Here is a 54830-nt window from a genome sequence, read left to right as displayed (position 1 = left end):
GACAACGCCGCCAGGTGCGTGCTGGGGCGGCGCTCAGCAGCCGCCGGCGACAGCGGGGAGGACTACGACCTGGTCGCCGTCCTTGAGCTCGGCGTCGAGACCGCCGATGAAGCGGACGTCCTCGTCGTTGATGTAGACGTTGATGAAGCGGCGCAGGTCGCCGTTGTCGATGAGGCGCTCCTTGATGCCGGAGTGGTTCGCCTCGAGGTCGTCGATGAGCGCGCTCAGGGTCTTGCCCTCGGCGCTGACTGCCTTCTCACCGGCGGTGTAGGTGCGGAGGATGGTCGGGATCTTGACCTCGATGGCCATGGGTTCTCCTAGCTGGATGTTTCTCGGGCGCGTCACGACAACGTCGCGACGATGCTGATTTCTTCCTCGGTGACGTTGCCGTCGATGATGCGGAATGATCGAAACTCGACCGGGCCGTCGTCGTTTCCCCCATCGGTGAAACAGTCGCGGGTGCTGACCAGCACGTAGTGTGCGTTCGGCTCCATCGCGAGACCGATGTCGGTCCGCGAGGGGTAGGCCTCGGTCGCCGTGTGGGAGTGGTAGACGATCACCGGCTCCTCGTCGTTCGCGTCCATCTCCTTGTAGAGCTGGAGCAGATCGGTCGAGTCGAACTCGTAGAAGGTCGGCGATCCGGCGGCGTTGATCATCTCGATGAACCGCTCCGGCCGGTCGGACCCCTCAGGGCCCGCGACGATCCCGCACGCCTCGTCGGGATGGTCGCGCTTCGCGTGGGCGACGATCGCGTCGTAGGTCGCCTGGTCGATGGTCAGCACAGGATCAGCCTAGGCGGGCCAAGCAGCGACGACGTACATGACCGGGTGCCGGACACGGTCACAACCACCCGCCACGATGGTGTAGTCAGGACGCCGCCCAGAGCGCTTCGACGATGGTCTCCTGCAGGATCCCGACCCACTGGTAGATCCCGTAGACCTGGCCTGCGGGGTCGTCCTCGGGCAGCGAGTCCCAGAAGTCCTCGTCGCCGTCCTCGACCCCGAGCCGGGTCGCGAGCGCGAGCCGGATGTCGGTGAACGAGCGCATCCACGCCTCGGCGTCGGCGATCGAGAGCTCGACGTCGATGACCATCCCGTCCTCGTCCAGCTCGGGCGGCAGCCCGGCCTCCTCGAGCGCGTCGATGATCGTCGAGGCGGCCCGCGCCTTGCCGTCGCGCAGCCCGCCCTCGGTGAACCGCCGGAACTCCCCGGCCGCCTCGGCGTCTTCTCCGTAGGCCGAGGGGAAGAGCCGCTTCAGCACCGGGTCCTCGGGCTCGGTGGTCGGACCCGAGAAGTCGAGCATGGCCTCCAGCGGGTCATCGCTCTCGGCCGGCGCGGCGACCTCGTTGCGCAACAGCTCGACGAGCTGAGAGGCCAGCGAACGGAGCAGGTCTGCCTCGAACCCGGAGAAGGTCGCGATGATCTGCTTGCTGCGGCGGTGGTAGCTGAACCCGCCCATCAATCCTGCTTCTCCAGAGTCGCCCAGAGCCCGTACTCGTGCATCGCCTGCACGTCGCGCTCCATCTCCTCACGCGATCCGGAGGAGACCGCCGACTTGCCGTCGTGGTGCACCTCCATCATCAGCTTCTCCGACTTCTTCTTCGAGTAGCCGAAGTATTTCTGGAAGACGAAGGTGACATACGACATCAGGTTGACCGGGTCGTTCCAGACGATGGTCACCCACGGAGTCGCGGGCGCTACGAGGTCGTCGACCTCGGGCTCGTCGAGCTCCACGGGGCTTGGCGCGCTCATGCCGCCACCTCCGTAGCGCAGGCGCAAGGATACGGATTCGGCGGCATGAGGACCTTGATGGTCACTCGCTTGCGCTCGCTCATGACATCCATCGTGCCACGATGTGCCCGTGGACTCGACAGTGGACTCGACGGCAGGCTCGACCGCGCTCCTGACCGATCATTACGAGCTGACCATGCTCCAGGCAGCCCTCAAGGCCGGCTCCGCAGAGCGTCGTGCGGTCTTCGAGCTGTTCCCCCGGCGGCTGGCCGGAGGTCGCCGCTACGGCGTGGTGGCCGGGGTCGGGCGGGCGCTCGATGCCATCGAGGCCTTCCGGTTCGGCCCGGAGCAGCTGGCCGTCCTGGAGGGGGTCGTCGACGGCCCGACCCTGGAGTGGCTGGCCGGCTACCGCTTCACCGGCGACATCTGGGGGTACGCCGAGGGTGAGACCTTCTTCCCGCACTCGCCGCTGCTCGTCGTCGAGGCGAGCTTCGCCGAGGCGGTCGTCCTGGAGACGGTGCTGCTCTCGATCTACAACCACGACTCGGCCATCGCCACCGCGGCCTCGCGGATGACGATGGCAGCCGGTGAGCGCCCGTGCATCGAGATGGGCTCGCGCCGCACCCACGAGGCGGCCGCCGTGGCCGCCGCCCGCGCGGCCTACGTGGCCGGTTTCACCGCCACCTCCAACCTCGCCGCCCGCGCCCGCTACGGCGTGCCCACCACCGGCACCTCCGCCCACGCCTTCACGCTCCTGCACGACACCGAGGAGCAGGCCTTCCGGGCCCAGGTCGCCTCCCTCGGCAAGGGCACCACGCTCCTGGTGGACACCTACGACATCGCGGAGGCGGTCGCGAAGGCGGTCGAGATCGCCGGACCCGAGCTCGGTGCGGTGCGGATCGACTCCGGCGACCTGGGGCTGCTCGCCCATGACGTACGCCGCCAGCTCGACGACCTCGGCGCCACCGAGACCAAGATCATCGTCACCAGCGACCTGGACGAGTACGCGATCGCCGGCCTGGCCGCCGCCCCGGTCGACGGCTACGGCGTCGGCACCCAGCTGGTCACCGGCTCCGGTCACCCGACCGCCGGGTTCGTCTACAAGCTGGTCGCGCGCGAGGGCGCCTCCGGCGACCTGGAGCCCGTCGCCAAGAAGAGCGCGTCCAAGGCCTCGATCGGCGGCCGGAAGTACGCCCTGCGCCGCCGTGACCGAAAAGACGTCGCCGACGCCGAGGTGATCGGTATCGGTGCCGCGCCGGCCGGCGACAACAACGACCGTCCCCTCCTCACCCAGCTCGTGAGCAAGGGCGAGGTCGTCGGTCGTGAGCCGCTCGACGCGGCGCGTGAACGCCACCAGGCCTCGGTCGCCGAGCTTCCCGTCGTCGCCCACTCGCTCCTCAAGGGCGATCCGGTCATCCCGACGCTGTTCCAATGAGGCTCGGGTCCAACGAGGCTCGGGCTAGTGTGGCGAGCATGACGCGTGCACTGATCGTGGTCGACGTACAGAACGACTTCTGCGAGGGCGGGTCCCTGCCGGTCGCCGGCGGGGCGCGGGTGGCCTACGACATCGGTCAGCTGCTGCGTGAGCGGGCGGCGAGCGAGGAGCCGGAGCCGACGTACGGCCTGGTCGTCGCCACCAAGGACCACCACATCGACCCGGGCGACCACTTCGGCAACCCGCCGGACTACGTCAACTCCTGGCCGCCCCACTGCGTCGTCGGCACCGACGGCGAGGCCTTCCACCCCAACCTGGACCCGGTGACCTTCGACGAGATCTTCCGCAAGGGCGAGTACGCCGCCGCTTACTCCGGCTTCGAGGGCGCGGCCAACGGCGGCGCCACCCTGGTCGACTGGCTCCGGGGTCGCGGCGTGGCGGAGGTCGACGTGTGCGGGTTGGCGACCGACTACTGCGTACGTGCCACCGCGCTCGACGCGCGAGCGGCCGGGTTCCACACGACGCTGCTCTCCGACCTGACCGCCGGCGTGGCTGCGGAGAGCACCGCAGCGGCCGTCGAAGAGATGCGCGCCGCTGGGGTAACGGTCTCATGACAGAAATGGGAACTTTGCGCCGATAAGGCGCGTCTGACGGTCTATTCTCTCTCGAATGGCTCCGATCTCGGCGACAGCCCCTCTTCGCCAACCCCTCTTTCGGTGGTTCTTCGCGTCCCGCTCGATCAATCTGGTCGGCAACTTCATGGCGCCCGTCGCGCTCGCTTTCGCCGTGATGGAGGTGAGCGACGCGCCGATCGCGATCGGTGCCGTCCTCGCGGCCAGGACCATCCCGATGATCGTCTTCATGCTCATCGGCGGCGTGCTGGCCGACCGGATGGGCCGAGCCCGGGTCCTGTTCGCCTCCAACCTGGTCTCCGGGCTGAGCCAGGCGGCCGTCGCCGTCCTCGTCATCACCGGCGTCGCCGAGCTGTGGCACCTGATCGCCCTCTCGGCTCTCAACGGCATCGTCTCCGCCGCCGGCCTGCCGGCCCAGCAGGGGATCATCCCGCTCGTGGTGCCCCGCAGCATGCTGCAGGAAGCCAACGTGCTGCTGTCGCTGACCCGGGCGGTCGTCGCGGTCGCCGGCCCCGGCACCGCCGGCCTGCTCGTCCTCAGCGTCGGCGCGGGCTGGGCGCTCGCGATCGACGCCGCCACCTGGATCATCGCGGCTCTGCTGTTGCTGCCGGTCAAGCTCAGTGGCACTGCCGCCAAGGCGTCCATCGTCGGCGACCTGCGTCTGGGCTGGGACTACTTCCGCACGACCAGCTGGCTGTGGCTCTGTGTCGGCGCCGCGACCATGCTCAACGCACTCTACGAAGGCGGGCTGCTCACCCTCGGTCCGCAGCGGGCGGAGGGTTCATCGCTGGGCGCCGGCGGCTGGGGCCTGATCCTCACCTTCCAGGGGATCGGCGTGCTCGCCGCGACGCTCGTGCTGATGAAGGTCCGGCTCGAACGGCCCCTGCTCTACGGCATGATCGGCATGGCCGTGTTCGGCCTGCCGATCGCGGCGCTCGGCTTCTCCACCGACCTGGCGGTGCTGCTTCCCGCAGCCGCTCTCTCCGGTGCCGGCATCCAGGTGTTCAGCCTCGGCTGGCAGCTCTCGATGCAGGAGAACGTCCCTCCCGAGCTGCTCTCCCGTGCCTCGTCCTACGACCAGCTGGGGACCTATATCGCGATCCCCATCGGGCAGCTGGCGATGGGGCCGTTGGCCGCTGCGTACGGGATCGAGAACGTGCTCGCGATCGCCGGCATCACCTTTGTCGTGATCTCGCTGGCGACACTGCTGAGCCCGGCTGTCCGCCGCTTGAGCCGTGTGCCGGCCCTGGCCGAGCGCGACGGCGCCCCGGCGCACTAGGTCCGACCCACCAGAACGCAGGCCGTGTAGGCCGTGTAGGCCGAGGCGTGGCTTCGCTCGGTCAGCCGGCCAAGGCGTTGGCACCACAGGAGATCCGGCCGGGTCTTCAGTCCCGGAACTTCGGGCCCTATGCACGGTCACGCAGGCGCCCCGCGGGACAAGGATTGCGTCCATGATCAGCAATCCCCCATCGGCAGTTCAGACAGCTCCCGGACCGCACGGCGGCCCGAGTCAGCGCAGGATCGCCCGGCTGCTCCCAGCCGGATCCCCACAGTGGACCTTGCTCAAGGTGATGCGCGAGGTGCGAGCTCCCTCGTGGACACCGCAGTCCTCGGCCGTACGCCTGGCAGACGAGGTCGGCGATGGCCGGGCGCTGCGGGAAGCACGGGCCCGCCTGCGGTTGGCCGGCATCGAGAGAGCGACGCTGACCGAGCTGCGTGCACTGGCCACGTTGAACCTGGCGATCAACCATTACGAGACGACCGACACCGCTGGGCAGGTCGGGGCATGACCGCCGTAGCAAGCTCCGGTCCTGGTCAGTCTCTGGTCAGCAATCGGATAGCCATCGTGGAGTCTCACCCGGTGGTCGGCGAGTCCCTGGAGCTGGCGCTGTCGAGGCACCGCTTCGATGCCCGGCTCCTGCCCCCACCCTCGGATCACGCGACCACCTCCGCGCTCACAGCACAGATCTTGCGCGCTCGGGCGAGCATCGTGATCCTCGGCGCGACGCTGGACGCCGGAGATCCCTGGATGGGGGCGATCGCGCCACTGACGCGCGCGGGGGTCGATGTGGCCATCCTGACGTCGACGACGGACCGGGCCTGCTGGGGACAGGCGCTGCGCCGCGGTGCTCGGGCGGTGTTGCCGAAGTCCCGGCCGCTCAACGATCTCATCTCGATCGTGAGGCGCCTCACCGACGGACTCCGCGTCCTCGACGTACGCGAGCGCGAAGAGCTCATCGCGCACGCCGTGCGTCGCGACATCGAACTGGCGGGACTCCGCGAGCGGTTCGAACGTCTCTCTCGCCGCGAGGAAGAGGTGCTGGAGCACCTCAGGAACGGGCGCACCGTGTCCCAGATCGCCGCCCTCGACTTCGTCTCGCCTGCGACGGTCCGCACGCAGGTGAAGTCCATTCTCGCCAAGCTCGAGGTCACCTCGCAGATCGCCGCGGTGGGCGCCGCCCATCGCCTGGGCTGGCAGCCGCCGAAGACCCTCGACCCTCAGACTCGCTTTCTACCGGCTCCCGCGCAGCTTCGGCACCCCATGGCTCATACCTCGCCTCCGGCGCGGGCGGCAGCCGGGTGATGAACCACGCCGTCGAAGATCGATGTATCCAGGCTCACGCCCACCTGTCGGCGAGGGTGCGGATCACGTTGAGGTTGCGGTTGGTGCTGACCGCGATGTGGCGCTCGACGACGGCGTTGGTGATCTTCGTCTGCTGGAAGCTCTCGGTGAGCAGGTGCACGGCGCGGCCGATGACGTAGACCCGCTCGCCCTCCCCCGCCCGTGCGACCAGCGCGTCCCGCGAGCCGGAGTCCGTGAGCTCCTTGCACAGGAACACGAACTGCTTGCCTTCGTGCCCCGTCCCGACAGCCACGGCGTCGTTGGCGATCACCTTCAGCTCGGCCGGCGTGATGCAGACCGTCGGCACCTCGAAGAAGCGGTCGGCAGCGAAGGCCTCCTCCAGGATCGCCTCCATCTCCGCCCGGTCGCCGACCGGGTGGTCGAAGCGTACGTTGCCGGTGTTGATGTAGGTCTCGACGTCCGTTCCGCCCGCCCTCACGACGGCGGCGATGATCGCCTGCTTCGGGAACTTCCGGTTCGCGCCGAGGTTGATGGCTCGCAGGAACGCGATCCAGGTGTGCCGTTCCGTTGTCATTCTCAGATAGTCTCCACCCGTCCGCCGCGCCGCAACCCCGACCCTGGAATCCGATCGATGCCTTCACAGCAGCTGCTCTCCTCGGCAGCCCCGACCGCCTCGGGCTCCGCTTCGGCGAAGACCCTGGACCTCTCCAGCGACCTGGTCGTCTACGCGGCGCGTCTCATGCGCCTCGTACGCCGCACGCTGGACCTTCCGGCCAGCGTCCGCGTCCTCACGATCCTCGACGCCATCGGGCCGCTCGGCATCACCGAGCTGGCCCGCGCAGACGGCTGCTCGCAGCCGACCATGTCGGCCCAGATCGCCCAGCTGGTGGAGACCGGTCTGGTCACCAAGACACCCAACCCGGCCGATGCGCGGGCCAGCCTGGTCACCCTCACCGAGGCCGGCCGGGCCGACCTGGCCGAGGTGCGCGACCGCATCTCCCGGCTCATCGCCGAGCGGCTCGAGTCCCGCAACCGCACCGAGGCAGAGCTCGAGGCGGCCGTGGCCGTCCTTCGTGACCTGGTCGAGGGCGACGCCCCGACCGGCTCCTAACCCGGCAAGCCGAGCGCGGCAGCCGCAGCCGCGACCACCGCGGGATCGGTCTCCCAGTGGCCGCCGTCGTCGGCGTCGCCCAAGGCGATCAGGGAGGCGGTGATGACCCGCCGCTTCGCGGACAGATGCACGCCCTCGACACCGAGCGCGGCGAGCATCGCGATCGAGTCGACACCGACGCCACCGCCGGCCAGCACGTCCGGCCCGTCGACCGCAACCATCGCGGCGATCGTCGACGCTCCCGCGGCCGCCGTCGGTGCGCCGCCGGAGGTGAGCACCCGGTCGACCACGCCGGCCAGCGCCCGGACCGCCGCGACCGGGTCGGCACTGAGGTCGACGGCGCGGTGGAACGTCACCGTCGCCTCGTACGCAGCAGCCTCCTCGGCCAGCTGCCGGATCAGCTCCACGTCCGGCTCCCCGTGCGGGGTGAGCGCGCCGATCACGATCCCGTCGGCACCGGCCTCGAGAATCATGTCGACCTCTCGCCTCAGGAGGTCCCGCTCCGCCCGGGAGTAGCTGAATCCGCCCGGGCGCGGCCGGACGAGCACGTGGACGCCCTGCCACCCGTCGGCGGCCTCGCTGCCGCCGACCTCGTCGAGGACGGCCTCCACGAGCCCCTGCGACGGGGTGACGCCGCCGACCTCGAGGGCCGAGCAGAGCTCGACCCGGGTCGCACCGCCCGTGCGCGCCGCGCGTGCCCCGGCCACCGAGGTCACCGCGATCTCCAGCGCGGTCGAGCGCGGCCGGCCCGGGAGACGGCTCACGCCGAGCCTCGCGCCGCCCAGTCGCGCAGGGTGTCGATGCGGGCCTTCAGCTGGTCCGCGTTGGCGACCGCGGCGGGCGGGCCGCCGCACTCCTTCCGGAGCCGGTTGTGGGTGACGCCGTGAGGAGTCTTGGTGCGGTGGTGCCAGGCCGCGACCAGGCCGTTGAGCTCACGGCGGAGCACGGCGAGCTGCTCGTGGGCGGCGACCGCCGCGACCGGCTCGTCGGCGGCCACCGGCGCCGAGGTGGACTTCTGCTTGCGTGCCCGGTCGCTCTGCCGCTGCTGGAGCAGGGTCTTCATCTGGTCGGTGTCCAGCAGCCCGGGGATGCCGAGGAAGTCCATCTCCTCCTCCGAGCCGACGTGCACCTCGCCGGAGTGGCCGAACTCGCCGCCGTCGAAGAGCACCCGGTCGAAGCGCGCCTCAGACCCCATGGCCTCCCAGGCTCCCAGCTCCTCCTCGGAGGCGCCCTCCTCGGCGTTGGCCGCGGCCATCAGCGCGTTTTCGGCGGCGAAGATGTCGTCCTCGCTGGTGACCTTCTTGCCGAGCACATGGTCGCGCTGCAGCTCGAGCTCGGAGGCGAACCCGAGCAGGTTCGGGACCGACGGCAGGAAGACCGAGGCGGTCTCACCCCGCGTACGCGCGCGTACGAAGCGCCCGACCGCCTGCGCGAAGAAGAGCGGTGTCGAGGTGGTGGTCGCGTAGACCCCGACCGCCAGCCGGGGCACGTCGACGCCCTCGGAGACCATCCGGACCGCGACCATCCAGCGGTCGTCGGACTCGGAGAACTTGGCGATCTTCTTCGAGCCGGCCTTCTCGTCGGAGAGCACGACGGTGGCGCTCTGCCCGGTGATGGTCTTCAGCGTCTTGGCGTAGGAGCGCGCCGAGTCCTGGTCGGTGGCGATGACGAGCCCGCCCGCGTCGGGCACGTGACGCCGCACCTCGGTCAGGCGCTTGTCGGCGGCCGCGAGCACCGACGGAATCCACGATCCGGCCGGATCGAGCGCGGTCCGCAGCGCCTGTGAGGTCAGGTCCTTGGTCAGCGGCTCGCCGAGGTGGGCGGCGATCTCGTCGCCGGCCCGGGTGCGCCACTGCATCTGTCCGGAATAGGCCATGAAGAGCACCGGCCGGACGACGTTGTCGCGCAGCGCCTCGGCGTACCCGTAGGTGTAGTCGGCCGCCGAACGAGGCACGCCATCCTCGCCGGGGGCGTAGGTGACGAACGGGATCGGGTTGGTGTCGGAGCGGAAGGGCGTCCCGGTGAGCGCCAGTCGGCGCGCGGCCGGCTCGAAGGCCTCCCGGACCCCCTCGCCCCACGACAGCGCGTCGCCGGCGTGGTGGACCTCGTCGAGGATCACCAGCGTCTTGAACCGCTCGGTGCGGATCCGCATCGCGAGCGGGTTGACCGCCACCCCGGCGTACGTCACCGCGATCCCGACGTAGTCGGCCGAGGTCTTGCCCTGACCGGCGGAGTAGCTCGGGTCGATCGGGATCCCGGCCCGGGCGGCCGCCTCCGCCCACTGCACCTTGAGGTGCTCGGTGGGAGCGACGATGGTGATCCGGTCGACCAGCCTGCGACCGAGGAGGTCGGCGGCGACGGTCAGCGCGAAGGTCGTCTTACCGGCACCCGGCGTCGCCACGGCCAGGAAGTCACGAGGCTGGTCGGCCAGGTATCGAGACAGCGCCTCCTGCTGCCAAGCACGCAGCTTGGGCGCAGTGCCCCACGCGGCCTTGTTGGGCCACGCGGGTGTGAGGGCGCCGGGTAGGTCGGCCCCAGTCACTTCGCCGAGTCCGTAGCGCGAGCGCCAGAATACGCACTCGGCGAAGTGTTGTCTCGATGGCTCGCTCGCTGAAGCTCACTCACTCGTCGTCGCCCTCGCCACCGCTAGGCGGCATCCCCTCGAAGATCTCCTTGCAGTCGGGGCAGACCGGGAACTTGGACCCGTCGCGGCTCGGCACCCACACCTTGCCGCACAGCGCGACCACGGGCGTGCCCATGACCATCGCCTCGGTCAGCTTGTCCTTCTCCACGTAATGGGAGTAGCGGTCGTGGTCACCCTCCTCGGTGGGGACGTCCTGCTCGCGGATGTCCTCCCGTTCCTTGACGGCTTCTTTCGTGCCGAATCCCAGGATGCCCATGCGCCAACCTTACAAGGGTCCGTCAGTTGAGTCCCGGGTCGGGCGGGCGCGTGGCGTGAAAGGCCAGCTCACCGGGCTGGCGTCGAAGCACCGCGCCCCACATCGAGCTCACGTCGACGAGGAAGGAGTCATAGGGCTCGCTGTCGACGACATACCACGACCCCTCCTCCACCTCGCCCTGAAGCTGGGCAGACCCCCAGCCGGCGTAGCCGGCGAAGATGCGCAGTCGCGACAGCGTGCCCTCGACCAGCTCTAGGGGCGTGTCGAGGTCGAGCAGCCCGAGTCGCCCGACCACCGGACGGAACCCCAGGGGCTGGTCGTCGGCATCGACCAGGAGCGCGACCGCGATCGCGGCGTCCTTGCTCACCGGGCCGCCTTGGAACAGGACGTCAGGGTCGGCGACGGAGGCCGCCCACGGATGGAGCACCTCGGCGACCGGAACCGGCGAGGGCCGGTTCAGCACGACGCCGAGCGCGCCGTCGTCGTTGACCTCGATCAGCAGCACCACGGTGTCGACGAAGTTGGGATCGCGAAGCTCGGGCGTGGCCACCAGCAGCCGACCGGCGCGTACGTCCGTCTGCTCGGTCATGACGCCATGATCGCATCACCTGTGAAACATCAGTCGCACCCGAAGCCAACGCGTATGAAGACTCCGGGGCCGGCACTTAGGGAGTGCGGAGGGAGACCGCGGGAGGGGCGCGCCGGCGCCCGGAGCCTGGCTTGATGAGCCGGTACGCAGCGTCAGGCCGCTGAGCGCACCGACCGGAACATGTCGACGAGGCCGGCGAAGGGCCCGCGGTCGACGATCGGGGCGGCAGGTTCGTACTCGGCCCGAGCCCGCAGCTCGATCAGCGAGCCGATCTGGACGCACTGGGCGTCGGCGAAGGCACCCTTGCCCGCCATCACGGCGAGGGTGAGGTGCTCCTTGGCCTGCGCCTTGGCCAGGGCGTCGGCCATCGTCTCGTCGACGGGCAGTGCGTGGTAGCGGTCGAGGACAGCACGGATCCCCGGCAGGTCGTCGGCGGCGCCGTGCCAGGCCCGGACGACGGCGTCCTCGAGGTCCATCGGCTGGTCGGCGAGCTCGGTCTCGATGCGGCCGGACAGGCGGGTGTGCCAGCGCAGCTGCAGGGCGGCGAGCAGGTCGAGCTCGTCGGCGAAGGTCTCGGTGACTCCAGGAAGATCCATGGGCAGCAGGCCGTCTCGACGCTCGTCGACGGCGGCGACCACGCCGCGGAGGATCTCCCCGCGCTTGTGATGGCTGGTCCAGCTCATTTGTCGGCTCCTTGCGGAAGTTCGTGACTCACATACCGTGAGTACGTACCTATAGTATTGAACATACCAAGGGTATGGCCAATACCTGGGACGGTGATTCCGAACACGGCCGTTAGAGTGGGCGGGTGGCAAAGTCGTCCGTGAGCAAGCTGGTCCCCAAGGTCCCCCCTCTCCCGTCGGTCCCGGGGATGTCACGGCGGCAGCAGTTCTCCGCCTCGACCAAGAAGACGCTGGTCGAGGTCGCCGAGAAGCTCTTCACCGAGCACGGCTATGCGAGCACGTCGCTGGACGCCATCGTGGCCGGCGCCGAGGTCACCAAGGGCGCGCTCTACCACCACTTCAGCGGCAAGCAGGCGCTCTACGAGGTCGTCTTCGAGAAGGTCGAGGCCGCCACCGCGCAGAGCATCGACGCCGCCATGCGCGAGTCGAAGGACCCCTGGGAGCAGGCGCGGGCCGGGCTGCGTACGTTCCTGGAGGCCGTCCAGCAGCCCACCTACCGCCGCATCGTCGTGCAGGAGGGGCCCGCCGTCCTCGGCTACCAGCGCTACCGCGAGCAGGAGGAGCGCTCCACGTTCGCCGTCGTCGAGGACATCGTCGCCGCCGTCCTGCGCGCCGGCGACCGGACCGTGGACGACGAGATGGTCGCGACCTTCGCCCGACTCTTCTTCGGGGCGATGTCGGCCGCGGGCGAATCCGTCACCGAGGCCAGCGACCCCGAGGACGCCGCCGAGCGCATCGAGTTGGCCGTGACCTACCTGCTGACCGGGGTCCAGACCCTGGCGCAGCAGGGCGTCAAGGTCGAGGACATGCGCTGACCCACCGGGTCAGTGACGAGCGCTACTTGACGCTCACCCCACCGGGCTCGACCTGGCCGTTGCCCTTCGGGATCAGGTCCAGCCACACCTTGCCCGGCGGGATCTCGATCGCGGCACCGCTCGCATCGGTGAACGTGACGGCGCCCTTCTCGCCCTTCTTCACCCAGGTCGCCTCGACGATCTGACCGGCGCGCAGGATCCACGCCTTACCCCTACCGGTGAAGTGGGAGACCGGGACGATCGCGCCGCCCGGGTCCTTGTACGGGGCGATCGTGGTCCTGGTCTGCGCGACCACGACGGTGTCGGCGAGGAACTGACCGCTCTTGGACATGTAGTTGTTCTGCAGGCGGTACTTGCCACCCTTGAAGACCCAGTTGTCCGTACGCGCCTGGGAGAACTTCACGTCTACGGCCTTGGCGGGCTTGCCGCCGGCAAGCTTCGTGGTCGCGTCGCCCCAGGGCATGAAGTCGGCCGGCCGCTTGGCCTTGCCCTTCTTCTCGGCAGCCTTGCCGACCTTGGCGACCTTGCCGACCACGCTGTGCAGAAAGTCGTGGGGCTTGCTGGTGTCACGTACGACGTAGGGGGTGGACATGTCGATCCACGAGACGTCGTGCTTCTTCAGCTGCGCGAAGGTGTAGGGCGCGGCGCCACTGGTCATGATCTTGGCATCGATCGGCGCGGCGATCCCGGCGTCGGTCGCCCGCATCGACCGGACCGGGCCGGCCTCCTTCGGGAGCTGGGAGTAGTACGCGACGGCCAGCCGCGTCACGCCACCCTCGACCAGCTCCTGGACGACCATGTCCGCCTTGGCGAGCCCGTACTGCGGGTCGCTGGCCGCGGTGTTGTCGATCTTCACGATGTAGGCGGGGTGCTTGCGAGCAGCGGTCTGCCCCTCGGGGAGCTGGGCTCCGGTCAGCGGCTCGTGGTCGGGCTCAGCGGGCGCGGACGGCGACGGCTTCGTCTCCTTCGGCTCCTCCGAGGAGCCACAGCCGGTCAGGACCAGTCCCGCGGCAGCGAGCGTTGCCGTCGCTCGCAGCAGGAACCCCGGGCGGGACGTGCGCATCATCGATCTCCATCTACATCGGCTCAGCTACCTAGACGAGTGTCAGACGGTAATCGTTGCATGCGACGAAGCCGCGCCCGGGGCTCCCTAGTAATTGCGATCTGAGCGTTCTCCCAGTGCGTGCACGGCAAGGCGGAGGAGGGAGGCGGCCCAGGCCTGAACGAAGTGGCCTTGGCCGTCGACCGACGACAACGCCGCCGGGTGCGTGCTGGGAGGGCGCTCAGGCTACGGTCGCGCCGCCGTCTACGTATAGGGTCTGACCGGTGATGTAGGAGGACTCGTCGCTGGCCAGGAAGGCCGCGGCGGCGGCGATGTCGGCGGGCTCACCGACGCGCTTGACTGGGTTGGCGTCGGCCGAGAGCTTGCGGAACTCGTCGACGTCGAGACCGAGGCGGGCCGCGGTCTGGTCGGTCATCTCGGTGGCGATGAACCCCGGCGCGATGGCGTTCACGTTGACGCCGAACGGGCCGAGCTCGAGCGCGAGGGTGCGGGTGAACCCCTGCACGCCGGCCTTCGCCGCGGAGTAGTTGGCCTGGCCGCGGTTGCCGGTGGCCGAGGTGGAGGAGACGTTGATGATCTTGCCGTACTTCTGCTTCACGAAGACCGCCTGCGCGGCCTTCGACATCAGGAAGTGGCCCTTGAGGTGCACGTTCATGACCAGGTCCCAGTCGTCCTCGGTCATCTTGAAGAGCAGGTTGTCGCGGGTGATACCGGCGTTGTTCATCAGGATGTGCAGGCCGCCGAGCTCCTCGACGATGCGCGCGACCGCGGCCTCGGTGTCCTCCGCCTTGGCGACGTTGGCGCCGATGCCGACGGACTTGGCGCCCTCCGCCAGCGGGAGCTTGGCGGCGGCCTCAGCGGCGGCGGCCTCGTCCAGGTCGATGATCGCTACCGAGGCACCCTCCTCGGCGAAACGCGTGGCGACTCCGAAACCGATCCCTCGCGCTGCCCCGGTGATGACTGCGACGCGTCCGTCGAAACGACCCATGACCAAACTCCTTCGTGTGACTCAGGCTCTATGACTCAGCCGACAATGACGTACGGCCCCCGCCGACTGTAGCGAGGGCCGCACGTCATGTCGCGAGGTGTCTACTGATTGGTAGCAACCCAAGCGTCGCGCGCGGCCACGCCCAGATCGGGGTGGTCGGTGAAGAACGCGTCGACGCCTGCGTCCAGGTAGGGGCCGACCTCGCAGCCGAGGTCACCGATCGCGATCGGGTCGGTGCCGATGCGGCACTCGGTGGGCAGGTTCTTGTTCTCGGCGCGCATGGTCCAGATGACGGTCGGCAGCCCGAGGCGCTCCGCACGGTCGGCGAGGTCGGTCGGCTCCCCCAGCGTGCCGTCGGCGTTGCGCGGGATGAAGTAGTACTTGTACGGCGCCACCTGGTCGGCGTACTTCCTGATGCTCCGCAGGCCCTTGTCGGTGACGAGGTAGTCGTTGGTCACGCCGGTCCCGGCGACCACCTGGTCGTAGGGGGCACCGCCGAAGTCGACCAGCTGCACCAGCGGGGTGTCGACCATGCGGTTGAGGTCCTTGAGGTTGCTGACCTCGAAGGACTGGATCACTGCGGCGGCGCGCTTGCCACCGAGACCGTGGCGCTTGAGGCTCTTGGCGAGCGGCTCCTCCATGGAGAGACCGATGGAGTCGAAGTACGTCGGGTGCTTGGTCTCCGGAGCGACGCCGATGGTGCGGCCGGTCTCGGCCTCCTTGGCCTCGACCAGGTCGAGCACCTCCTCGATGGTCGGCACCTCGAACAGGCCGTCGTAGGCGGTGTTGGCCGGGCGGTCGCCGGGGATGCGCTCCACGGCTCGCAGCGTCTTCAGCTCGGCGAGGGTGAAGTCCTCGGTGAACCAGCCGGTCAGCGCCTTTCCGTCGATGGTCTTCGTGGTCTTCCGGTCCGCGAACTCCGGGCGGGCGGAGACATCGGTGGTGCCCGAGATCTCGTTCTCGTGACGGGCCACGAGCACGCGGTCCTTGGTCGAGACCACATCGGGCTCGATGTAGTCGGCACCCTGCTGGATGGCCAGGTCGTACGCCTCGAGGGTGTGCTCGGGCCGGTAGCCCGAGGCACCGCGGTGACCGAAGACGATCGGCTCGGCGTGCTTGTGCTTGGCCGCCTGGACGGCGGTCGTGGGGGTGGCCGCCGCGGAGGCGGGGTTCGAGACCAGGAGGGTCCCGGCGGCGAGCGTCGCGGCCGCGGCGAGCGTGAGGGTACGCATTCGAGTGGGGTTCGGCGTGGTCATGAACCGATCACACCGGTCCCGGGAGACCCCGGGCCCGGTGTGCGGTGAACGACGAATGACGATCTGTCGACGGGCCTCAGGCTGCGTCGGCGGCGACGGCCGCGTCGTCCACATCGGCGGTACGGCGCTCGGCGATCACGTTCTCGAGCACGTCGGGGCGGTTGGTGATGACGCCGTCGACACCGCGGTCGAGGACTGCGCTCATCATCTCGGCGTCGTCGACCGTCCAGGAGTGGATGTCCATCCCCAGCGCGTGCACGCGGGCGACGTAGCTCGCGTCGAAGGAGCCGTAGTGCGGGTTGATCTGGTCGGCCCAGGTGTAGCTGTCCAGGTCGGCGTAGGCCGGGGTGCCGAGCAGGCCGACCGGCACCTCGGGCTGGATGCTCTTGTAGGTCTTCATCGAGCCGAAGTCGAAGCTCTGCACGGCGAGCCGGCCGGCGGCGACCGAGGACCGAACGTAGCCCGGGAAGGAGTCGAACTCGGCCGCGACCTTTTTCTCGATCCCCGGGTAGAGCCCGGGCGACTTGAGCTCCATCAGGATCCCGGAGCGCGAAGACCGCACCTGCTCGACCATCTCCTTCAGCGTCGGCACCGGCTCACCGGCGAACTCCTCATCGAACCAGGAGCCGGCGTCCAGCGTCTTGATCTCGGCGAGCGTGAAGTCCTTGACCCGCCACGGCGAGCGGCCGGGGAAGCGCTGCTCGACGTCGGTCGTACGCGACAACGTGGTGTCGTGCATCAGCACGAGCTCGCCGTCCTTCGTGGCCTGCACGTCCGACTCGATCCAGTCGGAGCGCTGCTCGATGCCGACGGCGAAGGCGGCGAGGGTGTTCTCCGGGGCGTACGCGCTCGCCCCACGGTGGGCGGTGACGGTGATGTCGTCGGCCCGGTTGGCCTCGACGGCGTTCACCGCCACCGGAACGAGCATCGTGCCCGCGGCCAGCGCGACGCCGGCCAGAGCTGAGGTGAGGGACTTGGTCGCGACGGACGACACGGACATTGCGCACTCCCGGGATCAGTGGACAACAACTGATCTCGAGTGAATCGGCCCTCACCGACCTTGCCCCGACCTCTTGATGGCCGAAGCCGTACGCCTCGGTGAACTCAGTCCAGCACGGCACGCAGCCGGTCGGCGTACTCCTTCTGTTCGCCGTCCTTGTACTTGTGCCGGGGCCAGAAGAAGCCCTTGAGGCCGTCGCCGCGGCGGCGCGGGACGACGTGGAGGTGGAGGTGCGGGACCGACTGGCTGACCACGTTGTTGATCGCGACGAAGCTGCCTTGGGCGTCGATGCCGTCGACGACCGCGGCGGCCAAGCGCTGAGCGTTCGCGACGAAGCGTTCGTGCAGGTCGGGAGGGAGATCGAGCAGCGTCGCCAAGTGCTGTCTGGGCACCATCAGGATGTGCCCCTTCTGCACCGGCCGATGGTCGAGAAAGGCCAGGAAGGCGTCATCCTCGAAGACCACCTCGGCCTCCAGATCGCCGGCGACGACGTCACAGAAGACGCAGCTCATGGGGTTCGCTCGCTCACGACTCGTCTCCCCACGACAGCGTCGCGACCACCAGGTCGACGGTCGGCAGGGCCAGGTCGGTGAGGTCGGGGTGTGGGAAGGAGTAGATCAGCCGTGACTCGTAGAGCCGGTCGGGCGAGGCGATCCACCGCTCCCCCACCGTGGTCGTCTCGGCCTGCAGCGGGTGTCGCATCATCCCGAACGGCGCCGGCCGGTTCAGCGCGACCGCCAGCGCGGACGGGCGTCGTCCGACCCGCTGCAGCCAGAAGGCCAGGAAGGCCGCGCCCTGCTCGGCGGCCGCGTCCTTGGCGGCGATCATCCACTGCGCCCACTCGGACTGCTCGGTCTTGGACCGCTGCACCTTCGGGAGGACGTTGTCGACCAGATCGGCGAGCTGGTAGTCGCGCACGTCGTCCTCGGACATGTCGACGACGTACCACTCCTGCCCCTTCGGCAGGCGCAGGTCGACGTGCGGCTTCGGGCCGAGCGCCTTGAGCACGTCCTTGATGCCGGCCCGGAACCGGTTCGGACCCGCAGGGTCGAAGGTGACGTACGCGATCTCCTCGATGTTGGCGGTGAGGAACTCGCGCACGCCGTCGCCGCCGCGCAGCTGTGCACGGCGCCGGGTGTCCTCGGCGAGGAACGTCTCCAGCGACTCCTGGGAGGAGAAGAGCATCGCCTCGTACGGCGGCCGGTTGCCGCGGTCCCCGGGAAAGACCCGGATCCGGGCCTCGTCGAGCTGGGGAACGACAACCTGCCCCGTACGCAGCGCGGCTCCGACCGCGTCGATGTCGGCGGCCTCAAGGGCCGCCTCCAGCGCGTGGTTACGGTAGCCGTCGATCATCTTCCGAGGCTAGCGCCCGGAAGCGGCCGGTTGAGGCTAGGCGGCGCCGAGACGCTGCGGCGTGTCGTCGTCGCAGGTCGCGAAGAAGTTGCCGACCTCGTCGACCATGTGGCTGAACGACTCCGCCGCGAAGAGCACCGGCTGGTAGTGGGTGATGTCGTAGTCGACCGTCGCCATCTGGGCGAAGTCGATCGGACGCACCTCCACCTCATGCATCTCCTCGATCTCGCCGTAGGAGGAGAGCAGCCCGGCCCCGTAGGCCTTCAGGTCGCCGTCCTCGTGGAGCACGCCGAACTCGATGGTGAACCAGAAGACGTCGGCGACGACCTGGAGCGCCTCTCGGGTCTCGACGCGTCGCGCGGCCGCGCCGGCGAGCCGCTTGACCTCGGCCACCTGCGGGTCGGCGAGGAGGTTCCCGTGGCCGATCACCTCGTGGATGATGTCGGGCTCCGGGGTGTAGAGCGGCACCGCGTGATGGCGCAGGTACTGCGTCGAGTGGAACTGCCTGTCCGCCAGGCTCCCGTAGAACTCCTCCAGCGGGACGATCCCCGCGGCCGGGACGTACTCGAAGCCGGTCAGCGCCTTCAGGCCGGCGCTCACCTCGTCGAGCTGTGGCACCCGATCGGTCGGCAGATTGAGGGCCTCGACGGCCGCGATGTAGTTGCGGCAGGCATATTTCGCGTGCAGCGGCGCGATCTCACGGCACACTGTCCGCCAGATCTCGTTCTCGGTGTCGGTGTAGTCGATCCGGGGCACCGTCTCCCCGGGCTTCCAACCAAGCGCCGCGGCAGCGATCTCGCTCCGCCGAGCCCGGTAGTCCTGGTCTGCGAACCCGGGGTGGTTGTCCCCCAGATGCACCTCGACCTGCCCATCATCGCCCACGGTGACGGGCGAGTAGAGCTGTCCTTCCTCGAACATCCTTACCTCCATGTGACGTACGCCTCACAACCCTATCGCGCACGCAAGAGAAGTCATTTCGCCGCATAGACGAAGGGCCGGAAGTTTTACCGCCGTAGCAACAGAATCGCCGGGCCGAAGACACGCCAACCACGCGCTTCGGGGGTGCGGGTGGCGAAGCCCCCGCCGCGACGCGAAGCGTCGCCTGAAATGACAAACCGACGTGGCCCTCCGAATGGAGGGCACACGTCGGCCAAAGGTTTGTGGAGCTGCGGGGAATCGAACCCCGGTCCTCGAGCGCCGTGCCAGGTCTTCTCCGGGTGCAGTCTGTGGGTGGCGTTCTCTCATCCCCGGGGCTCGACACAGACACGTCCCCGACAGGCTCATCCGACTAGTTGTCCCTCATGCCCCGTCGGCATGTGCATGAGGTGAGTCTCCTAGATGACGCCTGGTTCCGAGCCGGAGACGGATACTCGGTCAGACGCTTCGATCACCGCGTCAGGCGGCGAGAGCGAAGGAACTGCGCTTAGAGTCGGCAGTTATTGGTTTCCAGCGATCGTTTACGAGATGACGCTGGCTCCTCGACCCGCTTCCCCTGGGAGCAACGTCCCAAGTCGAAACCGATCAGCCCCTTTTGAGTTTTCAACGCCTGCAACCAGGCAATGACACAACACTACAGGCCCCCGCCGACATTCCCCACTCGGTTTAGCCCGTCATCCCCTTGAGCTTGCGCCCGACCTCGACCTCGGCCTCGCGCTTGGCCGTACGCTCGGCGATGGTGTTGCGCTTGTCCCAGGACTTCTTGCCCTTGGCGACGCCGATCTCGACCTTGGCGCGGCCGTTGAGGAAGTAGAGGGCGAGGGGGACGACGGTGAGGCCCTTCTCGGTGACCTTGCGCTCGATCTTGTCGATCTCGGCGCGGTTCAGGAGGAGCTTGCGCTTGCGGCGGGCGGCGTGGTTGGTCCAGGTGCCGTTGAGGTATTCGGGGATGTGGATCCCGTGGATCCAGGCCTCGCCCCGGTCGATGTCGACGAAGCCGTCGACCAGCGACGCGCGACCCTCACGCAGCGACTTCACCTCGGTGCCCTGCAGGACCATGCCGGCCTCGTAGGTGTCCTCGATGTGGTAGTCGTGTCGCGCCTTCTTGTTCTGCGCGATCATCTTGCGCCCCTGCTCCTTCGCCATTCTCCCATTCTCTCAGGCGCAGGGGCATGACCGCGAAACGTTTAGATCGCGAGCCGCGCGAGATCAGCCCAGCAGCGGTGCCGGATCGACCGGGGTCCCGTCGCGCAGGATCGTGAAGTGCAGGTGGCAGCCCGTGGACCAGCCGGTGGTCCCGGCGTACGCCACGGTCTCACCGCGACCGATGCTCCCCGAACGCTTCGCATAGCTGGAGATGTGGTTGTAGACGGCGGTGTAGGAGTGTCCGTTGACCTTGCCGAGATACAGATGGAGACGGTTGCCCCACACGCTCGAGTACGAGGTCGAGATGATCTGTCCCGATTCGATGGCGCGCAACGGGCGACCGCACGGCGCGTGGAAGTCCGTGCCGTTGTGCAGCGCCACGTAGCCGTAGATCGGGTGCTTGCGGATCCCGTAGGGCGAGGTGACGTAGGTGTCGGACACCGGAGCACCGAAGAGCCCACCGACCGACCCGACGTTCCGGTCAGAGCCGGAGCCCGACGAGGCGAGCGCCCGGATCTTCGTACGCAGCGCCGACTCCTCGGCCTCGAGCTTGCGCAGCTCGGCGGCATCCGCAGCTCTGGCCGCCTCGGCGGAGCGCTTCGCGGTGGCTGCCTGCTCGGCCAGCGTGGACATCTCGGCGTGGGCCGCCTCGGCCTGGTCCCGGAGCGAGTCGACCTCGGCGACCAGCTTGCGGGCCTTCTTCTCCTTGGCCGCGATCGCGTCCGTCGCCTCCTGCACCTCCGTCTCACGGACGACGAGCATCGTCTCGGTCGCCTCCATCCGCTGGAGGGTGGCGTCCTGGCCCGCGGCGGCCGCGTCGGCGTACGTCTGCTGGCGCATCAGGTCCTCGAGGGAACCTCCCGAGAGCAGGGCCGCCGCCTGGGCGAGCTGCGGGTCTCCCCCGGTGAACCGGGTCAGGATCGCGTCACGCATCTCCTCGCGCTGCCTCTTGACCTTGGCCTGGCCCTCGGCGAGCTGCCTCTTCGCCGCGGCGAGCAGCCGCCTCTGCTCGGCCAGCTCGCTCTCGAGCCTGGCGTGGGCGGCCTGTGCCTCGACGAGCCGCGCGTTGAGCTCGTCCAGACGTGACTGGGCCCGGTCGAGCTTCTTCTGCGCCGCGGCGTACGTCGACGACGCCTCCCGCACGCCGGCGCTGGAGTGCTCGAGATCCTTGGCGGCGGCCTTCTGGTCCCGCTCGACCTCGCGCTGCTCCTGCTCGAGACGGTCTCTCTCGTCGGCGGAGGAGGGGAGGGGCGGCGAGAAGAGCACGGCAGCCACCACGGCGCAACTGAGCACAGCGGCAAGCGAACCGGCACGGGGGAAGGCGTGCACCACTCAGACGCTAAACGACCCGGGTCAGACCTTGATGTATTTGCGGGTGAGCAGGAGTGTCGGAACGAGGGTGAGCAGGATGCCGAGGAGCGCGACGATCGCGAAGGAGCTGAAGAACTCCTCCCAGCCGACCCACTGGGTCACCGCTGTGGACGAGAGCCGCTGCTCGACGCCGAAGTGCATCACCGCGGCCAGCGCGACCCCGGACAGGCCGATGCCGACCAGCGCCACCACGAGCGACTCCAGGAGGAACGGCAGCGCGATGTAGAGCGTCGAGGCACCGACCAGCCGCATGATCCCGATCTCACGGCGGCGCGCGAAGGCTGCCAGCCGGATGGTGTTGGCGACCAGCAGGAGCGCCGCGACGATCAGCACGATCGCGCCGACCAGCGCCGCGCTCTGCAGCCCGTCGACCGCGGCGAGGATGGGCCCGGTCACCTCGTGGACGTCACCGACGTGGTCGATGCCGTCCAGGCCGGCGACGGCCTCGATGATCTCGGCGGAGTGGTGTGGGTCGGTCATCGTCACCCAGTAGGACTCCCACATGTCTCCGGCCTTGACCACCGGGTCGGGACCACTGACGCCTTCGACGTCGAGAGCCTGCAGCCGCTTGTAGGCCTGCTCCTGGCTCTCCGGCTCGATCTTGTCGACGTACCGGTTGTCCTCGAGGGCGTTGGTGATGACCTCCTTCTGGCTGTCGTCGACGGCACCGGCACACTGCGGGTTGCGGTCGTTGGCGCCGTTGCACATGTAGAAGGTGATCTGCAGCTCGTCGCCCCAGACCTCCTCGGTCAGCTGGGCCTGCTCACGCAGCAGCAGACCGACACCGGCCAGGGTGAGCGAGACGAGCAGGGTCAGGGCCACCGCGACGTGCATCGACAGGTTTCGGCGGAGCCCCTGGCGAAGCTCGGTGAATACGTAGCGCAGCTGCATGGCGGGTCGAGAGCCTTTTCTGGGTTGTAGAACCTGGTCGACGGTGAGGGGGCCGGCTCAGAACTGAGCGCCGTAGCCGCCCTGGACCTGGTCGCGCACGAGGTGGCCGTGCTCGAGCTCGATGACGCGCTTGCGCATCTGGTCGACCATCTGGACGTCGTGGGTGGCCATCACGATGGTGGTGCCGGACCGGTTGATGCGGTCGAGCAGGCGCATGATGCCGACGGTGTTGCCGGGGTCGAGGTTTCCGGTCGGCTCGTCGGCGATCAGGATCATCGGCCGGTTGATGAAGGCGCGGGCGACTGCCACCCGCTGCTGCTCACCACCGGAGAGCTCGTCGGGCATCCGGTCGCCCTTGCCGTCGAGGCCGACCAGCTCGAGCGTCTCTGGGACGCGCTCCCGGATCTCGCGGTTGGAGTGACCGGTCACCTGCATCGCGAAGGCGACGTTCTCGGCGACGGTCTTGTTGGTCAGCAGACGGAAGTCCTGAAAGATCGTGCCGACCTGGCGACGCAGCCGCGGCACCTTCCAGCCGGCGAGCCGGTTGATCTCCTTGCCGGCGACGTAGACCCGGCCCGAGCTCGGCCGCTGCTCGCGCAGCATCAGCTTGAGCGCCGTCGACTTCCCCGAGCCCGACTGGCCCACGAGGAAGACGAACTCCCCCTTCTGGATGTCGATCGAAAGGCTGTTGAGGGCGGGCCGCGCCTGCCCTGGATAGGCCTTGCTGACCTTCTCGAAGCGGATCACCCCGCCGAGGGTAGTGCAACCGTGGTGGGACTCGACACTTCGGCTCTGAGATACCGACCCCTGTACTCTGACGACGTGCGCTCTGCAGTCCGGATCCTCCTCGGTGCCGTAGTCCTCACCGTGATCGCGGTCGGGGTCGGCGTGCTCACCCTGAAAGACGATGAGCCCGAGACACCCGAGGTGAAGGGCGACCTCAGCACCGCTGACACCACCACGATGCATGTGCGCCGGGGCGCCTTCTGCGACCGCGTCCCGACCGAGGACGTCACCGACGCGTTGGGCGGCGCCGCGGCCGAGAAGAAGGCCTACGGCGACGGCGACCAGACCGTCATCACGGGCGAGAAGACCGACGTCGCCCAGGAGTACGGCTGCATCTGGACCGGGCCGGAGGGCTCGGCCACCTCTGCCCGCGCCTGGGTCTTCGCCCCGCCGGTCACGCTGGACTGGGCCACCCAGATGACCAAGAGCGTGCCCAAGGGCTGCAAGGCCTCGTCGAGCCCTGCGTACGGGAAACCGTCGGTCGCGCTCACCTGCGTCGACGCGAAGAAGCAGCCGAAGGTGGTCCTGCGCGGCCTGTTCGGCGACGCCTGGCTCTCCTGCGAGCTCACCGGCAAGGCCGGCGAGGAGACCGCGACGCTGCAGAAGCGCGCCTCCCGCTGGTGCCTGGTGACGGCGACCGCCGCCTCCGCCTGACGAGCAGGTCCGCTACCGGCTGACCGAGGCCCGGTCGCGGGACGCGAGCCAGGCAAGGACTGCCTCCGCGAACTCCGCGGGCTTGTTGCGATGCACGAAGTGGCCGACGTCGAAGTGGACGAGGTCGGCCTCCGGGATCCGGTGGGCGACCTTCTCGAGGTCTTCCGGCGGGATGTGGCTGTTGCCTCCGCCGGCCACGATCAGGGTCGGCATGGGCAGCAGCTCGAGCTGTTCCCACATCCACGCGTCGTACGTCGTCGCCTCGACGAGGAGGGACGCGATGCACTCCCAGTCGTGCGGCATCGGCCTGGTCGCGCGCCCGGGGCCCCGGCGGTCGCGCGGCGCAGGTGGCACGACGTCCTCGATGACCAGCCGCGAGACCAGGTCGGGCCGGTGCATCGCGACCAGGAGCGCGACGTTGCCGCCGGTCGAGTGCCCGACGAGCACGGCACCCGAGATCTCGAGCGCGTCCATCGCCACGATGACGTCGTCGGCGATGAGCCGGTGAGAGTACTCCGAGGCCCAGTCCGAGTCCCCGTGCCCACGCAGGTCGAAAGCGTGGACGCGGTGCTCGGCCGCGAACGACGGCACGACCCCATGCCATCGCTTCGCCGTGCCTCCGAGCTCGTGCAACAGCACCATCGGCGTTCCACCCTCGGGGCCGTAGACGTCATAGACGTACGCCGCCCCGCGGCCGGGAAGTGGAAGCCTGGTGCGCGTCTGCGCAACCATCAAGTCAGTTCTGCTCGGCCTTCTCAGCACCCCGACGCCAGCGGATACCGGCCTCGAGGAAACCGTCGATGTCGCCGTCGAAGACGGCCTGCGGGTTGCCGACCTCATAGGTCGTACGCAGGTCCTTGACGATCTGGTAGGGGTTGAGGACGTAGTTGCGCATCTGGTCGCCCCAGGAGGCGGCGACGTCGCCCTTGAGCTCCTTGATCTGCGCCTCTTCCTCGGCCTTCTTCAGCGCGAGCAGCTTGGCCTTGAGCACGATCATCGCGGCGGCCTTGTTCTGCAGCTGCGACTTCTCGTTCTGGCAGGAGACCACGGTGCCGGTGGGGATGTGGGTCAGCCGGACAGCCGAGTCGGTGGTGTTGACCGACTGGCCGCCGGGGCCCGAGGAGCGGTAGACGTCGACCTTGATGTCGTTCTCGTCGAGGTCGATCTCGTCGGTCTGCTCGAGGACGGGCACGACCTCGACCGCGGCGAAGGAGGTCTGCCGCCGGCCCTGGTTGTCGAAGGGGCTGATCCGGACCAGACGGTGGGTGCCGGCCTCGACCGACAGGGTGCCGTAGGCGTAGGGAGCGTGGATCGCGAAGGTGGCGGACTTGAGCCCGGCCTCCTCGGCGTAGGAGGTGTCGAAGACCTCGACCCGGTACTTGTGCTGCTCGGCCCAGCGGACGTACATCCGCATCAGCATCTCGGCGAAGTCGGCGGCGTCGACGCCGCCCGCCCCGGCACGGATCGTGATCACGGCCTCGCGGGAGTCGTACTCCCCCGAGAGCAGGGTGCGGATCTCCAGGCTCTCGACAGCCTTCTTGACCCGGTTCAGCTCGGCCACGGAGTCGGCGAGCGAGTCGGCGTCGCCCTCCTCCTGGGCCATCTCGACCATCAGGCCGAGGTCCTCGATGCGGGTGTGGAGCTCGGTGAACTTGTTGAGCTCGCCCTGCAGCAGGGAGAGGCGGCCGGTGACCCGGGTGGCGTTGTCCTGGTCGTCCCAGAGGTCGGGCGCCGCGACCTGCTCGCCGAGGTCGGCGATCTCGGTGCGCATCGCGTCCAGGTCCAGCACCTGGCCGATGGTCTGCATCGTTGCCTGGAGCTGCTTGATCTCGGTGTCGAATTCGGGGCCTGCCACGTCCTCAAGGTTACTTGACGCGTGGTGCCGCACCCGATTCGCGGGCCTCGGATATGCGCTCGCCCTCCGGCATGGGGAACCGGAGGGCGAGCGCCAGGGGGATGTCGCGAAAGGGATACATCGGCGCGAGCCCGTCGGAACGGGCCCGAGAGACCTCAGGCCTGACGGATCGAGCCGGCGAACCAGCCGTCCCAGGCAGCCTCCTCACGAACAGCGGTTCCCGGCTTCGGGGCGTGCAGCATGATCGCCTGGCCGTTCTCCCAGCGCAGGAAGATGCCCACGTGGTAGACCGGGCTACCCCAGAACATCAGGTCACCGCGCTGGATCTGGTCGTTCGGCACCGGCGGCAGCGCAGCGGCCTGGTCCCGCGAGACCCGGGGCAGCTCGATACCGGCGGCACTGAAGGCGTACTGCGTCAGGCCGGAGCAGTCGAACGCGCTCGGGCCGGTGGCACCCCAGACGTACGGGTCGCCGATCTGCTCCGAGGCGACGCTGATCGCCCGCTCGATCTTGCCCTGCTGGCTCGCTGCGAAGGCCTTGGCCTCTGCCGCGGCCTTCGCCTCGGCCTTCTTCTTCGCTTCCGCGGCCTTCTTGGCCGCGATCGCTGCCTTGCGCTTCGCCTCGGCAGCCTTGCGGGCTGCCTCGGCCTTGCGCTCCTGCACCTCGACAGCCCTCTCGAGCTGCTTGATGTCGGTGAGCATCGCCGTGGGCGTGGCCGAGGCCTCCAGGATCGGAGCCTCCACCACCGTGGCCGACTCGAGGTTCGGCTCCTGGGCGGCCGGGGCGGCGTTGGCGGCGGGCACCGCCACCAGGGCACCCGCGGCGATGCCGCTGGCGAGGGTGATGCGGCCGAGGAGCTTTCCGTGGCCGCTTAGCGATCCTGCGATCGTCTGGACTACGGATACGTTCGGCACCCGGAACTGGCGCGCCGTGCCTCGATGGGCAGGGCGGGATACGGACTTGGACATGCGTGAGTTCCTTCCCACGCCTGCGAGGTGAGCTGTCGGGTTCGGGCCAGAAGGTTGCCCGGCCATCTTGCGATGGCTTCACCCCGAGCGACCGTCCGAGTTAGTCGCGTGGATCTTGGGTCCCCCGCTCCTGTCCCATACGTACTGCTGAGTGTGAGGGGTAAGGGGGTTCAGTAGTAGGGGCCGGCTTCCGGAGGGACAGGATTCGGCGTGTACCGGGGCCGGTCGTGCGTTCTGCACGGCTCAACCAAGGTGACATGGCAACTCGAGCGGAGCCAATCCGGAATGTGCGCATTTGGGGCAGAAACCACGTGTTTACGCGTGGTTTTACCGTCGTTTGTGAGTCATCTCACCGGCAGACGGCCGTTTGGGACCGGGTCCGAGCGGCCCTCACTCCGCCGCTTCGAGCCGGAATCCGACCCCGCGGACGGCGACGACCTTCTCCTGCACACCGGCCGCCTCGAGCTTCTGGCGCAGGCGTCCGACGGTGACGTCGAGCGTCTTCGTCGAGCCGTACCAGTTCTCGTCCCAGACCTCGGCCATCAGCCGGTCCCGGGAGACGACCTTGTCGCGAGAGGCGGCCAGCACGGCCAGGAGCGCGAACTCCTTGCCGGTCAGGGTCACCTCGCGCTCGCCGGCGTAGACACGGTGGGCGGCGACGTCGATGCGCAGCGCGTCGTCGTCGTCGCCGGGCTCGAGCGGGCCCGAGCGGCGCAGGAGCGCTCGGACGCGAGCCTGGAGGACGGCCAGCGCGAACGGCTTGGCCAGGTAGTCGTCGGCGCCGGCGTCGAGGCCGACCACCAGATCGATCTCGGCGTCCCGGGCGGTGAGGATCATGATCCCGCCCTCGTAGCCGTTGTCCCGCGCGGCCTTGCAGACCTCGAGCCCGTCCATGTCGGGAAGGCCCAGGTCGAGCAGCACGAGCTCGGCCTCGTAGGGGGGCGCCAGCAGCTCCAGCGCCTTCTTGCCGGAGTCGACCCAGGTGACGTCGTACCCCTCACGCTGGAGCGTGCGCACCAGCGGAGCGGCGATGTCCTCTTGGTCTTCTACGACGAGCACGGAGTTAGACATGAAGAGAACAATAGTTACAGGCCCGTAGGGCTTGTGAAGAGATCCCCCCTTTCAGATAAGCGCGTGATCACATTGTTAGGTCCGAGCTGCTCGATACCGAGCGGATCCTCGGCTCCCTCGGTGACCTCGTCCCAGGTGACGGGAGCTGCCACGGTCGGGGTGTCCTTGCCTCTCAGCGAGTAGGGACAGATGGTCGTCTTCGAGCCGGAGTTCTGCGACCAGTCCAGGAAAACCTTCCCTGACCTGCGGCTTTTGGTCATCGTCGCGGTCACCTTGCTCGGGTTCGCCTTCTGCAGGTCCTCGGCGATCTCCTTGGCCAGCGCCGTGGCCGCGTCCGGCTCGACGGGCTCCGGCAGGGCGGCGTACAGATGAAGACCCTTGCTGCCGCTGAGCACCGGCGTCGCGGCGAGGTCGCGGGCACCGAGCGCGTCGCGCACCAGCAGCGCGACCTCGCAACACTCCTGGAGACCGGCCGGCTCGCCGGGGTCGAGGTCGATCACGATCCGGTTCGCACCGGCCGGGGTGCCGTCGGCGCCGACCGTCCACTGATGGACGTGCAGCTCGAGTGCGGAGAGGTTGGCGGCCCAGGTGAGCGCGGCGAGGCTGTCGAGGATCGGAAAGGTGAGTGTTCCCTCTTTGTGGTCGGCGGTTCGGGATCCCGTTGTCGGAACGATGACCGTGCGGACCCAGCTGGGCGTGCCGGCCGGTGCGTTCTTCTCGAAGAACGACATGTCGCCGATGCCGTGCGGCCAGCGGATCCTCGTCACGGCGCGGTTCTGGAGCTGCGGCAGGAGCGCCGGCGCCACCTGGGCGTAGTAGTTGAGCACCTCGCCCTTCGTCATCCCGGTGCGGGGATAGAGCACCTTGCTGAGGCTGGTCAGGGTCAGCACCCGACCGTCGACCTCGACACGTACCTCTTCTCGTTCGACCATCACAGATCCTCCGGTGAGACGTCGTCCCTGATCCCGATGAAGCTCGGCTGCCGCAGCCGGCCCTTGTAGCTCGCCGCCGCGACGGCGGTGCCGTGGGTCTCCACCTCCACGACGAGGAGCGGCTCGACCCAGTGGGTGCCGCGGGCGTCCACCGTCGGCACTCCCCCGTCGGGGTCGACGTCGGGGCCAGCGAAGGGGCTGCGCCCGGTCTCGCGGAGCAGCTCCCCGAGCCGCTGGCCCCGCTTGCCGGTGATGCCGCTGCCGACCCTTCCTCTGTAGATCAGACCGGCGGGCGTCGGCTGCCCGACGAGGAGGGCGCCGAGACGCTCGGTGCCGCCCTCGGTGCCCACCTCGGGCCGCCAGCCGCCGACCACGAGCGAGGCGCGGTAGCGGTGGGCCAGCTTCACCCAGTCCTTGCTCCGCTCGCCGGGCCGGTAGCGGCTGCCGCGCCGCTTGGACACGATCCCCTCCAGCCCCTGCGCCCGCGTCACCTCGTGGAGCATCTGCCCGTCGTCGTAGGTCGCCGGCAGCTGCCACGAGCCCAGGTCGCCCTGGGCATGGACGGCCTCGAGGACCTTGCGCCGCTCGGCCCAGGACTCCTCGATGAGCAGCCGCCCGTCGAGACGGAGAAGATCGAAGACCATGTACGTCGCCGGGATCCGCTCCGCGAACCGTGCAGCGCGGCGGACGTCGCGGTTGTGCATCCGGTCCATCAGCACCCGGAAGTCGGGCAGCCCGGAGTCGTTGAGCGCGATCACCTCGCCATCGACGAGCACGTCGCGCTTCGGGCCCGTGGCGATCTCGGGCCAGGCAGGGGTGGCGTCGTTGTCGTTGCGTGTGGTCAGCCGGGTCTGCGTACGCCCTTCGGGGCTGTCGCCGAGGAGACGGATGCCGTCCCACTTGACCTCATGGACCCACTCCTCCCCCGGCGGCACGTGGCTGCCGGGCGTGGCCAGCATGGGACGCAGCGTTGAGCGCATGGCCCCATCTTGCTATCTCGCGGCTGCGCGTGGTGGCTCTGACGTGGGTGAATGGGGTACCGGTATCGGGGAATCCGACAGATACTTGGTGAATCCATCCCAACTGACGAGGGGTCCGCATGCGTGCGATCTGGAAGGGCGCTGTCTCGTTCGGGCTGGTCAGCGTGCCTGTGAAGCTCTATTCGGCGACGGAGTCCCACGACGTCTCCTTCCGCCAGGTGCACCAGGCCGACGGCGGCCGGATCCGCTATCAGCGGATCTGTTCGATCGACGGGGAGGAGGTGCCCTACTCCGAGATCGCGAAGGGCTATGAGACCGAGGACGGCGAGATGGTCATCCTCACCGACGACGACTTCGCCAACCTGCCGACGACCTCCTCGCGCGAGATCGCGGTGGAGAAGTTCGTGCCCTCCGAGCAGATCGACCCGATGCTCTTCGAGAAGAGCTACTACCTCGAGCCGGAGAACACCGGGGTCAAGCCCTACGCGCTGCTGCGCCAGGCCCTGCTCGATGCCGACCGGGTCGCGCTGGTGACCGTCGCGCTGCGGCAGCGTACGACCGTCGCCGCGCTGCGGGTACGGCCGACGGACAACGGCGACGTGATCGTGCTGCAGACGATGATGTGGCCCGACGAGATCCGGGTGCCGGACTTCAACGTCGAGGCGGGCGAGATCAAGGACTCCGAGATCAAGATGGCCAACATGCTCGTCGAGACGCTCGCGGGCGACTTCCACCCCGAGGAGTTCTCCGACGACTACGCCGAGGCCATCGAGGAGATGGTGAAGGCCAAGATCGAGGGCGGCGAGGTCGAGCGGACCCCCACCTCCACCAAGACCTCCGGCGAGGTCGTCGACCTGCTCGCCGCTCTGCAGCGCTCCGTCGCCGCGGCGAAGAAGTCGCGCGGCGAAGAGGTCCCCGAGGAGGCGTCCGACGAGGACGAGGACAAGGGCGAGGAGAAGGCCTCGGAGGCCTCCTGAGGAGAGAACCGCGCGGAGCGAGGAGACGACCGGCGCGGCACGCAGAAACTTTCTGGTGTCGTCGTGTCGAAGAGGGCAGGCTCTGCTCGACGCGTAGGCGACGACGCGCAACGGAAGCGTCGCGCAACCGCAAGGAGAGACTGATGCGCTACATGATGCTGGTGAAGATGGCCCCCGACGCCGGGCCGCCCCCGATGGCTCTGATGGAGGCGGTGGAGGGCGAGATCAAGCAGCAGTACGCCGACGGCATCCTGCTCGACGCCGACGGGCTCGGCCCCGGCCTGGAGATCCGGCTGACCGCCGGGGAGGTGACCCACATCGACGGGCCGTTCGCCGAGGCCAAGGAGGTCGCGGGCGGGTTCTCGCTGTTCGAGGTCCGCTCCCACGACGAGGCCGTCGAGCTCGGGCGGCGGATGGTCCAGCTCCATGAGGAGCTGTGGCCCGGGCAGGACGTGGCCGTGGAGATGCGGCCGTTGGTCGGTCCGCCGGCGCCGGCGGAATGAGCTCTGGGCCACTCCGTCCAGACCCCGAGGAAGCGATCGTCGCGGTCTGGCGCAACGAGTCCGTACGCCTCCTCGCCGGTCTGGCGCGGATGACCCACGACCTCGACCTGGCCGAGGATCTGGCCCAGGATGCCCTCGTCGCGGCGCTGGAGCAGTGGCCGCACGAGGGCATCCCTCGCAACCCCGGGGCATGGTTGATGTCGATCGCGAAGCGGCGCGCGATCGACGGGTTCCGCCGCGACGAGGTGCTGCGCCGCAAGGTCGCCCTGTTGGGCCACGAGCTGGAGGAGGGTGAGATGCCGGACCTGGCCGCCGCGGTGGATCACATCGAGGACGATGTGCTGCGGCTGATGTTCCTCTCCTGCCATCCGGCTCTGGCGCCCGACTCCCGCACGGTGCTGACGCTGCGGCTCGTGGGCGGGCTGACCACTGCCGAGATCGCGCGGGCCTACTTCGCCAAGGAGTCGGCCGTCGGCCAGCGGATCTCGCGGGCGAAACGCACCCTGGCCGAGGCCGGGGCGTCGTTCGAGCTTCCGGTGGGCGAAGAGCGGGCTGCCCGTCTGCGCGAGGTGATGCAGACGATCTACCTGGTCTTCAACGAGGGCTACGCCGCGACGTCCGGGCCGTCGTGGACCCGGCCCGAGCTGTGCCTGGAGGGGATGCGGCTGGCCCGGATGCTGGCCGCGCTCGCTCCAGGAGACCCCGAGGCGCAGGCGCTGCAGGGGCTGTTGGAGATCCAGGGCTCACGGCTCGCGGCCCGGACGGACGCAGAGGGGAATCCGGTGCTGCTCGAGGACCAGGACCGGACCCGGTGGGACCAGCTCCTGCTGCGGCGCGGTCTGACCGCCGTCGACCGGGCGAAGGCGCTGGCCTCGTCCGGCACCCCGGGCGGGAGCTATCTGGTCCAGGCGATGATCGCCGCGTGCCACGGCCGCGCCCGCACGGCCGAACAGACCGACTGGGCCGAGATCGCACGCCTCTACGACGTGCTCGCCGCCGCTGCCCCGGGCGCCGTCATCGAGGTCAACCGGGCCGTGGCGCACGGGCGTGCCTTCGGGCCCGACGCGGGGCTGGAGATCCTGGCGGCCCTCCCCGACGGCGCGCTCCCGGGATCGCATCTACCGGCCGGCGTACGTGGTGACCTGCTGCATCGCGCCGGGCGCCACCTCGCGGCCGCGGAAGCGTTCGAGAAGGCCGCCGCGGCGACCGCCAACGCCGAGGAACGAGAACTTCTGGAGAAACGCGCGGCCGCGTGTCGAAACGACGAGAGCTCGTCCGACGCGTAAGCATCAACCGGGCCTCACCGGCTCTACAACCGCTGGATTAGGGAAGATCGCCATGACCAAGACCACCACCTCCGCCGACGGCTCCACGATCGCCTACGACGTCACCGGCACCGGCCCGGCGCTCGTCCTCGTCGACGGGGCGATGTGCTACCGCGGCTTCGGACCGTCGCAGGAGCTGGCCGACGCGCTCTCGGACCGGTTCACCGTCTACCGCTACGACCGCCGCGGCCGGGGCGAGAGCACCATCGCCAAGCCCGCTGAAGTCGGCACCATGGAGGCGGTCGAGCAGGAGGTCGCCGACCTGGGCGCCGTGATCGAGGCGGCCGGCGGTCACGCCCACCTGCTGGGCCTCAGCTCCGGTGCCTTCCTCGCGCTCGAGGGCGCACGGGCGGGGCTGCCGATCGACAAGATCGTCGCCTACGAGGCGCCGCTCATCCTCGACGACACCCACCGCCCCAACGACGCCGATCTGGCGCAGCAGGTCGAGGCTCTCGTCGAGAAGGGCAAGCGGGCCGCCGCGATCGAGCTGTTCATGCGCATGGTCGGCATGCCCCTGATCGCCGTCAAGATCATGCGCCTGTCCCCGATGTTCAAGAAGCTCACCCCGGTGGCGCACACGCTGACCTACGACCTGGGCATGTGTGTGCCGTTCCAGCAGGGGCGGCCGCTGCCGAAGGGCTACTACAAGAACGTGACGGTGCCGGTGCTCTCGGGCGCCGGCAGCAAGAGCCCGACCTACATGACCAACGCCCAGCAGGCCATCTCCCGGGCGGTCCCGGACGGCCGCTACGTGGTCCTCGACGGGCAGGACCACATGGTCAAGGCCGAGGCGCTCGCGCCGGTCGCGACCGAGTTCCTCACCGCCTGAACGGCTGTGTCCGGAGGCGGCCTATCCTGGCGCCATGGCGCAGCTCTGGGACATCTCCCCACCCGTCCACGCATCGTCGCCGGTCTTCCCCGGTGACCATGCCACCGAGGTCGGCTGGACGTTCCGGATCGGCCCGGGGTGTCCGGTCAACGTCGCCGAGCTGACCCTCTCGGCCCACGTCGGCGCGCACGCGGACGCTCCGCTGCACTTCACCGACGGGGGCACACCGGCCGGTGAGATGTCGCTGGAGCCGTTCCTCGGGCCGTGCCGGGTGGTCGACGTCTCCGACGTGCGGCCGCTGGTCACCGTCGATGACGTCGACGTCACCGACCTGCCGCCGCGCGTGCTGTTCCGGACGTACGCCACCCAGCCGCCGACCTGGGACGACGACTTCTGCGCGCTCGATCCCGCGCTGATCGATCTGCTCGCCTCGCACGGGGTGCGGCTGGTCGGCACCGACGCGGCCAGCCTGGACCCGTCCGACTCCAAGGACCTGCCGGCGCACTTCGCGACCCATCGTCACGACGTACGCATCCTGGAGAACCTCCTGCTCGACGAGGTCCCGCCGGGCGACTACGAGCTGATCGCGCTCCCGCTCAAGCTCACCACCGCCGACGCCGCGCCCGTCCGGGCCGTGCTCAGGCCTCTCGAGGAGGTCGCCGGATGAACCGCGACGACGCAGTCGCTCTCGACCAGGCCGACCCGCTGGCCCCGCTGCGGGAGCTCTTCGACCTGCCCGAGGGGACGATCTACCTCGACGGCAACTCTCTCGGCGCGCTCCCCCGCGCCACCGCGGGCCGGGTGGCCGAGGTGGTCACCCAGGAGTGGGGACGCGGGCTGATCGAGTCCTGGAACACCGCCTCCTGGATCACCCTTCCCCAGCGCGTCGGCGACAAGATCGCCCGGATCGTCGGCGCAGGTGAGGACGAGGTCGTGGTCGCCGACTCGACCTCGCTCAACGTCTACAAGGCGCTCGCCTCAGCGCTCTCGATCGCCTCGGCCGACGCGCCTGAGCGGCGGGTCGTGATCAGTGAGCGCAGCAACTTCCCGACCGATCTCTACATCGCCTCCTCGCTGTGTCGCGAGCGCAACTACGAGCTGGTGCTGGTCGACTCGCCCGACGAGATCGAGAGCCTGCTCGACCGCGCCGCGGTGCTGATGCTCACCGAGGTCAACTACCGCACCGGATACCTGCACGACATGACCGCGGTGACCGCGCGCGCCCACGAGCACGGTGTGCTCGCGGTCTGGGACCTGTGCCACTCCGCGGGTGCCGTGCCGGTGGACCTTCGTGGTGCCGATGCCGACTTCGCGGTCGGCTGCGGCTACAAGTTCCTCAACGGCGGCCCCGGCGCACCGGCGTTCCTGTGGGTCAACCCGCGCCACGTCGACCGCTTCGAGCAGCCGCTGTCGGGCTGGATGGGTCACGCGGCGCCGTTCGAGATGTCGCCGGGCTACCGGCCGGCGGAAGGGGTCTCGCGCTACCTGTCCGGCACCCCCGCCGTCATCGGCACCTCCGCCCTGGAGTGCGGCGTCGACACGCTGCTCGCCGCCGAGACGTACGGCGGTCTGCGAGCGCTGCGGGTGAAGTCGCTCGCGCTGACCCGGCTCTTCGCCGACCTCGTCGCCTCCCGGCTCCCCGGGTTCGTGATCGAGTCGCCGCTGGAGGACGCGCGGCGCGGCAGCCAGCTGTCGCTGAGCCTCGGCTCAGGGGAAGGGGCGTACGCGATCGTGCAGGCGCTCATCGAACGTGGCGTCGTCGGGGACTTCCGTGCCGGTTCCCCGGACATCCTGCGCTTCGGCGTCACCCCGCTCTACACGCGCTACGTCGACATCTGGGACGCCGTCGACCACCTGGTCGCGGTGATGGACAACGACGAATGGCGCGCCGAGCGCTTCTGGACCCGAGGAGCAGTGACATGAGCCATGACACGAGCAGTGACGTCAGCGGTGCGCAGGACCTTCCGATGGACTACTCCGACTACCTCCACCTGCCGGAGGTGCTCGGCGCGCAGAACCCGCTCTCCGGCGACCACCACGAGATGCTCTTCATCGTGCAGCACCAGGCGATGGAGCTGTGGATGCGGCTCGCGCTGCACGAGCTGACCGAGGCCCAACGACTGCTCTCGGTCGACGAGGTGCGCCCGGCGTTCAAGGGACTGGCCCGGGTCTCCCGGGTCATGGAGCAGCTCGTGCACGCCTGGGACGTCCTCTCGACACTGACCCCGACCGAGTACGACAAGTTCCGCCCCTATCTGGCGACCGGCTCGGGGTTCCAGTCGTGGCAGTACCGCTGCATCGAGTTCGCGCTCGGCAACAAGGCGGTCCACACGCTTCGCGTGCACGAGGGACGGCCGCACGAGCAGGATGTGCTGGCCGCATACGGACGCCCGTCTCTCTACGACGAGTCGCTGCGGCTGCTGTCCCGCCGAGGCTTCGACATCCCGGAGTCACACCTGACCAGGGACTGGAAGCGGGAGTACGCGGCGTCCGAAGCCGTCGAGGCGGCCTGGCGCGAGGTCTACCGCGACCCGGAGAAGCACTGGGACCTCTACGAGCTCGGCGAGGAGCTCACCGATCTGGAGACCGCCTTCCGCGTCTGGCGGTTCCGGCACGTCACCACCGTCGAGCGGATCATCGGCTTCAAGCCCGGCACCGGCGGGACCTCCGGTGTCGGCTACCTGCGCAAACAGCTCGACATCATCCTGTTCCCCGAGCTGTGGGCGATGCGGACCGGCCTGTAGGTCAGCGGGCCAGCTTCGCCCGGAGCCGCTCCGCGAGGCGTACGGAGGCCTCGATCTCGACCTTCCGGATCGAGACGGACTCGATGTTGATGCCGAACGGCACACCGAGCTGCCGGCAGAACGACATCAGCTCGAGCGCAGTCGCCTCGGCCTGCTCGAGCGAGGCGTCGAGGGTGTCAGTGGCGTGGCGCAGCTCGTTCTCGATCCAGCGCGGGACGTCCACGCCGAGCCAACGGAGGAACTCGAGGGTCTTCATCGAGCCGCACACGGAGAAGGTGAACACGATCGGCACCGGCTGCAGACCGCGGTTCTCGCACTCGTAGCGGTAGTCGGAGACGAGGTTCTTGGCGGCGTTGACGTCGTAGACGACCTGGGTCACGAAGTAGGAGCAGCCCGCCTCCTGCTTCGCGATCAGCCGAAGGTGCTCATCGCCCTTGGCCGTGTGTCGCTCGGGGATCGCGACCGCGCCGAGCAGCAGGTCGGGGTTGGTCTCCTTCCGGATCTCCTGGGCACGGCGCAGGCTGGTCGCCACCCGCTTCTCACCCGAGGAGGCACCGACGAAGACCGACAGCGACCTGGCCGGGTCCTGGGTCTTGACCCAGTCCCGCAGCTCCCCCTCGTCGTACTTCCCGGTGGCTCGGTAGACGACGGCCGGCACGTCGAGGCCGGCGAGGTTGCGCTCGAGGAACTCGGCCGGGTCGAGGGTGCGTACGAACGGGAAGGGCCGTTCCTCGGGATTGCGATCGGACTCGTCGTCGATGTCGTAGAGGATCAGTCCGTCGACATCCAGCGGCCGGATGCGCTCGAGCGTGACCTCCGCGATCTGCTGCACCCTCTCGGGGTCCGTCGTCACCCTCGGCGGGGTGACGGCGAAAAGCAGAATCTCACCGGCTCGGTCACTGATGCGCTGCTGCAGATCCACAGCCTCAACGCTAGCCGAGGAGTGCCGGCTCGGCGCGGCTGTCCCACCACAGCGCGCCGAGTCGGCCGCGTCAGTAGACGCTCGGGCCCGAGACCGGGTCGCCGTAGGTGTCCGGCTTGATCTTGAACAGCTCGGCGCGACGCTTGATCGTCTCGGCGCGAGCCAGGCGCGGCTTGTCGCTGCCGTCGCGGATCACGCGGCCGCCCTCCTCGAACTTGTGCAGGAACTCGTGGGCCCAGGTCACGTCGGACGGGGTGGGGCTGAACGACTCGTTGATCACCGAGGGCTGCTCGATGTCGAGGCAGAGCTTGCCGGTCATACCCATCGCGACGCCGTCGGCGGACTGCTCGCGCAGGAGCGGGTGGCTGCTGCCGACCGTCGGGCCGTCGATCGGACCGGGCAGGTTGCCGATCCGCGAGGCCAGGACCAGCTTGGTCCGCGGGTAGGCCATGGCGAGGGGGTCGTTCTCCGCGCCGGTGTCGCGGCGGTAGTCGCCGGAGCCGAACGCGAGCCGGTAGGCGCCGCGGGCCCGGGCGATCGTGGCGGCGTCCTCGATCCCCAGCGCCGACTCGAGCAGCGGGATGACGGGGGTCCTGCCGCCCAGTCGCTGGAAGGTGTCGGTCACCTGGTCGGGCGACTCGGTCTTCGCGAGCATCACACCGGCGAGCGTCTCGATCCCGGCCAGCGCCGAGATGTCCTCACTCCAGTCCTCGGTCGTCCAGTCGTTGATGCGTACCCAGGCACGGCCGCCGCCCTTGAGCCAGTCGGTCACGTTCGCACGCGCCTGTGACTTCAGCGAGGTGTCGATCGCATCCTCCATGTCGAGGATGATCTGGTCTGCGCGGCTGAGCTGCGCGTCATCGAAGATCTCCGTACGCATCGCGGAGACCAGGAGCCAGGACCGGGCGTTGTGGCCCTCGACTCGGTTGGCTTCGCGCACCTCGCGCTTCTCGGCGATCTGGCTCGTGCTCATCGTTCGTCTATCTCCCAACTGGCGTCCTCGGCTGGACGCGATTTGGACGGTAAACCAACGCGTCGGTGACTCGCGAGTAGGAAGCCTGCGGGCAGAGCTGGTTGAGACGTAACCCACATCGGAGCCCTGGGGACGAAGGGACTCGCAGTCCTCCCGGACCAGCCACCTGGAGCCGAACGGCGTCAACACAGCCACACGCGCGATTCAGAACGTAAAAACCCGTCGACACTCGGATAGCCTGCCGAAGTCCCCCAACGCAGCGTTCGTTCCCCGAAAAGGATCCCCTCCCATGCTCAAACGGGCTTGCTTGGCGTTGACGGTCTTGGCCGGAGCGTTCCTGATGGTGCTCTCACCGGCTCCGGCTCATGCGATGGCGGACTCGTGGGCCGAGTGGGCGCCCGTCTCCGGGACGTCCAACGACTACTCAACGACGATGACCCAGCGCTCGCCCGGCTTCCCGCAGGCCCAGATGGCCAGCGACTCCCGGGCCAACGTCGCCCTCCCCAGCGGGGCGAGCACCTTCCTCGACACCAGCACGCCTCCGGGGGCGAAGTACGGCACGAGCCGCGGTTCGGCCTACATCAACCTGCGACCGAAGGCCGACTCCCCGAGCGGCCCCTCGACCACGACGTACGCCTTCGAGAACCCCACGCCCGACACCGGCTGGGCGTTCGTGCTCGGTGACATCGACTCCGACCAGGTCCAGATCCTGGCGACCGACGAGAACGGCGACCCCGTCCCGGCCGCGGAGATCGCCTCGTGGTTCCAGGGATCGTTCAACTACGCCGGCGGCACCGACCAGCCGACCTGGAACCCGGCCACCTCGACGCTGACCGGCAACCCGACCGCCACCGACACCAACGGCGCCAGCGGCTGGTACGAGCCCGACATCCGGATCACCAGTCTCTCCTTCGTCTTCACCCGCCGCGCCGGGTTCCCGATCTACCAGACCTGGTTCGTCAGCAGGGCGCGGCCGATCGGCGGCACCGTGACCGACGTGTCGACCTCGGGGTCCTGCCCGGTCGAGGAGTCCGTGCTCACCCTCGTCTCGCCCTACGGCGAGACACTGGCGACCACGAGCCCCGCCGCCGACGGCACCTACTCCTTCGGCGACTTCGCCACCCAGGACGGCTACACCGTCCGCCTCACCCGGCCCGAGGGCTGCGCGACGGTCGGGCAGTCCGAGGCGGCCGTGAGCAACCGCGGCAACGACGACGACCCCGCCTCACGAGCCGACTTCGAGGTGCGGCAGGTGATCCCGCAGGCGATCAGCGGCACCGTACGTGACTCGGTCGGCGCGCCCGTCCCGGGGGCGACCGTGACCCTCACCCGTCCCGACGGGACCACCGCGACCACGACGACCAGCGTGGACGGCAGCTATCTCTTCGACGACAACGCCACCGGCACGGGCTACTCGGTAAACCTGACGGTGCCCGGCGGCTACACCGCGGGACCCGACGGCACGACCCGCTCCGACATCACCATCACCGACAGTCCGGTCACCGACCAGGACTTCGTCGTGAACCAGCTCGCCAGCGTCTCGGGCACCGTGACCGGCGGCGGCGACGGTCTCGGCGGCGTCCAGGTGCGCCTGGTCCCCGCCGGCGGCGGAGACCCGATCACCACAGTCACCGACGGTGACGGCAACTACCTGCTCGACGGCGTGCCGCCCGGTGACTACACCGCCGAGATCGACGCACCCGAGGGCTACTCCGGCGCCACCACACGACCGGTCACCGTGGGCGCGAGCGACGTGACCGGAGTCGACTTCGACCTCACCCGCCCCGGCACGATCGCCGGGCAGGTCACCGACGCCTCGTCCGGGGACCCGGTCGCCGGGGTCACCCTCACCGTCGACGGTCCCGACGGACCGGTCTCTGTCATCACCAACGACGCGGGCGCCTACCTCCTCGAGGACCTTCCTCCGGGCGACTACACCATCACCGTCACCGCGCCCGACGGGATGCGCGTGGTCGGTGACACGACGCGTACGGTCACGATCACCTCGGCCGGCGAGATCCGCGGCGGGCAGGACTTCCGCGTCGAAGCGGTCGCCTCTCCGAGCCCGACGCCGACGCCCACACCGGACCCGACACCGACACCGGAGCCCACGCCGGACCCGACCGACCTCCCGACCCCGGGCGGAGACGAGAATCCGCCGACGGCCCCGAACCCGGGACCGCCGACGGAGATCTCACCTCAGAGCTCGTTGCCCGAGACCGGCGGCCCGTCGTGGGTGTTCGCCGCGCTCGGTGTCTCGCTCATGCTCGCCGGAACCGTGCTCACTGTGACGGCCCGGCGACGCACCCGAAGCCACGGTTGACCTCTTCGTTGACCACCGAGGTCGCCCAGATCTCCCGCCGCAGCGGGTGATCCAGGACGGCCTCGGGGAAACGCTCACGGATGGCGGTCGGGAAGTACGCCACCAGCCGCTGCGTCATCTCCGGATCCGTGGCCGGGTCGGGAAGACCCTCGGCGACCAACTGGCGTTGACGCTCGATCTTGGCCCAGGCGAGCACGACGGACAGCTCGGGGGCGGTGAGCCCCTCCCCTGCCTCCAGACGGCGAGCCACCTCGGTCGATGACGGCAGTCCCTCGACATCGCGGGTGAGGAGACCATCGGTGACCCACTCCGCGATCTGACGCTCGTGCGCCTCGAGCAGCTGCGGCGCCGATGCGACCGCACGGGTCAAGGTCACGTTGTGAGCCTCGTTGTGAGCCAGCACCAGCGCGGCGACCTCGTCGGTCATCTCCTCGAGCAGCTCGTCGCGCGCGGCGAGGGTGAGCAAGCCGGCGCGTACCTCACGGTCCAGCAGGATCTTGAGGTTCACCTCGTGGTCGGAGGTGCCGACACCGGCGGAGTTGTCGATCGCGTCGGTGTTGATCAGCCCACCCTTGCGGGCGAACTCGACGCGCGCGGCCTGGGTGATGCCCAGGTTGCCGCCCTCGCCGATGACCCGTACCCGCAGGTCGGCGGCATCCACCCGGACGCCGTCGTTGGAGTGGTCCCCAGCGTCGTCATGGCTCTCGCCAGAGGCCTTGACGTACGTCCCGATCCCGCCGTTCCACAGCAGGTCGACCGGGGCGCGCAGGATCGCGCTGATCAGCTCCTGCGGCGTCAGCCGCTTGACGCCGGCCCCGAGACCGAGCGCCTCGCGCACCTCGGCACTGATCGGCACCCACTTCAGCTGCCGTGACCACACGCCGCCGCCTGCCGAGATGAGCGAGGTGTCGTAGGACTCCCAGTTCGACCCGGGCGTCTCGAAGAGACGCTTCCGCTCCTGGAATCCCGTCGCCGCGTCGGGCGTCGGATCGATGAAGATGTGCCGGTGGTCGAAGGCAGCCACGAGCCGGATCCGGTCCGAGCGCAGCATGCCGTTGCCGAACACGTCTCCGGACATGTCGCCGACGCCGACCGCGGTGATCTCGTCGACCTGGGGGTCGATGCCGAGCCGCTTGAAGTGGTGCTGCACCGAGACCCAGGCACCTCGCGAGGTGATCCCCATCGCCTTGTGGTCATAGCCCGCCGAGCCGCCGGAGGCGAACGCGTCGCCGAGCCAGAAGTCGTACTCGGCCGCGACCGAGTTGGCCAGGTCGGAGAAGGTCGCGGTGCCCTTGTCGGCGGCGACGACCAGGTAGGAGTCGTCGGCATCGTGACGCACCACGTCGGGCGGCGGCACGATCTCTCCGTCCACCCGGTTGTCGGTGACGTCGAGCAGGCCACGCAGGAAGGTGACATAGGCGTCCGGACCGGCCACGCCCTTGGGGACGAAGCCACCCTTCGCGCCACCCGGCACGATCACGGTGTTCTTGACCTGCTGCGCCTTCGCCAGTCCGAGCACCTCGGTGCGGAAGTCGTCGCGCCGGTCGCTCCACCGCAGCCCGCCACGGGCCACGGCGTCGAAGCGCAGGTGAACGCCCTCGACGTTGGGCGAGTAGACGAAGATCTCGTACGCCGGCCGCGGCAGCGGCAGGTCGGGCACCTGCTGCGGGTCGAACTTGAACGCGAGGTAGTCCCGACCTCGATAGTAGTTGGTCCGCGTCGTCGCCAGGATCGTGCTGACGTAGCTGCGCAGGATCCGGTCCTGGTCCAGGCTCGCGACGTCGTCGAGTGCCTCGATGATCGCCTCGGCCCGCTTCGTCTCGTCACGCGTGGTGAGCGAGGGGTCGAAACGCGTCTCGAACAGCTCCACGAGCTGCCGGGCGATGCCCGGGTTGGCGACCAGCGCGCCCGCAATCGTCGCGAACGAGTTGGGGGTGCCGCCCTGGCGCAGGTAGCGGCCATAGGCGCGCAGCATCGTGATCTGGCCATGGTCGAGACCGGCCAGGACGAGTGCGTTCAGACGGTCGACCTCACTGCGCCCGGACCAGGCCTGGTGCAACGCTGCGACCAGCTGGGTGGGCGTGCCGACGGGGGTGCCGGCGTAGGCGAGGCCGAAGTCGTAGATGAACCACTCCTCCGACCCGGACGTGCCGACCCCCTCCAGGTCATAGGGCCGCTCGTCGGTGACCTCGAACCCGAAGGAGGACAGGATCGGGAGCATCAGGGACAGCGAGAGCGGGCCGCCGGTGCGGTAGATCTTGACCCGGAACCCGCCGGGGCTCTCGGGGTCCTTGTAGAAGGAGAAGTCGACCGCCTCGCCCTGGTGCGAGAGCAGCTCCAGGCGAGTCAGGTCGGCGGCGCCGGTGTCGGCGTCGAAGTCCTCCTTGTAGGCCTCCGGGAAGGCGTCGAGCACGTGCGAGAGCCGGGCCGCGCCATCCTCTCCGGCGTGGGCGATGACCGCGCTGACCAGGTCGTCGCGCCAGCTCCGGGCGGCCTTGCGCAGTCGCGACTCGAGGCTGTCGACCAGCCCGGGGGTGTCCAGGGCCTTGCCCAGCGACTCGGTGGTGCCGTGGACCACGAAGTGCACCCGGGCGGTGGTGGACTCGCTGATGCGTACGGTGAACTCCAGGTCGGTGCCACCCAGGACATCGAGGAGCACCTTCGAGAACCGCTCGCGGACCGTGGTGTTGTAACGGTCACGCGGCAGCGAGACGAGCACCGAGACGTAGCGCCCGTACGTGTCGGGGCGGACCGCGACTCGAAGGATGCGGCGTTCGATCGCGCCCAGCGCGGCCTCGGCGAGCGCGGTCAGCTCCTCGGCGGAGGCGTGGAAGAGCTCTTCGCGCGGGTAGGTCTCCATCGCGTCGAGCATCGCCTTGCCGGTGTGGCTGCGGGGGTCGTAGCCGGTGTGGTCGAGGACCGCGGCGACCTTGCCGCGGACGACCGGGATCCGGGTCACCGACTGCCGAGCCGACTTCGTGGTGAAGAGCCCGAGGAAACGGTGCTCACCGACCACCTCACCGGCGCCGTTGAAGATCTTGATGCCGACATGGTCGAGGTAGGCGGGCTCCCCGACGGTCGAGCGCGAGTTGGCCTTGGCGAGGACGAGCATGACCTTGTCCCGGGCGTGGGCGGCGACCTTGGGCGGCATCTTGCCGTGGTCGGGGGCCTGCGGCGGGTCGGCGCGCAGGATGCCCAGGCCGGTGCCGGAGCGGCCGCGCAGGTAGTCACCGTCGAGGCGGTACTCGCGGTAGCCGGTCAGCAGGAAGTGGTCCTCGGCCAGCCAGGCCAGCAGCTCGGCGGCCTCAGCGGCCTCCTCTCGAGGCACGCTGTTGGGCGGGGTGTAGCGCAGACCGGCCGCGATCTCCGCCAGCCGACGGTGCAGCCGCGGCTCGTCCTCGATGACCTCGCGTACGTCCTCGAGGATGCCCTCCAGACCCGCGACGATCTCCTTCGCCGTGTCGGGGGCGAGACGGTCGATCTCGATGTGCATCCAGGACTCGCGGATGTCTCCTTCGTTCACCCCCTCGAGCGCACCGGTCACGTCACGGGCGACGTCGATGACGGGGTGGACGACGAGATGGACGTCGAGACCGCGGCGGTAGAGCTCGGTCTTGACCGAGTCCACGAGGTAGGGCATGTCGTCGACGACGATCTCGACGACGCTACGGCCTCCGGCGGACCAACCATCTGCAGCAGTGGTCGGGGTGAGGATCCGCACGGCGGCGGTGCCCTGTGGGCGGCTCGCTGCCAGCGCCAGATGCGATCCCACCGCGCCGGCGAGGTCAGCCTCGCTGCGGCCGGTGAGCTCCTCGGGAGCTACGTTGCGGAAGTAGGTGGTGCTCGGCAGGCGGAACTGCTGGACCGTCTGCGAAGCCTGGACAGGTTGGATATGCGTCTCCGTTGACACACCTGTCACGGTATCCCGGGAGGACTGCGGATAGGCGGTCAGATCCGAAGGAATCGCCGATGCGAGTCATAGGCCCACGGCACCCTCGCGCAACCGGCCCATTCAGCATACTCGGGGAATGTGTCGGTTCTCTCGGGCCCTCTACTGATGACTCTGACGCGGCTAGGCGTCATGATGGGTTCTTATGAGTAAAAAGCTGTCGATCGACCTGGCTTACGACGCCCCGATCGCAGCCGTCTCCGGGATGCTCGCCGACGCGACGTTCCGTGAGCAGGTCTGCGACGCCCAGCACGCACGGTCCAAGAGCGTGGCCATCACCGGGTCGACGGTGAGCATCCGCTATGAGCAGGCCGTCAGCGGGGTGCCCGGGTTCGCGAAGAAGTTCGTCGGCGACACCATCGAGGTCCACCAGGACGAGGTGTGGTCGGCCGACTTCACCTCCGGCGATCTCAAGGTCACCCTGCCCGGCAAGCCCGGCTCGCTCACCGGCGTCGCTCGACTGGCCGAGAACGGCACACGGACCATCGAGACGGTCACCCTGACCGCTACCGTGAATGTGCCTCTGGTCAGCGGAAAGCTGGAGGACCTCATCCTCTCGATCTTCAAGAAGGGGCTCGAGAAGGAGCACGAGGTAGGCACCCGCTGGCTCGCCCGCTGACCCTCCTTCATCCCCGTCCCAACCCGCAGAAGAGCCCCAAAAGGATTCGGCAATGACGACGACCCTTCAGCACGAGCTCGTCTACGAGGCCCGCATGGGCGAAGTCTCCGCGATGTTGGCTGATCCCGGCTTCCGGGAGCGGGTCGCCGACGCCCAGGGCGCGCTCCGTCGCCGGGTGACCATCGGCGGCGCTCCACGCGAGGTCCGGATCGACCGGGTGCAGTCGACCGTCGGCGTACCCGCCTTCGCGAAGCCCATCGTCACCGGCGACCTCACCGTCCACCAGAACGAGGTCTGGTCCTCCGACACGGTCGCCGTCGTCGACATCACCGTCCCCGGCGGCCTCGCCACGCTGCGCGGCAACATCTCGCTGACCGAGTCCGACGGGCGCACCACCGAGAGCGTGCGACTGAACATCAAGGTGCCCGTCCCGCTGGTCGGGGCCAAGCTCGAGGAGTACGTCGAGCAGCTGATGCTCAAGGCCTTCGACCTCGAGCAGGCGGTCGGCGCGGAGTACCTCTCCCGCTGAGATATCGCCGATCTGGTGCAACCAGATCGGAAAACCAACCGTCCCCTATGTGGCGGGCACTACATTGCCGGCCATTCGGCGCCTCGGATCGGGAGGGTCCGCGGCCGTTCAAAGGGGAGCTCCATGGTCAATCCTCGCACTCGCGCCCGGCAGCTGGCCTCGGCCGGCATCGGGCTGGTCGCGGCCGCACTCGTCGTCACCACCACGGTGACGGCGAACTACGGTGCCGCGAGCGGCACCACCGGAAAGGGCACGCTGAAGCTCGTCGCGGCTGCCGACACCGTCGAGGTCCAGGCCTGGGAGGGGACGGCGTACGTCGAACCGTCGGTCTGGCTGGCCGCCTATGACGCGGCCTTCGAGTTCCGCGCCAGCCACACGGCCTACAACGAACCGGTCAAGCAGACCTTGACCGTCATCCGCGGCAAGAAGCGCACCACCACGACCGCGCCCGCGGCCATCGTCGACGGGATGAAGGGCTTCAAGGACGGCCTCCGGGTCACGATCAAGAACAAGGCCGGCAAGGTGATCCTCGACGAGCGCCGCCCGCTGTGTCCTGGCGGCTACGACCGGCAGCGGGTACAGACCGACGGTGCCACCGGGCCGGTCTACCCCGAGTTCTGCGGCGGCAACTGGTTCACCAAGGGCATCCTGTACGGGATCGAGCGGGGCATGGCGGTCCCGACCTTCTCCGACCTCGAGTTCGAGACCAAGGGCGAGACCGCGCTCACCATGACGATGAGGGTCAGCACGCCCGTCGCCGACTTCCTCGGTCTCCCGACTGCCAGCCGCAGCGCCAAGCAGAACCTGGTCATCGTCGACGCGTGCGCCGAGGGCGGCTGCGAAGGCGACGGCGAGGGTGAGGGTCACATGGGCACTCACTCGGCCCATGGAGCCGATGACGACCAGGGCGCTCGCACCGTGGTCCCGCGAGAGGCGCTGGAAGGCGCCGAGAACGGTCGCGGACGGCTCCCGCTGGGCGGCGGCGCAGGAGGTACGTCGCACGGCAAGCCCAAGAAGAGCAGCCTGCCCGACCTCGTCTCCGTGCCCGCCTGGCAGATCTCGACCGCGGTCGACGAGGAAGGCACCGATCGCCTCAACTTCGCTGCCAACGAGTGGAACGCCGGACCGGCTCCGATGATCGTCGAGGGCTTCCGCCGCGGCACGTCCCCGGTGATGGACGCCTACCAGATGTTCTACCGCAACGGTAAGCAGGTCGGGATGAAGCGGACCGGCACCATGGAGTTCCACGAGGCACCGGAGCACAACCACTGGCACTTCCTCGACTTCGCGAAGTACGAGCTGGTCGACGCCAAGGACAAGGTCGTCTCGACCAGCGGCAAGCAGTCATGGTGCCTGGTGCCCACCGACCCGGTGGACCTGACCGTGCCCGGCGCCACGCTGCGGCCCGGACAGACCGGCCTGGAGTCGGCCTGCGGCTCCAAGTCCGCGCTCTGGCTGCGGGAGAGCCTGCCGTCCGGCTGGGGCGACACCTACGACCAGTCCCAGACCCAGGCCTTCGACCTCACCAAGGTCAAGAACGGCACGTACCGGATCAAGGTGACCGTCAACCCGGACGGCAACCTCTACGAGACCACCCGGTCCAACAACGTCAGCCACCGCACCGTGATCATCGGCGGCAAGGCCGGCGCCCGCACCGTCACCGTCCCGCCCTACCAGGGCGTCGACACCGAGACCTGGTGGAACGAGGAGTGAGCCCGGCCTGAAGCAGCGCCGGCGCCGGTCTACCCGATGAGCTGCGGGATCTCCTGGGTCCCGAACCAGCCCAGGTCCTCGTCGGGATCGGCGTCGGCGGGCCGGTCGGAAAGATCGGCGTGGACCGCGGCGACGAGCTTGAGCGGAACAACCTGGTCCCCCAGCGCGGCGGGAGCGTCGACGACGACCACGACCCTGCGCCCGGGACCAGCGAGGAGCGCCGCCGAGTCGTCGGCGGCGCTCATCAGCGCGGCGTACTCGGCCTCTTCGCTGTCGTCGGGCGCCGCATAGCCGTCGGCGGTGCCGGGCAGCTCTCCGTTGGCGTACCAGTCAGCGAGCAGCTCGAGCGTGGCGGGTACGTAGATGCGGGTCACGGTGGAATTCTCTCAGACCGCTCACTCGCCGGAGCTCTTGACCACGCGCAGCCCCCGGGGCGCCCGGAAGCGGCGTCCTGAGGCGGTGTCGAGCAGCTCGTCCAGCGCCTCGCTGATGCACTGCCCGAGCAGCGACGCGTCCGGCACCAGGTCACGGTCGGCGGTGATCGCGAAGAAGACGTGGCCGTCGTACGAGGTCACCCCGATCGCGAGGGTGTGGCCCTCGGTCAGCGGGTGGATGGGGTAGGAGGCCACCAACCGGGAGCCGGCCGCATAACGGGGCTCCTGCGGGCCGGGCACGTTGCACACCGAGAGCAGGTAGTCGTGCTCGCTCTCGGCGGCCACCCGGGAGCCCACCATGTGGAAGGTCGCCGGGGCGAAGCCGCTGATCCCGGCCAGCCGCTGCGCGCTGACGGTGCGGGCGTTCGCCTTGTGCTGCTCGAAGGAGTAGGACACCTGGTGGAGGCGGACCACCGGCGAAGGCTCCGCCACCGGCAGCACCACGAAGTGGGGCGCCACCGCGGAGCCGAGCTGGGTCGGGTCGAGCTCCTCGTCGATCACCGAGACCGGCACCAGCGCCGGCACCTGGCGTACGCCGGCGAGCGACTCCTGGCGGGCCATCAGCCAGGCGCGCAGTCCGCCGGTGACGGCAGCGAGGATCACGTCGTTGACGGTGCCGCCGTGGGTGTCCCGGATGCGGCGGAAGTCGGCCAGGTCGGCCTGCAGCGTGACGACCAGCCGCTGCTGGGAGAGTGTTCCGTTGAGCGGCGTCGGCCGTTCCGGAGGCCGACGGGTGACCACCCGGGCGATGCCCGCGCCCGCGTTCTGGACGTCCTTCGTCACTCCGGTGACCCGGCCGAGGGCGAAGCCGCCCAGGCTGCGGGCCGTGCCGGTCAGGCCGCTGACCGAGGTGACCGCGTCGAAGACCGCGTGCACGACCAGGCGCGCGCTCGAATGAGGCTCGGGCGGCTCCCACAGGTCGGGCACGACCGGCCCGACCTCGGGCTTGTCGTCGAGCAGGAGCTGGACCAGGTCGACGGTCTCGGCGCCGTCCACCAGCGCCTGGTGTGTCTTGGTGACCAGCGCGACCCGGTCGCCGGCCAGCCCCTCGATGACATACAGCTCCCACAACGGCCGGGAGCGGTCCAGGGGCCGGGAGACGATCCGGCCGGCGAGGTCGAGGAGCTGTTCCATCGAGCCCGGGCGGGGCAGCGCGGAGCGGCGTACGTGGTAGGTCAGGTCGAACCGGTCGTCGTCGGCCCACACGGGGTAGGCGATCCGGCCGGGTACGACACGGACCCGTTGGCGGAAGCGGGGCACGAACGCCAGCCGGTCCTCGACGTGCTGGAGGAAGGCGCCGTAGTCGAAGCCCTCCGCCTTAGGCTCGATCACCTCGATGCTCGCCACCTGGTGCGGCACCGCCAGCGTCTCCCCGTCCAGGAACGCCACCTCACGTGGTCCGAGTCGATCTCGCTGACGCTCGCTCATGTCCTCTCAGCCCCCTCTTTGGTTCGTATGCGATTGTGGCAGACGCCAGCTTGAAACCAGCCCACGAAACGGGGGATCAATGCGCCTCACGACCCGGATCATCGCGGTCGTGGCTGCAATCTGCGGGATCGCGTCCGTCGCGACAGCCTGCGGAAACGACATCGCCACCGAACCCAGGACCAGCAGCGACCCGGTGGTCGTCGAGATCAACTTCTCCGGTGACTCGGTCGATCCCCACGGGACCAAGATCGACGTCCCCCTCGGGCACGGCGTCGAGCTCGACGTCACCGCCGACGCCGCTGGCGAGATCCATGTGCACTCCGACCCGGAGCAGTCGGCCGCCTACGGCGTAGGCACGACGCGGATCAGCCTGGGCGCGCTCGAGATCCCCGGTCAGTACGAGGTGGAGTCACACACCCTCGGCAAGACCATCGTCACCCTCGAAGTCAAGTGATCCTCACCCACGGCGTGGGTGGTCGCCAAGACCTCCCACTGCCGCTCGAGTACGTCATCGCGGGCGCGGTCCTCGCCCTTCTCGTCTCCTTCGGGCTGCTGGTGCTGACCACCAGGCGTGCCGCTGCGGGCAAGGAGATCGCCAGCACGGATCCACAGAGCCGGAACCCACGCGGCTGGCCGCTGCCGCGCCTCGGGCGTGTCGTCGACTCCCCCGCCTGGACCGCGCTGTGGCGCGTCGTCGGGATGGTGATCTTCGCCTACTTCGTCCTGGTCGCCTTCGCCGGGCTCGACAACGCCAACAACCCCATCTTCGGGATGACGTACGTCTGGCTGTGGGTCGGCATCGTCCCGTTCTCGCTCCTCTTCGGACCGGTCTGGAAGGCGATCAGCCCGGCCCGCACGATCGTGGCCGGACTGACCTGGCTGCGGGGCACCGGCGACCCGCCGCTCCGCCTGCCCGAGCGTCTGGGCTACTGGCCCGCCGCGTTCACGCTGCTCGCCTTCGCCTGGCTCGAGCTGGTCTACCCGGAGAACAACTACCTCGGTCCCGTACGCCTCTGGCTGGCCGTCTACCTAGCCGTGATGATCCTCGGCGGCGTGCTGTTCGGCGAGAAGTTCCTGGAGCGCACCGATCCGTTCGAGGTCTACTCGTCGCTGATCGCGCGCCTGTCGGTGTGGGGCCGAACCCCGGCCGGCAAGCTGGTCCTGCGGACCCCGCTCGGCAACCTCGACACGCTGCGCCCGGCGCCGGGCCTGGTCGCGGTCGTCTCGGTGCTCTTCGGCACCATCGTCTACGACTCCTACCGCGAGTCACCGCAGTGGCTCCAGATCGTGCAGAACCCGGAGATCTCCGGGTCCACGGCCTACCTGATCAACAACATCGCGCTCATCGCGCTGCCGCTTCTCGTCGCCGGGTTCTACTCGGCCGGGACGATGCTGACCGGTGTCGGTGACGTACCTCGGCGGGCCCTTCCCGCCGAGCTGGCGCCGTCGATGGTGCCGATCATCGCCGGTTACGTCGTGGCCCACTACCTCAGCTACTTCTGGGAGAGCGGGCTGGCCACGTTGCGCAACGCGTCCGACCCGATGGGGACCGGAGCCGACTGGTTCGGGACCGCTGACATGCCGGTCTCCTACTTCTTCGCCTACCACGGCACGCTGTTGGCCGTCATCAAGGTTGCCGCGGTGATCGTCGGCCACGTGCTCGGCGTCTGGTCGGCCCATATCCGGGCACTCCAGGTGCTTCCGAAGCAGCATCTGGTGGCCGGGCAGGTGCCGCTTCTGGTGACCATGGTCGGCTTCACAGTCGGTGGTTTGTACCTGCTGTTCGCCGCATAGCGCACCTCTGCTTCACGATTCACCCACCTCGCATACACAAGAAGCGCAACACTGCCTAAGGTGGGCTAACAGGTTGGCGCCATTGTTTACGGCCGCTTGCAGAGTCTGGGAGACTGAACCTTATGTCTGGTACCCCCCGCTTCCTGACTCTTGCCGACGTCGCCGAGGTCCTCAACACCTCGAGCGCACAGGTCTATGCCCTTGTCCGCCGTGGTGAGCTGCCCGCTATCAAGATCGGCGGACGTGGCCAGTGGCGCGTCGAGGCCAGTGTCCTCGAGAAGTTCATCGATGACATGTACTCGCAGACCAAGGCCTTCGTGGCCGACCACCCGTTCGTCGAGGCTGAGAGCAGCACCCCTGCTCCTGCAGTCACGCCGGACGCTTCTTGAGTCATAGAAACCTGAACCCCCACAACTAAACCTTCCCCACAACAACGCGAAGAGCTGCCAGGCATCGTGCCGAGCAGCTCTTCGCGTCTTGGTTCAGGCGAGGTTCTCGGTCTGCGCGTCGAGCTTGATCTTCAGCTCCTGACGGGCGCCGTTGCGCATCACGGTGAACTCGACCGTCTCCCCCGGCTGATGGGCGCGGATGGCGACGATCATGCCGATCCCGTCGGTGACGGTCACGTCTCCCACCTTGGTGACCCGATCACCGTCCTTGAGCCCACCGGCGGCCGCCGGCGAACCGGCCTCGACCACCGAGATCAGCGCACCTCTGTGGTCGGCGGCCTGCACGTCGACCGAGGCGCCCACTATCGGGTAGGTCGCCTTGCCCGTCTTCAGGATCTGCGCCGCGGTCACCTTGACCTGGTCGATCGGGATGGCGAAGCCGACGCCGATGCTGCCGCTCTCTCCGCCCTCTCCACCACCCGCGGTGGCGATGGCCGAGTTGACCCCGATGACCTGGCCGACAAGGTTGACCAGCGGACCACCGGAGTTGCCGGGGTTGATCGCCGCGTCGGTCTGGACGGCGTTGATGTACGAGGTGTCGTCCTCTGTCTGGCCGGTGCTCACCGGGCGCTGGAGAGCGCTGACGATGCCCGATGTCACCGTGGAGCTGAGCCCCAGCGGCGAGCCGATCGCGACCACGCCCTCGCCGATCCTCAGTCGCGAGGTGCTGCCCAGCGAGGCGGGGTCGAGCTCCTTGATCTCGGGCACGTCGAGGACGGCGAGGTCGTAGACCGCACTGCGTCCGACCACGTCGGCCTTGTAGCGGCGGCCCTTGTGGTCGACGACCTCGATCCTTCCCTTGGCCTTGGCCGCGTTGGCGACCACGTGGTTGTTCGTCACCACGTGACCGTTCCTGTCGAAGACGAAGCCGGAACCGGTCGCGGCGTCCTTCACGCCCTGGTATTCGGCGAAGATCTGGACCGTCGAGGGCAGCAGCGTCGCGGCCACCTTCACGATGTTGGCGTCGTCGGCGTTCAACGGCGCGTCGGTCTCGATCGAGCCCGGTTCGAGCCCGCCGCCGGCCAGGCTGGACATGTCGTCCTGGTCTTCGAGTACGCCGCCGGCATAGCCACCGAGCACACCGAGCAGGAAGGCGACCGCCGCAGCGAGCGCCCAGATCGGGCCGGGGACCCGACGGCGCGGCGAGGAACCGGTCGCAGCTGCGGGCAGCGGCGGTGGTGGACCGTCGAAGCCGGGCAGGGACGGACCCGGCGGTGGCGCCGAGGGCGGCAGCGGAGCGGTGTCGGCGGCCGGCGCCGGGGCGACCGGCCGACCGGGCATGCCTGGCAGCGGCACCTCGGCGGTGTCGCGCTCGTCCTCGCCGAGGCCGTCGGAGGACGACTGCCCGGCCGAGGGCACGCCGGGCGCGTCAGTGGGAGGCGCCCAACGGGAGATCGGCCGCGACTGGTCGTCTTGTGGTTCCTGCGTCACGACACCCATTCTTCCTACTCGCCCCAACAATGGGCAGTCCGGGTCTCGTGTCGCGTCGCTCGGCAGCCGGTCAGCGGCGTACGTGGGCGATGACGGGGGCGCCCGGAGAGCCCGGAACCTGGGTGACCGCGGTGACCGGAAGGTTCCTGGGAACCGGTGCGTCGGCGGGCGCGGCGGCGAAGGTGAACATGCCGAACACCGCGGCGCCGACAGCGCCGCCACCCGCCGCGACCATCACCAACGTGTGCCGCATCGACCGAGGGTCGGAGTAGGCCTCGCCGAGGTCGTCGGTGGGCCACACCGAGGCGGCGAGGGCGCCCCCGCGAAGCGAGCCCTTCAGGTCGGCCGGGGCACAGACCCCGGGGTCGACGCTGAGACCGGCCAGACGCCGTTTGAGCCAGCCCTCGCGCTCGACCGACCTGCGGCACGCGCAGCACTCGTGCACGTGCGCCCAGGCGCGCTCCTCCTCCGCGGCGTCGAGCTGGCCGTCGAGAAGGGCGCTGGTCCGCGCCCCGAGGTGGTTGCCCAACAAACTCATGCCGGCACCTCCGTAGAGGAAAGCAAAGAATACGGACCCGCCGGCCTGAGGCTTGTTGTCGCTCGCTGGCGCTCGCTCATGAAGCCCCGCCCCACAGCACCTTGGGCCCCGAGTGGCGCAATCGTCCGCCGCGCGGGGCGCGGTGGGCGAGGGCGTCACGGAGCATCGCCCGGCCGCGGTGGATGCGCGAGCGGACGGTGCCGAGCTTCGCGCCCAGGATCTCGGAGATCTCCTCGTAGGAGAGCCCCTCCACGTCACAGAGCACGACCGCGGCCCGGAAGTCGGGTGGCAGCGTGGCCAGCGCGCGCTCGATGTCGTCGTCGAAGCGCTGGTCGGTGTAGGCCACGTCGGGTGTCGGGCCGCTGCTCGTCAGGCGCGAGGCGCGCTCGTCGGAGAGGGCATCGAAGCGGATCCGCTGCTTGCGGCGGGCCTGGTCGAGGAAGAGGTTGGTGGTGATCCGGTGCAGCCAGCCCTCGAAGGTGCCGGGGCTGTAGGTGTCGAGAGAGCGGAAGACCCGCACGAAGACCTCTTGGGTGAGGTCCTCCGCGTCGGGGCGGTTGCCAGTGAGGCGGTAAGCGAGCCGGTAGACCCGGTCGGAGTGCTTCTCCACGATCTCGTCCCACGTCGGCACGCCCGACGAAGCTCGCTGGTCGAGCTCGTCGAGAGCGGTCTCGTTGGTGGGCTCCGCGGTCATGGTGCTCCTGTTTGCCTCGCTGATCGCTGACATCTCCTACGGTAGATCGCCTGGGACCGGAAGGGCTGAGAGTTGCCTGTGAGGCTCCTATTTTTCCTCTGCCTATGCCCACCTAACGCATGAGTTGGATCAGGCGTTCCCGCACCGTTACACGAAACAGGTTAGGTTTTGCGGTGTGACCAGCCCTGTCTCGCCCGCAAGTTGGACCTACGCCGACGAGTTCGTCGCGGAGGACGACCTCCTCGCTGCCGCCCGTTCACGGGCCGAGGAGGTCGGAGTCGCGCCCATCGGCCCGGGCGGCGGCGCCACGCTCCGCTTCCTCGCCTCCGTCCTCGATGCCAAGAACGTGGTCGAGGTCGGCACCGGCACCGGCGTCTCCGGACTATGGCTGCTGCGCGGCATGCGCCCCGAAGGGGTCCTGACCACCGTCGACATCGAGACCGAGCACCAGCGGCTGGCCCGCCAGTCCTTCACCGAGGCCGGGTTCGGGCAGCGGCAGGCCCGGTGCATCGCCGGCGCCGCCCTCGACGTGCTCCCCCGGCTCACCGACAACCACTACGACGTCGTCTTCGTCGACGGCGACAAGACCGAGTACGCCGCCTATCTCAAGGAGGCGCTCCGGTTGCTGCGTCCCGGCGGCGTCGTCGCCTTCGACAACGCGCTGTGGCACGACCGTGTGGCCGACCCGTCCGTACGCGACGAGGAGACCGCCACCATCCGCGAGCTCAACCAATTGGTCGCCGACAACGACGGCCTGATCCCGCTACTTCTCCCGGTCGGCGACGGCCTCCTGCTCGCCCGGAAGATCTAGCAGAGCGCCGAAGCGTCACCCCGGTCGACCGAAGCGTCACCCCGGTCGTGCCAGAATGCACCCGTGTGGCCACAAGCAGATCGGAATAGAACACGACAGAACACAACGCACGCATC

At 69.0% G+C, this 54830-nt stretch carries 58 protein-coding genes, 1 other RNA gene and 1 riboswitch; of the genes, 23 read left to right on the top strand and 36 right to left on the bottom strand.

Going from position 1 to position 54830, the window contains the following annotated elements; genetic code table 11:
• Positions 1–33 precede the first annotated feature (33 nt).
• The 4 genes from H5T77_RS08450 to clpS form a co-directional block, all read right to left on the bottom strand.
• Complete coding sequence (locus tag H5T77_RS08450) at positions 34–309, bottom strand: MoaD family protein (RefSeq protein ID WP_292647582.1); 276 nt, start codon at positions 307–309, stop codon at positions 34–36.
• Positions 310–341: 32 nt separating this feature from the next.
• Positions 342–782, bottom strand: coding sequence for a M67 family metallopeptidase (locus H5T77_RS08445; RefSeq protein ID WP_292647580.1), 441 nt, complete (start codon positions 780–782; stop codon positions 342–344).
• Between the two features lie 85 nt (positions 783–867).
• Positions 868–1458: a DUF2017 domain-containing protein gene (locus tag H5T77_RS08440; RefSeq protein ID WP_292647578.1), complete on the bottom strand. Its 591-nt coding sequence runs from the start codon at positions 1456–1458 to the stop codon at positions 868–870.
• Positions 1458–1751 carry an ATP-dependent Clp protease adapter ClpS gene (gene clpS / locus H5T77_RS08435; protein WP_179656783.1) on the bottom strand — a complete coding sequence of 98 codons (294 nt, stop codon included), beginning with the start codon at positions 1749–1751 and terminating at the stop codon, positions 1458–1460. The genes H5T77_RS08440 and clpS overlap by 1 nt, the downstream gene beginning before the upstream one ends.
• A gap of 121 nt (positions 1752–1872) precedes the next feature.
• Here clpS and H5T77_RS08430 point away from each other — a divergent pair, with 121 nt between their 5' ends.
• From H5T77_RS08430 to H5T77_RS08410, 5 genes are all read left to right on the top strand, one after another.
• Complete coding sequence (locus tag H5T77_RS08430) at positions 1873–3165, top strand: nicotinate phosphoribosyltransferase (protein WP_292647618.1); 1293 nt, start codon at positions 1873–1875, stop codon at positions 3163–3165.
• A 29-nt stretch (positions 3166–3194) separates the two neighbouring features.
• Positions 3195–3779: a nicotinamidase gene (locus tag H5T77_RS08425; RefSeq protein WP_292647574.1), complete on the top strand. Its 585-nt coding sequence runs from the start codon at positions 3195–3197 to the stop codon at positions 3777–3779.
• Positions 3780–3834: 55 nt separating this feature from the next.
• Entirely contained in the window at positions 3835–5076 is a 1242-nt protein-coding gene (locus H5T77_RS08420) for an MFS transporter (protein ID WP_292647572.1), read from the top strand.
• A 172-nt stretch (positions 5077–5248) separates the two neighbouring features.
• Complete coding sequence (locus tag H5T77_RS08415) at positions 5249–5587, top strand: hypothetical protein (protein WP_292647569.1); 339 nt, start codon at positions 5249–5251, stop codon at positions 5585–5587.
• A 56-nt stretch (positions 5588–5643) separates the two neighbouring features.
• The gene (locus H5T77_RS08410; RefSeq protein WP_292647568.1) at positions 5644–6381 is read left to right on the top strand and encodes a helix-turn-helix transcriptional regulator; all 738 of its coding nucleotides are present in this window, start codon (positions 5644–5646) and stop codon (positions 6379–6381) included.
• Between the two features lie 34 nt (positions 6382–6415).
• Here H5T77_RS08410 and H5T77_RS08405 read toward each other — a convergent pair whose 3' ends face one another.
• On the bottom strand, positions 6416–6955 hold the full coding sequence (locus H5T77_RS08405; protein ID WP_292647566.1) for a DUF1697 domain-containing protein: 540 nt from the start codon (positions 6953–6955) through the stop codon (positions 6416–6418).
• Between the two features lie 57 nt (positions 6956–7012).
• Here H5T77_RS08405 and H5T77_RS08400 point away from each other — a divergent pair, with 57 nt between their 5' ends.
• Positions 7013–7492, top strand: coding sequence for a MarR family winged helix-turn-helix transcriptional regulator (locus tag H5T77_RS08400; RefSeq protein ID WP_292647564.1), 480 nt, complete (start codon positions 7013–7015; stop codon positions 7490–7492).
• Here the strand turns inward: H5T77_RS08400 and H5T77_RS08395 are convergent.
• The 5 genes from H5T77_RS08395 to H5T77_RS08375 form a co-directional block, all read right to left on the bottom strand.
• Complete coding sequence (locus tag H5T77_RS08395; protein ID WP_292647562.1) at positions 7489–8256, bottom strand: copper homeostasis protein CutC; 768 nt, start codon at positions 8254–8256, stop codon at positions 7489–7491. The two genes, H5T77_RS08400 and H5T77_RS08395, sit on opposite strands and share 4 nt — an antisense overlap.
• On the bottom strand, positions 8253–10034 hold the full coding sequence (locus H5T77_RS08390; protein WP_292647559.1) for a DEAD/DEAH box helicase: 1782 nt from the start codon (positions 10032–10034) through the stop codon (positions 8253–8255). The genes H5T77_RS08395 and H5T77_RS08390 overlap by 4 nt, the downstream gene beginning before the upstream one ends.
• 79 nt (positions 10035–10113) lie before the next feature.
• Entirely contained in the window at positions 10114–10392 is a 279-nt protein-coding gene (locus H5T77_RS08385) for a DUF3039 domain-containing protein (protein ID WP_160024715.1), read from the bottom strand.
• Between the two features lie 22 nt (positions 10393–10414).
• Positions 10415–10981: a YqgE/AlgH family protein gene (locus tag H5T77_RS08380; protein ID WP_292647553.1), complete on the bottom strand. Its 567-nt coding sequence runs from the start codon at positions 10979–10981 to the stop codon at positions 10415–10417.
• A gap of 152 nt (positions 10982–11133) precedes the next feature.
• Positions 11134–11664, bottom strand: coding sequence for a hypothetical protein (locus tag H5T77_RS08375; protein WP_292647550.1), 531 nt, complete (start codon positions 11662–11664; stop codon positions 11134–11136).
• Positions 11665–11789: 125 nt separating this feature from the next.
• Between H5T77_RS08375 and H5T77_RS08370 the strand changes: the two genes are divergently transcribed.
• A complete protein-coding gene (locus tag H5T77_RS08370) occupies positions 11790–12479 on the top strand; it encodes a TetR/AcrR family transcriptional regulator (RefSeq protein WP_292647548.1) in 690 nt (229 codons plus the stop codon).
• A 22-nt stretch (positions 12480–12501) separates the two neighbouring features.
• Here H5T77_RS08370 and H5T77_RS08365 read toward each other — a convergent pair whose 3' ends face one another.
• The 12 genes from H5T77_RS08365 to ftsE all read right to left on the bottom strand — a co-directional run bounded on the left by H5T77_RS08365 (position 12502) and on the right by ftsE (position 23230).
• Positions 12502–13542: a DUF3048 domain-containing protein gene (locus H5T77_RS08365; RefSeq protein ID WP_292647545.1), complete on the bottom strand. Its 1041-nt coding sequence runs from the start codon at positions 13540–13542 to the stop codon at positions 12502–12504.
• 220 nt (positions 13543–13762) lie between these two features.
• Positions 13763–14530 (bottom strand): SDR family NAD(P)-dependent oxidoreductase, encoded by a 768-nt coding sequence (locus H5T77_RS08360; protein ID WP_292647542.1) that lies wholly within the window; start codon positions 14528–14530, stop codon positions 13763–13765.
• A 101-nt stretch (positions 14531–14631) separates the two neighbouring features.
• Entirely contained in the window at positions 14632–15762 is a 1131-nt protein-coding gene (locus tag H5T77_RS08355) for a glycerophosphodiester phosphodiesterase (protein ID WP_292647539.1), read from the bottom strand.
• 100 nt (positions 15763–15862) lie between these two features.
• The gene (locus tag H5T77_RS08350; protein WP_292647537.1) at positions 15863–16786 is read right to left on the bottom strand and encodes a glycerophosphodiester phosphodiesterase; all 924 of its coding nucleotides are present in this window, start codon (positions 16784–16786) and stop codon (positions 15863–15865) included.
• A 104-nt stretch (positions 16787–16890) separates the two neighbouring features.
• Complete coding sequence (locus tag H5T77_RS08345) at positions 16891–17298, bottom strand: HIT family protein (protein WP_292647535.1); 408 nt, start codon at positions 17296–17298, stop codon at positions 16891–16893.
• 13 nt (positions 17299–17311) lie between these two features.
• Positions 17312–18139, bottom strand: coding sequence for a hypothetical protein (locus tag H5T77_RS08340; protein WP_292647531.1), 828 nt, complete (start codon positions 18137–18139; stop codon positions 17312–17314).
• Between the two features lie 36 nt (positions 18140–18175).
• Positions 18176–19057 carry a phenylalanine 4-monooxygenase gene (locus H5T77_RS08335; protein ID WP_292647530.1) on the bottom strand — a complete coding sequence of 294 codons (882 nt, stop codon included), beginning with the start codon at positions 19055–19057 and terminating at the stop codon, positions 18176–18178.
• Positions 19058–19297: 240 nt separating this feature from the next.
• Positions 19298–19668: a transfer-messenger RNA gene (ssrA, locus tag H5T77_RS08330) on the bottom strand.
• 73 nt (positions 19669–19741) lie between these two features.
• Positions 19742–20221 carry an SsrA-binding protein SmpB gene (gene smpB / locus H5T77_RS08325; RefSeq protein WP_179656766.1) on the bottom strand — a complete coding sequence of 160 codons (480 nt, stop codon included), beginning with the start codon at positions 20219–20221 and terminating at the stop codon, positions 19742–19744.
• 63 nt (positions 20222–20284) lie between these two features.
• Positions 20285–21550 carry a M23 family metallopeptidase gene (locus tag H5T77_RS08320; RefSeq protein WP_292647525.1) on the bottom strand — a complete coding sequence of 422 codons (1266 nt, stop codon included), beginning with the start codon at positions 21548–21550 and terminating at the stop codon, positions 20285–20287.
• A 24-nt stretch (positions 21551–21574) separates the two neighbouring features.
• The gene (gene ftsX / locus H5T77_RS08315; RefSeq protein ID WP_292647522.1) at positions 21575–22483 is read right to left on the bottom strand and encodes a permease-like cell division protein FtsX; all 909 of its coding nucleotides are present in this window, start codon (positions 22481–22483) and stop codon (positions 21575–21577) included.
• A 57-nt stretch (positions 22484–22540) separates the two neighbouring features.
• Complete coding sequence (gene ftsE, locus H5T77_RS08310; RefSeq protein WP_292647519.1) at positions 22541–23230, bottom strand: cell division ATP-binding protein FtsE; 690 nt, start codon at positions 23228–23230, stop codon at positions 22541–22543.
• A 75-nt stretch (positions 23231–23305) separates the two neighbouring features.
• Between ftsE and H5T77_RS08305 the strand changes: the two genes are divergently transcribed.
• Positions 23306–23923, top strand: coding sequence for a hypothetical protein (locus tag H5T77_RS08305; RefSeq protein ID WP_292647516.1), 618 nt, complete (start codon positions 23306–23308; stop codon positions 23921–23923).
• A gap of 12 nt (positions 23924–23935) precedes the next feature.
• Here H5T77_RS08305 and H5T77_RS08300 read toward each other — a convergent pair whose 3' ends face one another.
• The 6 genes from H5T77_RS08300 to H5T77_RS08275 form a co-directional block, all read right to left on the bottom strand.
• Positions 23936–24655 carry an alpha/beta fold hydrolase gene (locus H5T77_RS08300; protein ID WP_292647513.1) on the bottom strand — a complete coding sequence of 240 codons (720 nt, stop codon included), beginning with the start codon at positions 24653–24655 and terminating at the stop codon, positions 23936–23938.
• A gap of 4 nt (positions 24656–24659) precedes the next feature.
• Positions 24660–25778 carry a peptide chain release factor 2 gene (gene prfB / locus H5T77_RS08295; RefSeq protein WP_292647510.1) on the bottom strand — a complete coding sequence of 373 codons (1119 nt, stop codon included), beginning with the start codon at positions 25776–25778 and terminating at the stop codon, positions 24660–24662.
• Between the two features lie 155 nt (positions 25779–25933).
• A complete protein-coding gene (locus H5T77_RS08290) occupies positions 25934–26746 on the bottom strand; it encodes a C40 family peptidase (protein WP_292647507.1) in 813 nt (270 codons plus the stop codon).
• Positions 26747–26748: 2 nt separating this feature from the next.
• A riboswitch (cyclic di-AMP (ydaO/yuaA leader) is annotated at positions 26749–26923 on the bottom strand.
• A gap of 213 nt (positions 26924–27136) precedes the next feature.
• Positions 27137–27817 (bottom strand): response regulator transcription factor, encoded by a 681-nt coding sequence (locus tag H5T77_RS08285; RefSeq protein WP_292647504.1) that lies wholly within the window; start codon positions 27815–27817, stop codon positions 27137–27139.
• 14 nt (positions 27818–27831) lie between these two features.
• On the bottom strand, positions 27832–28749 hold the full coding sequence (gene ligD, locus H5T77_RS08280; protein WP_292647501.1) for a non-homologous end-joining DNA ligase: 918 nt from the start codon (positions 28747–28749) through the stop codon (positions 27832–27834).
• Positions 28749–29729, bottom strand: a complete 981-nt coding sequence (locus H5T77_RS08275; protein ID WP_292647498.1) for an ATP-dependent DNA ligase — start codon at positions 29727–29729, stop codon at positions 28749–28751. Before H5T77_RS08275 ends, ligD begins: the two co-directional genes overlap by 1 nt.
• Positions 29730–29848: 119 nt before the next feature.
• On the opposite strand from H5T77_RS08275, the gene ku reads away from it, so the two are divergent.
• The 7 genes from ku (at position 29849) to H5T77_RS08240 (ending at position 36107) form a co-directional block, all read left to right on the top strand.
• Complete coding sequence (ku, locus tag H5T77_RS08270; protein ID WP_292647495.1) at positions 29849–30706, top strand: non-homologous end joining protein Ku; 858 nt, start codon at positions 29849–29851, stop codon at positions 30704–30706.
• A 143-nt stretch (positions 30707–30849) separates the two neighbouring features.
• A complete protein-coding gene (locus H5T77_RS08265) occupies positions 30850–31209 on the top strand; it encodes a YciI family protein (RefSeq protein WP_292647492.1) in 360 nt (119 codons plus the stop codon).
• Entirely contained in the window at positions 31206–32495 is a 1290-nt protein-coding gene (locus H5T77_RS08260) for an RNA polymerase sigma factor (protein ID WP_292647489.1), read from the top strand. The genes H5T77_RS08265 and H5T77_RS08260 overlap by 4 nt, the downstream gene beginning before the upstream one ends.
• A gap of 52 nt (positions 32496–32547) precedes the next feature.
• Positions 32548–33363, top strand: coding sequence for an alpha/beta fold hydrolase (locus H5T77_RS08255; RefSeq protein WP_292647487.1), 816 nt, complete (start codon positions 32548–32550; stop codon positions 33361–33363).
• A gap of 34 nt (positions 33364–33397) precedes the next feature.
• Positions 33398–34030 carry an arylformamidase gene (gene kynB, locus H5T77_RS08250; RefSeq protein WP_292647485.1) on the top strand — a complete coding sequence of 211 codons (633 nt, stop codon included), beginning with the start codon at positions 33398–33400 and terminating at the stop codon, positions 34028–34030.
• The gene (gene kynU, locus H5T77_RS08245) at positions 34027–35286 is read left to right on the top strand and encodes a kynureninase (protein WP_292647483.1); all 1260 of its coding nucleotides are present in this window, start codon (positions 34027–34029) and stop codon (positions 35284–35286) included. Before kynB ends, kynU begins: the two co-directional genes overlap by 4 nt.
• A complete protein-coding gene (locus H5T77_RS08240) occupies positions 35283–36107 on the top strand; it encodes a tryptophan 2,3-dioxygenase (RefSeq protein ID WP_292647480.1) in 825 nt (274 codons plus the stop codon). Before kynU ends, H5T77_RS08240 begins: the two co-directional genes overlap by 4 nt.
• Position 36108: 1 nt before the next feature.
• On the opposite strand, the gene H5T77_RS08235 is transcribed toward H5T77_RS08240, so the two are convergent.
• Entirely contained in the window at positions 36109–37029 is a 921-nt protein-coding gene (locus tag H5T77_RS08235) for a methylenetetrahydrofolate reductase (protein WP_292647478.1), read from the bottom strand.
• Positions 37030–37099: 70 nt separating this feature from the next.
• Positions 37100–38002 (bottom strand): HpcH/HpaI aldolase/citrate lyase family protein, encoded by a 903-nt coding sequence (locus H5T77_RS08230; RefSeq protein ID WP_292647475.1) that lies wholly within the window; start codon positions 38000–38002, stop codon positions 37100–37102.
• A 289-nt stretch (positions 38003–38291) separates the two neighbouring features.
• Here H5T77_RS08230 and H5T77_RS08225 point away from each other — a divergent pair, with 289 nt between their 5' ends.
• Positions 38292–40325: an MSCRAMM family protein gene (locus H5T77_RS08225; RefSeq protein ID WP_292647473.1), complete on the top strand. Its 2034-nt coding sequence runs from the start codon at positions 38292–38294 to the stop codon at positions 40323–40325.
• On the opposite strand, the gene H5T77_RS08220 is transcribed toward H5T77_RS08225, so the two are convergent.
• Entirely contained in the window at positions 40285–44235 is a 3951-nt protein-coding gene (locus H5T77_RS08220; RefSeq protein ID WP_292647471.1) for an NAD-glutamate dehydrogenase, read from the bottom strand. The genes H5T77_RS08225 and H5T77_RS08220 overlap by 41 nt on opposite strands.
• Before the next feature lie 184 nt (positions 44236–44419).
• Between H5T77_RS08220 and H5T77_RS08215 the strand changes: the two genes are divergently transcribed.
• From H5T77_RS08215 to H5T77_RS08205, 3 genes are all read left to right on the top strand, one after another.
• Positions 44420–44893: a DUF2505 domain-containing protein gene (locus H5T77_RS08215; RefSeq protein ID WP_292647468.1), complete on the top strand. Its 474-nt coding sequence runs from the start codon at positions 44420–44422 to the stop codon at positions 44891–44893.
• Between the two features lie 52 nt (positions 44894–44945).
• Positions 44946–45422 (top strand): DUF2505 domain-containing protein, encoded by a 477-nt coding sequence (locus H5T77_RS08210; RefSeq protein ID WP_292647465.1) that lies wholly within the window; start codon positions 44946–44948, stop codon positions 45420–45422.
• A gap of 123 nt (positions 45423–45545) precedes the next feature.
• Entirely contained in the window at positions 45546–47135 is a 1590-nt protein-coding gene (locus tag H5T77_RS08205) for a lysyl oxidase family protein (RefSeq protein WP_292647462.1), read from the top strand.
• Positions 47136–47164: 29 nt separating this feature from the next.
• Here H5T77_RS08205 and H5T77_RS08200 read toward each other — a convergent pair whose 3' ends face one another.
• Together H5T77_RS08200 and H5T77_RS08195 are read right to left on the bottom strand one after the other, a co-directional pair.
• Positions 47165–47509 (bottom strand): DUF6912 family protein, encoded by a 345-nt coding sequence (locus tag H5T77_RS08200; protein ID WP_292647459.1) that lies wholly within the window; start codon positions 47507–47509, stop codon positions 47165–47167.
• Positions 47510–47530: 21 nt separating this feature from the next.
• The gene (locus H5T77_RS08195) at positions 47531–48997 is read right to left on the bottom strand and encodes a wax ester/triacylglycerol synthase family O-acyltransferase (RefSeq protein ID WP_292647456.1); all 1467 of its coding nucleotides are present in this window, start codon (positions 48995–48997) and stop codon (positions 47531–47533) included.
• Between the two features lie 79 nt (positions 48998–49076).
• On the opposite strand from H5T77_RS08195, the gene H5T77_RS08190 reads away from it, so the two are divergent.
• From H5T77_RS08190 to H5T77_RS08180, 3 genes are all read left to right on the top strand, one after another.
• Positions 49077–49451, top strand: coding sequence for a hypothetical protein (locus H5T77_RS08190; protein WP_292647455.1), 375 nt, complete (start codon positions 49077–49079; stop codon positions 49449–49451).
• Positions 49448–50791 carry a hypothetical protein gene (locus tag H5T77_RS08185; protein ID WP_292647452.1) on the top strand — a complete coding sequence of 448 codons (1344 nt, stop codon included), beginning with the start codon at positions 49448–49450 and terminating at the stop codon, positions 50789–50791. Before H5T77_RS08190 ends, H5T77_RS08185 begins: the two co-directional genes overlap by 4 nt.
• A gap of 122 nt (positions 50792–50913) precedes the next feature.
• Complete coding sequence (locus tag H5T77_RS08180) at positions 50914–51180, top strand: helix-turn-helix domain-containing protein (RefSeq protein WP_292647449.1); 267 nt, start codon at positions 50914–50916, stop codon at positions 51178–51180.
• A gap of 93 nt (positions 51181–51273) precedes the next feature.
• Here H5T77_RS08180 and H5T77_RS08175 read toward each other — a convergent pair whose 3' ends face one another.
• The 3 genes from H5T77_RS08175 to sigE form a co-directional block, all read right to left on the bottom strand.
• Positions 51274–52671, bottom strand: coding sequence for a S1C family serine protease (locus H5T77_RS08175; RefSeq protein ID WP_292647447.1), 1398 nt, complete (start codon positions 52669–52671; stop codon positions 51274–51276).
• 70 nt (positions 52672–52741) lie between these two features.
• Entirely contained in the window at positions 52742–53209 is a 468-nt protein-coding gene (locus H5T77_RS08170) for an anti-sigma factor (protein WP_292647446.1), read from the bottom strand.
• Positions 53210–53285: 76 nt separating this feature from the next.
• Entirely contained in the window at positions 53286–53903 is a 618-nt protein-coding gene (gene sigE / locus H5T77_RS08165; RefSeq protein WP_246321396.1) for an RNA polymerase sigma factor SigE, read from the bottom strand.
• 175 nt (positions 53904–54078) lie between these two features.
• Between sigE and H5T77_RS08160 the strand changes: the two genes are divergently transcribed.
• On the top strand, positions 54079–54714 hold the full coding sequence (locus tag H5T77_RS08160) for an O-methyltransferase (protein ID WP_292647439.1): 636 nt from the start codon (positions 54079–54081) through the stop codon (positions 54712–54714).
• The last annotated feature ends 116 nt before the right edge of the window (positions 54715–54830 follow it).

It is taken from the genome of Nocardioides sp., from assembly GCF_014360585.1.
Lineage (GTDB): Bacteria > Actinomycetota > Actinomycetes > Propionibacteriales > Nocardioidaceae > Nocardioides.
Note: the sequence above shows the minus strand (reverse complement) of the source record. Positions and strands in the feature narration are given on the sequence as shown.

Excerpts from the sequence above, each read along its gene's own strand:
- H5T77_RS08450 (WP_292647582.1), bottom strand. The coding sequence starts at position 309 with ATGGCCATCGAGGTCAAGATCCCGACCATCCTCCGCACCTACACCGCC.
- H5T77_RS08440 (WP_292647578.1), bottom strand. The coding sequence starts at position 1,458 with ATGGGCGGGTTCAGCTACCACCGCCGCAGCAAGCAGATCATCGCGACC.
- clpS (WP_179656783.1), bottom strand. The coding sequence starts at position 1,751 with ATGAGCGCGCCAAGCCCCGTGGAGCTCGACGAGCCCGAGGTCGACGAC.
- H5T77_RS08420 (WP_292647572.1), top strand. The coding sequence starts at position 3,835 with ATGGCTCCGATCTCGGCGACAGCCCCTCTTCGCCAACCCCTCTTTCGG.
- H5T77_RS08415 (WP_292647569.1), top strand. The coding sequence starts at position 5,249 with ATGATCAGCAATCCCCCATCGGCAGTTCAGACAGCTCCCGGACCGCAC.
- H5T77_RS08405 (WP_292647566.1), bottom strand. The coding sequence starts at position 6,955 with ATGACAACGGAACGGCACACCTGGATCGCGTTCCTGCGAGCCATCAAC.
- H5T77_RS08400 (WP_292647564.1), top strand. The coding sequence starts at position 7,013 with ATGCCTTCACAGCAGCTGCTCTCCTCGGCAGCCCCGACCGCCTCGGGC.
- H5T77_RS08385 (WP_160024715.1), bottom strand. The coding sequence starts at position 10,392 with ATGGGCATCCTGGGATTCGGCACGAAAGAAGCCGTCAAGGAACGGGAG.
- H5T77_RS08380 (WP_292647553.1), bottom strand. The coding sequence starts at position 10,981 with ATGACCGAGCAGACGGACGTACGCGCCGGTCGGCTGCTGGTGGCCACG.
- H5T77_RS08375 (WP_292647550.1), bottom strand. The coding sequence starts at position 11,664 with ATGAGCTGGACCAGCCATCACAAGCGCGGGGAGATCCTCCGCGGCGTG.
- H5T77_RS08365 (WP_292647545.1), bottom strand. The coding sequence starts at position 13,542 with ATGCGCACGTCCCGCCCGGGGTTCCTGCTGCGAGCGACGGCAACGCTC.
- H5T77_RS08360 (WP_292647542.1), bottom strand. The coding sequence starts at position 14,530 with ATGGGTCGTTTCGACGGACGCGTCGCAGTCATCACCGGGGCAGCGCGA.
- H5T77_RS08355 (WP_292647539.1), bottom strand. The coding sequence starts at position 15,762 with ATGCGTACCCTCACGCTCGCCGCGGCCGCGACGCTCGCCGCCGGGACC.
- H5T77_RS08350 (WP_292647537.1), bottom strand. The coding sequence starts at position 16,786 with ATGTCCGTGTCGTCCGTCGCGACCAAGTCCCTCACCTCAGCTCTGGCC.
- H5T77_RS08345 (WP_292647535.1), bottom strand. The coding sequence starts at position 17,298 with ATGAGCTGCGTCTTCTGTGACGTCGTCGCCGGCGATCTGGAGGCCGAG.
- H5T77_RS08340 (WP_292647531.1), bottom strand. The coding sequence starts at position 18,139 with ATGATCGACGGCTACCGTAACCACGCGCTGGAGGCGGCCCTTGAGGCC.
- H5T77_RS08335 (WP_292647530.1), bottom strand. The coding sequence starts at position 19,057 with ATGTTCGAGGAAGGACAGCTCTACTCGCCCGTCACCGTGGGCGATGAT.
- smpB (WP_179656766.1), bottom strand. The coding sequence starts at position 20,221 with ATGGCGAAGGAGCAGGGGCGCAAGATGATCGCGCAGAACAAGAAGGCG.
- ftsX (WP_292647522.1), bottom strand. The coding sequence starts at position 22,483 with ATGCAGCTGCGCTACGTATTCACCGAGCTTCGCCAGGGGCTCCGCCGA.
- H5T77_RS08300 (WP_292647513.1), bottom strand. The coding sequence starts at position 24,655 with ATGGTTGCGCAGACGCGCACCAGGCTTCCACTTCCCGGCCGCGGGGCG.
- H5T77_RS08290 (WP_292647507.1), bottom strand. The coding sequence starts at position 26,746 with ATGTCCAAGTCCGTATCCCGCCCTGCCCATCGAGGCACGGCGCGCCAG.
- H5T77_RS08285 (WP_292647504.1), bottom strand. The coding sequence starts at position 27,817 with ATGTCTAACTCCGTGCTCGTCGTAGAAGACCAAGAGGACATCGCCGCT.
- ligD (WP_292647501.1), bottom strand. The coding sequence starts at position 28,749 with ATGGTCGAACGAGAAGAGGTACGTGTCGAGGTCGACGGTCGGGTGCTG.
- H5T77_RS08275 (WP_292647498.1), bottom strand. The coding sequence starts at position 29,729 with ATGCGCTCAACGCTGCGTCCCATGCTGGCCACGCCCGGCAGCCACGTG.
- ku (WP_292647495.1), top strand. The coding sequence starts at position 29,849 with ATGCGTGCGATCTGGAAGGGCGCTGTCTCGTTCGGGCTGGTCAGCGTG.
- H5T77_RS08265 (WP_292647492.1), top strand. The coding sequence starts at position 30,850 with ATGCGCTACATGATGCTGGTGAAGATGGCCCCCGACGCCGGGCCGCCC.
- H5T77_RS08260 (WP_292647489.1), top strand. The coding sequence starts at position 31,206 with ATGAGCTCTGGGCCACTCCGTCCAGACCCCGAGGAAGCGATCGTCGCG.
- H5T77_RS08255 (WP_292647487.1), top strand. The coding sequence starts at position 32,548 with ATGACCAAGACCACCACCTCCGCCGACGGCTCCACGATCGCCTACGAC.
- kynB (WP_292647485.1), top strand. The coding sequence starts at position 33,398 with ATGGCGCAGCTCTGGGACATCTCCCCACCCGTCCACGCATCGTCGCCG.
- kynU (WP_292647483.1), top strand. The coding sequence starts at position 34,027 with ATGAACCGCGACGACGCAGTCGCTCTCGACCAGGCCGACCCGCTGGCC.
- H5T77_RS08240 (WP_292647480.1), top strand. The coding sequence starts at position 35,283 with ATGAGCCATGACACGAGCAGTGACGTCAGCGGTGCGCAGGACCTTCCG.
- H5T77_RS08230 (WP_292647475.1), bottom strand. The coding sequence starts at position 38,002 with ATGAGCACGAGCCAGATCGCCGAGAAGCGCGAGGTGCGCGAAGCCAAC.
- H5T77_RS08225 (WP_292647473.1), top strand. The coding sequence starts at position 38,292 with ATGCTCAAACGGGCTTGCTTGGCGTTGACGGTCTTGGCCGGAGCGTTC.
- H5T77_RS08215 (WP_292647468.1), top strand. The coding sequence starts at position 44,420 with ATGAGTAAAAAGCTGTCGATCGACCTGGCTTACGACGCCCCGATCGCA.
- H5T77_RS08210 (WP_292647465.1), top strand. The coding sequence starts at position 44,946 with ATGACGACGACCCTTCAGCACGAGCTCGTCTACGAGGCCCGCATGGGC.
- H5T77_RS08205 (WP_292647462.1), top strand. The coding sequence starts at position 45,546 with ATGGTCAATCCTCGCACTCGCGCCCGGCAGCTGGCCTCGGCCGGCATC.
- H5T77_RS08195 (WP_292647456.1), bottom strand. The coding sequence starts at position 48,997 with ATGAGCGAGCGTCAGCGAGATCGACTCGGACCACGTGAGGTGGCGTTC.
- H5T77_RS08190 (WP_292647455.1), top strand. The coding sequence starts at position 49,077 with ATGCGCCTCACGACCCGGATCATCGCGGTCGTGGCTGCAATCTGCGGG.
- H5T77_RS08180 (WP_292647449.1), top strand. The coding sequence starts at position 50,914 with ATGTCTGGTACCCCCCGCTTCCTGACTCTTGCCGACGTCGCCGAGGTC.
- H5T77_RS08170 (WP_292647446.1), bottom strand. The coding sequence starts at position 53,209 with ATGAGTTTGTTGGGCAACCACCTCGGGGCGCGGACCAGCGCCCTTCTC.
- sigE (WP_246321396.1), bottom strand. The coding sequence starts at position 53,903 with ATGACCGCGGAGCCCACCAACGAGACCGCTCTCGACGAGCTCGACCAG.